This window comes from Sphingomonas sp. (genome assembly GCF_965200135.1).
Classification (GTDB): Bacteria; Pseudomonadota; Alphaproteobacteria; order Sphingomonadales; family Sphingomonadaceae; genus Sphingomonas.
The window spans coordinates 56,038-111,853 of the sequence record NZ_CBDATK010000002.1 but is presented as its reverse complement, the minus strand read 5'-3'; the positions used below and the strand labels follow the sequence as shown (position 1 = coordinate 111,853).

The following is a 55,816-nucleotide window of genomic DNA, read 5'->3' as shown; positions in this document are numbered from 1 at the left end:
CCGACGCCGCGCCCGTGTCGCACATGCGTGCCCTACGCGACGCGGACGACCCCACCGGCTTCAGCCGCGACCTGTGGAAGCAGTTCGCCGAGATGGGCTTCACCGGCATCCTGGTCGGCGAGGATCAGGGCGGGCTGGGGCTCGGCCATGTCGAGGCGGGCGTGGTGCTGGAGGAGATCGGCCGCAACCTGTCGCCCTCCCCGTTCCTGACCACCGCCGTCGCCGCCGTCGCGGCGCTGCAGGGCACGGGCGCAGCCGCGCGCTGGTTCCCCGGCATCGTCGCGGGCGACACCGTCGCGGCGCTGGCGATCGACGAGGGGGCGAAGCATCGCGACTCCGTCGGCCTCCGGGCAGAGCGATCGGGTAACGGCTTCAAGCTGACCGGCACCAAGCGCTTCGTCACCCACGGCCATGTCGCCGACCTGCTGATCGTCGCCGCGCGCACCGCCGGGTCGGCCGACGACGAGGACGGCGTGACGCTGTTCGCGATCGAGAAGGATGCCGCCGGCCTGTCGGCCACGCCCGAACGCCTCGCGGATGCCAGCATCGCCGCGCGGCTGGAGCTCGAAGGGGTCGAGGTCGATGCCGACGCGGTGATCGGCGAGGTCGATGCCGGACGCGATCCGCTCGGCCGCCTGCTCCGCGCCGGCCGCACCGGTGCGTCCGCCGAGCTGATCGGCGTCGGCGGCGGCGCGATGGACATGACGCTCGGCTACCTCAAGGAGCGCAAGCAGTTCGGGCAGCTGATCGGCAGCTATCAGGCGCTCCAGCATCGCGCCGCGCATCTCTACAGCGAGATGGAGGTCGCGCGCGCCGCCGTGCTCAAGGCGCAGCAGCTGCTCGACAGCGGGTCGGATCAGGCGGACGACGCGGTGTCGGTCGCCAAATCCTTCGCCGCGCTGGCGACGACATTGTCGGTGCAGGAAGGTGTGCAGATGCATGGCGGCATCGGCATGACCGACGAATACGACATCGGCTTCTACATGAAGCGCGCGCGGGTGCTGGCGGAGCTGTTCGGCGACGCCGGATTCCACGCCGACAAGCTCGCGCGGATGGCAGGATATTGAGGGGGGAGGTACGCCTGCGACGGCAGGCGCCCGGAGCCACGAGCGATGCGCGGGCGGCCCTTGGCTCCCGCCTTCGCAGGAGCACGAAATGACCGACGACTGGACCCCACCCCCGCCCCACGAACTCGCGGCGAACCTCGTGCGACTGCTCGACGTCGAGGAGATCGACACCGACCTGTATCGCGGCGCCCGCCTGCCCGGCGGCAAGGGCCGCGTGTTCGGCGGGCAGGTGATCGCGCAGGCGCTGCAAGCCGCGCAGCGATCGGTCGAAGGCAAGGACGCGCACTCGCTCCACGCCTATTTCATGCGTGCCGGCGACGAGCAGTTCCCGATCGTCTTTCGCGTCGTCCGCGATTTCGAAGGCAAGAGCTTCGCCAACCGCCGCGTCATCGCGTTGCAGCGCGGGCAGCCGATCCTCAACATGATCGCGTCGTTCCAGACGCCCGAGGAAGGACTGCATCATCAGGACACGATGCCCGACGTGCCCGGTCCCGATGAGCTGAAGTCGGAAAGCGAACTCCGCAAGGATGCCGCCAAGGACATGCCGGAAAAGGTCCGCACCTTCTTCCTGCGCCGCGCCAGTCCGATCGATATCCGCCCGCTCCACCCGCGCAGCTGGTTCACGCCGGTCAAGCGCGAGCCGCGCAACTACAGCTGGTTTCGCGTCGTCGCACCGATCGGCGACGACCCGGCGATGCACCGCGCGGTGCTGGCCTATGCGTCGGACATGGCGCTGATGGCGACCAGCATGATGCCGCATGGCGTCAACTGGACGACGCCGGGGATGCAGAGCGCCAGCCTGGATCACGCGCTGTGGCTGCACGAGCCGCTCCGCGCCGACGAGTGGCTGCTCTACGCTACCGACAGCCCGTGGGCGGGGCATGGCCGCGGCATGAACCGGGGCAGCATCTTCAGCCGCGACGGCCGGCTGGTCGCGACGGTCGCGCAGGAGGGTCTGATCCGTCTGCGGCAAGACTGATCTGGAGCAAAGGGCGCGCTAACTTCTTGTTTGCGGGTGCAAGTTAGACGGGTGTCCGGACCGCACCGGAGCCTCGAGAATGATCCGCCTGCTCTACATCAGTACCGCGCGCGAGCCGGTGACGCCGGAAATGCTCGCCGACATCCTGCGCACCTCTCGGCGTAACAATGTCGCCGTCGGCGTGACGGGCCTGCTGATCGTCGGCGGCCGCCGCTTCCTGCAAGCGCTGGAAGGACCACCCGAGGCGATCTTCGCGACCTATGACCGGATCGCGCGCGACCCGCGTCACTTTGCCGTGGTGCAGCTCGCCCGCGACACGATCGTCGAGCGCCAGTTTCCCGATTGGGCGATGGGTTCGCAGGCCGGCCGCACCGCCGGGGTGGACGCCGACGTCTCCGCCGCGGTCGCCGCGCTGATCGCCCCGATCACCGACCCGTCGCTGCGCGGCTATTTCAGCGGGTTCGCCGGCCGTCAGGCTGCGGCCTAGACCGCCGTGCGGCCGTATTCCTGCTTCGTGACCGGATGCGACGACGACAGCCCGCCGTCGACCGCGATCGCCTGACCGTTGACGTAGCTGGCGTCGTCGGACGCGAGGAACAGCGCGACCTTCGCCAGTTCCTCCGGCTGCGCGCCGCGCCGCAGCGGATTGAGCCGCCCGACGCGATCCATCTTGCCGGCGTCGCGGGCGTAATCGAAGGTCGGCTTGGTCATGCCCGTTTCGGTCAGGCCGGGACAGATCGCGTTGACGCGGACGTTCGAGCCCGACAGCTGCTGCGCCGCGGTCTTGGCGAGGTTGATGACCCCCGCCTTCGACGCCGAATAGGCCGGCGATCCCGCGCCGGAGCGGATGCCCGCGACGCTCGCCGTCAGGACGATCGCCCCCACCCCACGCTTGGCGATCTCCGGCGCGGCATGCTTGATCGCCAGATACGGCCCGATCAGGTTGACGCGCAGCACCTCGGTGATGAGTGCCACGTCGGTGTCGAAGATGTTCGCCATCCCGCCCGAGATGCCAGCGTTGGCGAACATGATGTCGAGCCCGCCGAACCGCTCGACCGCCAGCGCGACGACGCGCTGCACGTCCTCTTCCAGCCCGGCGTCGATCCGCACCGCCTCCGCCGTGCCGCCCGCGTCGCGAATCGCCTGCACGGTCGCGTCCGCGCCGTCGGTCTTGTCGGCGCAGATCACCCGCCCGCCCTCCGCCGCGAACAGCGTCGCCGCCGCGCGGCCGATCCCGGAGCCGGCGCCGGTCACGATGATGGACTTGTCCTGGAAACGCATCAGATCGTCACTCCCCCGTCGATCACCATCGTCTGGCCGGTCATGAAGGTCGACGCGCGGCTCGCCAGGAACACCACCGCGCCCGCGATCTCGTCCGGCTCGCCGATCCGGCGCAGCGGTACGCGGCTGTTCGCCTCCTCGGTGCGCTTCGGGTCCTCCCACAGCGCGCGCGCGAAATCGGTCTTGATGAGGCCCGGCGCGATGCAGTTCACGCGCACGCCGTCCGGTCCGAACTCGTGCGCCAGGTTGCGCGCCAGCTGCATGTCCGCCGCCTTGGAGATGCAATAGGCGCCGATCACCGTCGACCCGCGCAGGCCGCCGATCGACGACACGATGACGATCGAGCCGTCCCGCCGCTCGCGCATCGCCGGCGCGGCCATGGCGATCAGCCAGTGGTTCGAGAGGATGTTGTTGTCCAGGATCTTGCGGAATTGCTCGTCTGCGATCCCCTCCTGCGGCCCGTAATAGGGGTTGGAGGCGGCGTTGCAGACCAGGCAGTCGATCTGCCCGAACGCGCGCACGCTCTCGTCGACCAGGTGCTGGAGCGCCGCCCTGTCGGAAATGTTCGCCGCGACCGCGATCGCGCGACCCGCGCCGAATCGGCTGTCGATCTCCGCCGCGACCGCGTCGCAGGCGTCCTGCTTGCGGCTGGAGATGACGACGTTCGCCCCCTGCTCGGCGCAGGCGATGGCGGACGCCCGGCCGATGCCGCGCGACGAGCCGGTGATGACGACGGTGCGCCCGGTCAAATCGAATTGGCTCATGTCGACGAAGCTCCCTCTCTCGTCATCCCGGCGACGGCGATCACGCCCCCGCCTTCTCCGCGAAGTCCCAGCTGGCCTTGGCCAGCCGACCCACGCCCGCCGCACTTCGCTCGGCCTGCGCGCTGGACGCGGTGCCGTCGACGATGCGCTTCTTGATGCCCTGGACGATGCCGGTCAGCCGGAACAGATTGTAGCTGAAATACCAGTTGAGGTCGGGCACGCCGTCGCGCCCGGTCGCGGCGCAATAGCGGACGACCATCTCGTCCAGCGTCGGGATGCCGCTGTCGCCGCCGGCCACCCCCATCACGCCGGAACGACCCTCCGGCTGCGTCACCCAGCTCATCAGAAAGTAGGAGAAGTCCGCCAACGGATCGCCCAGCGTCGACAGCTCCCAGTCGAGCACGGCGATCACCTTCGGCTCGGTGGCATGCAGGATCATGTTGTCGATGCGATAGTCGCCATGGACGACGCTGGTCCGTGTCTGCTCGGGCACGGTACGCGGCAGCCATTCGATCAGCCGCTCGACCTCAGGCATGTGCTCGGTCTCGGACATGCGATATTGCTTGGTCCAACGCTCGACCTGCCGGGCGAAATAATTGCCGGGCTTGCCGAACGTTTCCAGCCCCGCCGCTACGTGATCGGTGTTGTGCAGGCCCGCCAGCGTGTCGCCCATCGCGTGATAGATCGCGGTGCGCTCCGCCGGCGCATAGTCGGGCAGCGTGCCGTCCCACAGGTTGCGCCCACCCGCGAACCCCATCACGTAGAACATCGTGCCGATGACGCTCTCGTCGGTGCACAGTCCGTACGGCCGCGCGACGGGAAAGCCGGTCGGGTACAGCCCGGCGATGACGCGGTATTCGCGGTCGACGGCGTGGGCGCTCGGCAGCAGCTTGCCGAACGGCTTGCGGCGCAGGACGTAGGTGCCCGACGGGCTGGTCAGCTTGTAGGTCGGATTGGACTGGCCGCCCGCGAACTTCTCATAGGTCAGCGGCCCGGCGAAGCCCTCGACGTTCGCCGTCATCCACGCGGTCAGCGCCGCCTCGTCCAGCCGGTCCTTGTCGGCGACCGGGATCGTCCCGGCCATCGTGGCTGCGGTCGCGTCGGTCACGCGAAGGTTATCACCGAGCGGGTCGTATCCCCCCGTCGCAGCTCGTCGAACGCATCGTTGATCCGTTCCAGCGGCATGCGATCGGCGATGATCGTGTCGAGGTCGAGCAGCCCTCGCTGGTAGAAATCCACCAGCCGGGGAATGTCGACCGGGAAATGGTTGCGCCCCATCAGGGCGCCCTGGAGTTTCTTGTCGGCGAGCAGGTCCAGCGCCGACAGGCCGACCTTTTCGGTCAGCGGCATCATGCCCAGAATCGTCGCGGTGCCGCCGCGCCGCAGCACCTTGACCGCCGTCGCCGCAGATTGCGGCCGGCCGACCGCCTCGATCGCGTGGTGGACGCCGCCGCGCGTCAGCTCGATGATCTCGTCCGCCGCGGTCTCGCTCGATGCGTCAATGACGTGGGTGGCGCCGAGCACGGTCGCGAGGTCGCGCTTCTCCGCCACCGGATCGACCGCGATCACCTTGCCAGCGCCCGCGATCCGCGCCGCGTTGACCGCCGCCAGTCCGACGCCGCCGCAGCCGACGATGCACACGGTCTCGCCGGGCACCACCTTCGCGGTGTTGAAGATCGCGCCCGCGCCCGTCGTGACCGCACAGCCCAGGATCGCGGCACGGTCGAGCGGCATCTCCGGGTCGATCGCGACGCAGGCGTGCTCGTGGACCAGCATCATCTCGGCATAGGCGCTGAGGTTGAGCATCTGCGCGATCGGCCGGTCGCCCAGCATCAGCCGCGGCTTGGCGCCCTTGGCGCGCTTCACGCCGGGATCGATGCACAGCGACATCCGGCCGGTGACGCAGAACTCGCAGTGACCGCAGAACGCCGAAAGACAGGTCACGACATGATCGCCGACCTTGACCGTCCGCACCTCGTCGCCGACCGCCTCGACCACGCCCGCCGCCTCGTGGCCGGGAATGCCAGGCAGCGGGTGCGGATAGGCCCCGTCGACGAAATGCAGGTCCGACCGGCACACCCCGCACGCGACGGTGCGGATCAGCACCTCGTGTGCGCCGGGCAGGTCGACGGTGACGTCCTCGACGCGCAACGGCGTCTTGGCTTCGAAGAGAACGGCGGCTTTCATTTTTCCTCTTTCGTCATCCCCGCGGCGGCGGGGACCCATCTCGCTCACTCACCACGAGCCCAAATGTCGGCGTCGGGTCCCCGCTTTCGCGGGGGTGACGGTCAGCGCGTCGCCGCCATGTCGCCCGACGACACGCGATCGTTGTTCGCCTTGTAGTCGGCGTACTTCCCGAACTCGTTGCGCGCGATCGCCCGGTTGTGGACCTCGTCCGGCCCATCGGCGAAGCGCAACGTCCGCATCGCCGCCCACTGGTGCGCCAGCGGAAAATCATCCGACACGCCGCCGCCGCCATGCGCCTGGATCGCGTCGTCGAGGATCGACAGCGCCATATTGGGCGCCGCGACCTTGATCATCGCGATCTCCAGCTGCGCCGACTTGTTGCCCGCCTTGTCCATCATGTCCGCCGCCTTGAGGCACAGCAGCCGCGTCATCTCGATGTCGATCCGCGCTTTGGCGAGGCGCTGTTCCCAGATCGAATGGCTCGACAGCGTCTTGCCGAACGCGACCCGACTGAGCAATCGCTTCGCCATCGCCGCGATCGCGGTCTCGGCGGTGCCGATGGTCCGCATGCAATGGTGGATGCGCCCCGGCCCGAGCCGGCCCTGCGCGATCTCGAAGCCCCTGCCCTCGCCGAGCAGCACGTTCTCGACCGGCACGCGCACGTCCTTCAGCTCGACTTCGCCATGGCCGTGCGGCGCGTGGTCGTAGCCATAGACCGACAGCATCCGCTTGATCCGCACGCCGGGCGTGTCCATCGGGACCAGGATCTGCGACTGCTGGCTGTGGCGCGAGCCCTCCGGGTTGGTCTTGCCCATCACGATCGCGACCTGGCAGCGGGGGTCGCCGACGCCCGACGACCACCATTTGGTGCCGTTGATGACGTAGTGATCGCCGTCCCGCTCCATCCGCGTCTCGATGTTGGTGGCATCCGACGAGGCGACCGCCGGCTCCGTCATCAGAAAGGCGGAGCGGATCTCCCCGTTCATCAGCGGGGCGAGCCAGCGCTCCTTCTGCTCGCGCGTGCCATAGCGGTGAAACACCTCCATGTTGCCGGTGTCGGGTGCGGAGCAGTTGAAGCATTCCGATGCCCAGCCGACCTTGCCCATCTCCTCCGCGCACAAGGCGTATTCGAGATTGGTGAGCTGCGTGCCCTCGAATTCGAACGTGTCGTCGACATGCGTCTGACCGGAGTGCGGCGGCATGAAGAAGTTCCACAAACCCGCCGCCTTGGCCTTGGCCTTGACCTCCTCGATGACCGGAATGACCTTCCAGCGCTCGCCGTGGTGTGCCTGCTCGACATATTCGGGCGTGCGGGGCGCGATCTCGCGCTCGATGAAGTCCCGGACGCGATCCCGAAAATAAGTCTCGCGTTCGCTGAGCGTGAAATCCATGCCGCTACCCTCTCGCGCTGTCCGTTGTCGACGCGCGTGTAGGCCATACCGAGTTTTCGGTAAAGCCGACTTTGAGGCAATCCTGCACCTATGAGAGAAAGCACTGTTGCTTCTAAACCGCCGCCCGCTAGCATATGCAGATGGCGGGGGAACAGGCAGTCGCGGACGGTGCGGAACAGGGCACCGCACGCTTTCGGCAAAAGCGCGACGCGATCCTCGCCGCCGCCGCAGAGGCGATCAACGAGCAATCGGCGAAGGGCATGACCTTCGCGGACGTCGCGCGCCGGGTCGGGCTGAACACCACCAGCGTCACCTATTATTTCAAGCGCAAGGAAGATCTCGCCGCCGCCGCATTCGAGCACACGCTCGATTACCTGCTGCTGATGCTCGACACCGCGATGGAGGCGGCGACGCCGGCGGAGCGCGTCCGCCGCTATCTCGCGCTCAACATCGCCCGGCTACGCCGGATCGAGCGCGGCGAGGAACGGCCGCTGGCGGTGCTGTCCGACCTGCGCGCGATGGAAGAGCCGATGAAGGCGCGGCTGCTGTCGGGCTGGCGTGAGGTGTTCCGACGCACGCGCGGGTTGTGGGGACCGGCGCCGACGCGGGCGCAGACGGACCTCAACGGCGCGCGCGCGCATGTGCTGCTGGAAAACACCTTCTGGCTGCCGGTGTGGCTGCGCCGCTACGAGCCCGACCAGTACGATCGCGTGGAGGCGCGGCTGTTCGACATCCTCGCGCATGGGCTGGCGGGGCCGGACGCGCGCTGGACGCCGCAACCGCTCGACCTCGCTCCCGACGAGCGCGAACCGGGCCGCGCGGCGTTCCTGCTGGCGGCGACGCGGCTCATCAACGAGCTGGGGTATCGGGGCGCGTCGGTGCAGCGGATCGCGTCGCAGCTGAACGTCACCAAGGGCAGTTTCTACCACCATCTCGACGCCAAGGACGAGCTGGTGATCGCCTGTTATCAGCGCAGCTTCGACACCATTGCGGCGGCGCAGGCGCGCGCGGACGCGGCGGGCGGCACGCACTGGCAGCGGCTGTCGAGCGCCGTCGCGGCGCTGCTCGACATTCAGTTCGCCGAACGCGCGCCGCTGCTGCGGACGACGGCGCTCAGCGGGCTACCCGCGCCGGTCCGCACGGCGATGGTCGACCGCTCCAATCTGATCGCGCGACGCTATGCAGGCACGATCATGGACGGCGTGGCGGAGGGATCGATGCGCCCGGTCGACGCGCTGATCGCCAGCCAGACGCTGATGGCGCTGCAGAACGCGGCGTTCGACATGCGGAACTGGGCGGGCACGATGCCGCGTGAGCGGGCGATCGCGATGTATGCGTCGACGCTGCTGTACGGGATGTTCGCCGAAGCGCCCACGCCGCCAGCGTAGCTGGCGACGAGAGGCGCAAGGCCGGCCGGCGGGTCGCCCAAAGAGCGAATCCGTCCGACGACGCGGCTTCGCCGCGGCGGCCCTTCTCATTCCCATCCGACAAAAAGAACCCCGCCACACCTTTCGGTTCGACGGGGTCTTTCCATCAGGCCCGCCGCGGCAAAGCCGCGTCGTCGGACGGGAGTGCTGCGCTTCCCGCCGGCCGGGCTTGTCCGTGTCGCGCGCAGCTATGCTGCGCGCGTCCGGTCTGCGCCTAGAACCGTGCCGACAGTCCCACCTTGAACGTCCGCCCCAGCGCGTTGCCGATGAACGGCTCGTAGTTGTAATCCTCGCGCGCGAACGGCGGGTCGCGATCGAAGACGTTGTTGACGGTGCCCGTCAGCGTGACGTCATACGGCAACTGGACCTGGATGTTGAAGTCCGCCGTCACGAACTTCGAGATGTCCGCCCCGGTCAGCACGGAGATCCCGCCCAGGTCGTTGTTGACCGCGAACGGCCCGCTGCGCGTGTCGAAGCGCTGATCGTGCAGCCCGCCGGTATAGTTGCCCTGGAACCGGATATCGACCGGACCGAAGCCGAGGTCGACGAACGCCTGCCCCTTCCACTCGGGCACCGGATACAGTGCCGACTGATAGTTGAGCAGCCCGACCCCGTCGAACGGCTGCTGCACCACCGTGCCCGCGACCGAAACCGCACCGATCCGGTTCTGCAGCACATAGGTGGCGCTGGCGCCGACCCCGAGCCGCGCGTCGCTGCCGGCCAGGTGGTTGTCGCGATAGTTGGCGACGAAGTCGATGCCCTCGTTGATCTGCTCCGGCCCGTTTTGCAGGAAGGTCGTGACGCGCGAGATGTTGGCGATGTTCGCCGCTACCGTGGTCATCGAGCCGCACGCACCGTTGGCGAACGTGAACCGCGCCGCCAGCGCGGTGCCGCAGGCATTGCCGCCGGCAGAAGGGAACAACGTCGCGACCATCGCCGCGAGCGGATCGGACAGGATCGCCTCGCGCAGCTTGTAGCGGTAATAGTCGACACTCGCCGAGAAGCCACCGCCGCTGAGCAGGATGCCGCCCGAATAGTTGGTCGACTTCTCGGGCTGGAGCGCCGCATTGCCGAACACGTCGACCGGCTTGAACGCAGAGCCGATCAGCTGCAGCGCCGTCACGCGGTTGTTGTCGATGTTCGCCAGCGTCGGCCCCCGGAAAGTGGTGCCGATGCCACCCCGGAACGCCAGCCAGGGCAGTGCCTGGAACCGGGCGCGCAGCTGCGGATTGAACGTCGAGCCGGTCAGCCCGCCGTAATCCTCGTAGCGCGCGCCGAGCTGGACGTTGAGCGAGTCGAACACCGGCAGCTGCAGCTCGCCGAAAAAGGCGTAGATGCCGCCGTTCAGCACGCTGTTCCGACCCGTGCCCAGAAAGGCGAGCGCACCGTTTGGCGCCGATCCGCCCGAGCAGGCGGCGGGGTTGGTGTTGCCCGTCACCGGAGAGTCGCGGCAAGGATTGGTCGTGATGTTGCTGTTCGCGCCGTAGGTCGTCGTCAGCCAGGTGTAGCGGTACTGCCCGCCCAATCCGAACGAGATGTCGCCGCCCGGCAAGGTGAGACCGGTCTTGCCGCTGACCGACGCATCGGCGACGAACAATTCGGTATCGACGTCGGTGTTCGACCGGACGAAGATCCAGCTCGCCAGCTCCGCCGAATTGGCGAGCGCCGCCGAGCCTTGTGGATTGGTGTTGCCCGTCGCCGGGTTGACGGTCGCCTGATTGCCGAACGGATTGAGATAAAGGCAACCGTTGGCCCCCGGCATCGAGCCGGTGCAGTTCGGCCCGCCGAACCCGAGCAGCGCACGCTGAACGCGGTCGCCGAACGAATCGTAGCCCGTCGTCTGCCGGAAATAGTCGTGATAGGTCACGGACATCGAATAGTTGATGTCGCTGGTGATCCCGCCACGCAGCTCGGCGGTGACGCGGAACGTCTCGCTCTTGCGGCCGCCGCGCGACGAGCCCGGCTCTTCCTCGTCGCCGTTGAACAGCGGATTGCCGCCGGCCAGGAACGGCCGGAACAACAGCGTCGGGAACAGCGCGTTGGCGGTAGCGGCGCCGCCGGGGAACTGCGTCGGATTGGCCGCACGATAGGCGATCAGGCCGGGGTTGCTCGACGGCACGAAGAAGCCGCTGCCACCGAAGGCGGCGAACGGCGTCGCGGGCGTGCCCGCCGGCGTGAGGAAGGACGCCGGCGAGGGCGACTGCGTCAGGATGTAGGACGGTGACGTCAGATAGTGCGGAACGGTCGTCCGTCCGTACAGCATCGTCACCTCGAACTGCGTGTTCGGCGCGACGGTCGCCTCGAAATCGAGGAACCCCTGCCCACGCTTCTCCAGGTCGACCAGCGCATCGTACGGCGAATACTGCGTGAAGCATTGACCGTTCGGGCGCGCGGCGTAGCGTGCGCCCACGAAACCGCCCAGCGCCGTACAGCTGGTGTCGGGCGTGACACCGCCGAGCAGCGCCCCGGTCGCCGCCACCGGCAGGAAGTTCGCCGGATTGCCGCCACCGGTCCAGCCGCCCTGCGGGTTCACCGCATAGGGCTGCACCGCGAAATCGCGATCGCGCACCAGCAGCTGGCCGCGCTTCTGGAAGCCGGCTGCGACCAGCAGGCGAAAATTGTCACCACGATGGCCGTACGACAGCGACACGTCCTGATCGCCGTCGGTGTCTCTCACAAATCGATAGTTACCAGCGACGCGGAAGCCCTCCTGGTCGGTGCGGGTGATGAAGTTGATGACACCCGCGACCGCGTCCGAGCCATAGGTCGCGGCCGCACCGTCCTTCAACACCTCGATCCGCCCGATCGCCGCCTGCGGGAGCAGGTTGAGATCGATGACGGGGACGCCGTTGCCCGACGTGGTCAGCCGCTTGTTGTTGAGCAGGACCAGCGTGCGCTGCGGGCTGAGGCCGCGCAAATTGGCGCTGGCGATGCCCTCCGCTCCCTGCGAGCGGCTGTCGAACTGGTTCGAGTCACCCAGCACCGCGCTCGACGTCGGCAAATTCTTGAGCAGCTCGACCGGGCTCGGCGACCCCTGCCGCGTCAGCTCGGCCGCGCCGATCACGTCGACGGGCAGGGCGGCGTCCTCCGGCGTGCCCTGGATCAGCGAGCCGGTCACGACGACCTCCCGCACCGGCGCATCCTCGGTCGCGGTCTGGTCGACCGGCTGCACCCCGGCGGCCTGCGTCGGCACGTCCTGCGCGCCGGCGTTGCCGCCCACCTGCGCCGCGGCGGACGACGCCGCCGCGATCGCCAATACCGAAAAGGCGCACGCCGCCAGGTAACGCTGCTTGGCCATCCTACTCTCCTCCCGGTCGGCGCTGTGGGCGCACCGTACCGTCGGCACTAATAGAACGCCCAAAGGACTGCCGGCGTCAAGCCTTTCAACCATTGCTCAGGCAACGGTCTCGATAAAAACCGGCCGTGTTGCCCGGATGCAACGGGCCGCGTCGGACCAAACCGGATTTTCTAAACGGCACTCGCTAGAAACCGCAAAGGTCAGCGGCCAGCGACCGCCGCCCGCGCCGGAGCTTTGATCGGGCGGGGTTGGCCCGTCGCGGAAGGATCAGTATCCGTTCAACCGCGCGAACCGCTCGCGATGATGCGCGGCATTGCCCCACATCGCTTCCAGCACCGCCGAGCGCTTGAGGTAGAAGCCCGCGTCATGCTCGTCGGTCATGCCGATGCCGCCGTGCAGCTGCACCATCTCGCGACTGACCAGCTTCAGCGTGTCGGACGCGATCGCCTTGGCCAGGCTCACCGCCTGGTCGAGGTCGGTCCGCCCCGCGTCGATCGCCTCCAGCGCCGCTTCCACCGTCGAGCGCATCAGCTCCAGCTCGGTGAACATCTTCGCCATCCGGTGCTGCAGCGCCTGAAAGGTCGACAGCTGTTGCCCGAACTGGACGCGCGTCTTCAGATAGTCGTTGGTCTGGTGGAACGCTGCCTCGGCCATGCCCAGCATTTCCGCCGCGACCACGGCGGTCGCGCGGTCGACGATCGCCGCCGTCAGCTCGGGTCCGCCCAGCTTCACCGCCGCCGCGCCGTCGAACGCGACATCGGCATGGCTACGCATGTCGGCCATCTTGCGCGTCGTGCGCGTCACGCCCTCGTCGCCGGCGACCAGATACAGGCCATCCTCGGCCGCGACGACGAACACGCTCGCGCCGTCGCCTTCCGCGACGAACCGCTTGGTGCCGGTCAGCTTGCCGCCCTCGACCCGCGTCGCGATCTTGCCCAGGTCGTGGACCGGACCCTCGTCGATCGCCAGCGTCGCGACGACCTCACCGGCGGCGATCCGGGGCAGCCACTCGCCCTTGACGCCCTCGTCCGTGCCCATCGCGATCGCGGTCGCGGCGGGGCCGGTCGACGCGAGCGGCGACGCGGTCAGGTTGCGCCCCAGCTGCTCCATCACCAGCCCGAGCGACAGATAGCCGAACGCCGAACCGCCATGTTCTTCCGGCACGACGATCCCGGACCAGCCCATCTGCCCGATCGCGCCCCATGCCTCGCTATCGAACCCTTCCACCGGGCCGGCGGCGCGCATCTTGCGAAACGCGGTCACGGGCGACTCGTTGTCGGCCCACTCTCGCGCCATGTCGCGCAACATCACCTGTTCGTCGTTGAGAACCGCCATCTCGTATCTTCCTTTTGCGAAGGCGGGCGGGAGGTCCGGCTCAGCCGTCCTCCCGCACCTTGCCCCCTCTCCAACCTCATGGTCGTGCCGGGCTCATGCCGGAACGACGAACGACGAACTACTGGTGGTCCAGCATTCCCAGGATGCGCTTGGCGATGACGTTGTTCTGGATCTCGGTCGAACCGCCGTAGATCGACACGGCCTTGCCCCACAGCCAGGTGCGGGTCTGCGCCAGCTCGGCGGACGAAAAGCCCTCGCCGTCCCAGCCCAGCCCCTGCATCCCCATGATCTCGATGCCCAGCTCCGCCTTGTCCTGCGTGATCCGCGCACCGACGTTCTTCATGATCGAGGTCGCCGCCGACGGCCCCTGGTTCGACTTCGCTTCCAGCGCCGCGCGCCGCAGCGTCAGCGCGAAGGCGCGGGTGTCCATGTCGTGCTTGACGATCCGCATCCGCAGGTCGCCGTCGTCAACGCGGCCCTTGTCGTCGGTGCCGCGGTATTTCTTGGCGAGGTCGGCGACGGTCGGCCCCGCCATCATCCGCCCCATTGAGCCGCCGCCACCCGACAGCGAGTTGCGCTCGTGCTGCAACAGCCGCGTGCCGATCGCCCAGCCCTGCCCCTCGTTGCCGACCAGATTCTCCTTGGGCACCTTCACGTTGGTGAAGAACGTCTCGCAGAACGGCGACTGGCCGGAGATCAGCTTGATCGGCCGCACCTCGACGCCCTCGGCATGCATGTCCTCGATCAGCAGGAAGCTGATGCCGGCATGTTTCTGGGTCTTGTCGGTACGGACCAGGCAGAAGCACTTGTCCGCCCACTGACCGCCCGACGTCCAGGTCTTCTGGCCGTTGACGATATAATGGTCGCCCGCATCCTCGGCGAAGGTCTGGATGTTGGCGAGATCGGAGCCTGCGTTCGGCTCCGAATAGCCTTGGCACCAGCGGACGTTCGCCATCGCGATGTCGGGAATGTACTTCTTCTTCTGCTCTTCGGTGCCGAACTCCAGCAGCGTCGGGCCGAACATCATCACGCCCATCCCGCCGATCGGGTTGTAGGCGCCGGCGCGACCAAGCTCTTCCTGCAACACGCGCGTCTGCGCGCGGTCGAGGCCGCCGCCGCCATATTCCTTCGGCCAGGTCGGCACGCCCCAGCCCTTCTTGCCCATCGCGACGCGCCACGCTTCCTCGTCGACGGACGGCGTGCCGTCGCCTTCGATGGTCGCCATGGCGTTGTCCTTGCCCTTCAGCGCCGCAGGAAAATTGTCCGCGATCCAGTTGCGCGCTTCGGTGCGGAAGCCGTCGGTCGGATCAGCGGCGGGTCGGTCGAGTTCGGGGGCCGTGGCCATCAGCGTCATCCTCGAATCTGAAGATCGGGTATGGTCACGCTTTCGCACGGATCGCGCGCGGACGCAAAGGGAGACTAGGGGGGTGCCGCGGCCTGGGCGTCGTGATCGATGATGCCGCCCCGCCTTGCCCGCAGGGGCACGGCCGCGTGAGGGGGTGACGACAACACTCTGTCGTACAGACGCCATGCCGTGCGATAGCCTTCGCCATGTCGACCGCAAACCCGCCTCGCCGAAACCCCGAAAGAGCTGTCGGGCGACCGTCCAAAGGTCGGGTTTCGGGGCGACGTGCCGTGATGTTCGTGAATCTCCGCCGGATGCCGGCATGAGTCGCACCACCCACCGCGCGATTCCGATCGTCGTCGCCGCCGCCGTGATCGACGTGATCGGGTTCGGCATCATCGCGCCCGTCCTGCCGCAGCTCATCACCGATCTCGGCCATCTCGACCTGCCCGCCGCGACGCGGGTCGGCGGCTGGATGCTCGCCACCTTCGCGCTGGCGCAGTTCGTGGCGGGGCCGATCATCGGCAATCTGGGCGACCGGTTCGGCCGCCGCCCGGTGCTGATCGCGTGCATGGTCGCGTTCGCGGTCGACTATGCGTTGCAGGCGGTGGCGCCGACGCTGGCCTGGCTGTTCGTCGGCCGCGCGATCGCCGGGCTGACCGGCGCGGTCTATGGCCCGGCGGGCGCGGTGATCGCCGACGTCTCGCCGCCGGAAAAGCGCGCCGCCAACTACGGCCTGCTCGGCGCCGCGTTCGGGATCGGGTTCGTGATCGGCCCGGCACTGGGCGGACTGGTCGCGACGCTCGGCCCACGCACGCCCTTCGTCGTCGCCGGCGCACTGGCGGCGGTCAACGCGGTGGCGATGTATTTCCTGCTCCCGGAAACGCTGGCGCCGGAGAACCGCCGCGCGTTTTCTTGGCGCGAGGCGAACGTCGTCGCGGCCTTTCGCCCGCTGTTCGCCGCGGGGGCGATCGGAGCGCACGCCGCGCCGCTGCTGATCGCCTGGTTCCTGTGGCAGCTCGGTTCCGTCGTCTATCCGGCGACCTGGAGCTTCTGGGCCACGATCCGCTTCGGCTGGGGACCGAAGGAGATCGGCTGGAGCCTCGCCTGGGTCGGACTGTTGATGGGCGTCGTCCAGGGCGCGCTGACCGGCCGGGTCGTCGGCCGGCTCGGCGAGCGGCGTGCCGCCGTCGTCGGCCTCGCGTGCGGCGCGGCGTGCATGATCGCCTATGCCTTCACGACCCGGCCGTGGCAGGTCTATGCCTTCTTCCTGGTCGGCGCGCTGGGCGCGTTCGCGTGGCCCGCGCTGAACGGTCTCGTCTCGCGCATGACCGCCGCCAACCGTCAGGGCGCGTTGCAGGGCGGGATCGGCAGCCTCAACAGCGTCGCCGCGGTGATCGGCCCGCTGCTCGCGACGCAAAGCCTGGCACTCGGCGCGCGCCATGGCTTTGACGGTGCCGCGTTCCTGCTCGCCGGCGCGCTGATCGGCACGGCGGCGGCCATCATCGCGCTGCTGGTACGGCCTATTCCCGTCCAGGACGACGGCTGAGCCCCACGTCCAGATGGGTGCCGGCGTCGAGCAGCAGGCACTCGCCGGTAATGACGCGGCTGGCCGGGTCGAGCAGCATCACGATCGGCCCGGCGATGTCGTCCGGCCCCGCCGCCATCGCCATCGGGGTGGCGGCCGCGATCCTGGCATTGAGCCGCGCGAACCCCTCCTCGCCCAGCCGCTTCTCGAACCAGCCGGTGCCGACATAGCCCGGCGCCACCGCGTTGATCCGGATCGCGGGCGCCAGCACCCGCGCCAGGCTGGTGGTCAGCGTGATGAGCGCCCCCTTCGACGCCGCATAGGCGACCGACGACCCCATCCCGAACACGCCCGCCACCGACGCGACGTTGACCACCGCGCCCATGCCGCTTTCCCGCAGCGACGGCGCGGCGGCACGGATCATCTGAAACGCCGCCACCGTGTTGAGCCGATAGATGTCGACGAAGTCCTCCGCGTCCAGCGCGTCCAGATCCTCGTGGTTGGCGAACTTGGTCCGCCCGGCATTGTTGACCAGGAAGTCGACCCGTCCGAACGCCTCGGTCGCCGCCCCGACCAGTCGGCGGCAGGCGGCATCGTCGACGATGTCGGCCTGCGCCGCGATCGAGCCGTTGCCGACCTCCGCCGCCAGCGCCTCGGCGTCGTCGCGGCTCGACGCATAGTTGATGACCGACCGCACCCCGCGCGCGGCGAGCTGCCGCACCACCGACGCGCCGATCCCCGTCCCGCCGCCGGTGACGATCGCGACCGCGTCCTTCACGCCTGCGCACTCGGCCGGGCGGAGGCACGCTCGTGCCACGCACGCAGCGACTCCAGTTCCTCGGGTATCGGCACCCCGATGAACGTCGCGAAATCGAGCGTCGTCAGCAGCACGATGTCCGCAATCGTGTACCGTTCGCCGTCCAGCCACTCGCGGCCGTCCAGCGCACGGTCGAACTCCTTCATCGCCGCCAGCGTGCGCGGCCGCTGGCTCTCGCCGAACTCGGTATATTGCGGCTTCACGACCCGTGCGGTGTACGGATGCGTGTGCGCCCACACCATCGACAGCGGCGACATCAGCCGCAGCTCGACGCGCCGGGTCCACATATCGACCTGCGCGATGGCGAGCGCGCCATGGCCGAACAACGGCGGCTCCGGATGCAGCGCTTCTAGGTAGCGACAGATCGCGATGCTCTCCGTCAGGACCGCGCCGTTGTCGAGCGCCAGCGTCGGCGTCTGGCCGTGCGGGTTGATCGCCAGATAGTCCGCACCCTTGTGCTCGCCCGCGGTGATCGAGACCGTCGTGCTCGGCACCCGCACGTTCTTCTCGGCCAGAAAGATGCGGACCCGGCGCGGATTGGGCGCGGGATTGGGGCTATCGTAGAACAGCAAGGCATCTCTCCGGACCGTGTTTTCGAAGATCGCGTATGGCATTCGACCGCGCGCTCGCCTAGCCATGCCGCGATGACCCCAGAACTCCCTTGCGCCACCGACATATTGGAGCAGGACTTCGGCCTGCTCCCCGACCTGATCGCCGCGCATGCCCGCGAACGCGGCGGCAAGATCGCCGTCGCCGATGGCGACACCACGATCACCTATGCGGGCCTCGTCGAGAAGATGGATCGCGTCGCCGCCGCGCTTCAGCGTGACGGCACGGTGCAGGGTCAGGCGGTGGCGATCGTCGCCCATCCCAGCGTCCCCTACGCGGTCGCCTTCCTCGGCACGCTCCGCGCCGGCAGCGTCGCCGCCCCGATCGCGCCGTCGGCGACGCCGGGCCAGATCGCGGCGATGATCGCCGACAGCGGCGCGACGATCGCGTTCGTCGACGCGGCCAACGAGGCGGCGCTGGCCGGCCAGGACATCGCCGCGACGCTCGTTCGGCTCGACCGCGACTTCGCCGCCTGGATGGCCCCGGCGGGCAGCGAGCCCGCACCTGTCGTCATCGCACCCCAAGACGGCTTCAACATCATCTATTCGTCGGGCACCACCGGCACGCCCAAGGGCATCGTCCAGAGCCACGCGATGCGCTGGGCACACATCCACCGCAACGGCCCGGCCGGGTTCGCCGACGCCGTGACGCTGCTCGCGACGCCGCTCTATTCGAACACGACGCTGGTCAGCTTCCTGCCGACCGTCGGGCTGGGCGGCACGGCGGTGCTGATGAGCAAGTTCGACGCGCACCGCTATCTCGAGCTGGCGGAACGCTATCGCGCGACGCACACCATGCTGGTGCCGGTCCAGTATCAGCGCATCATGGCGCTGCCCGATTTCGACCGTTTCGACCTGTCGAGCTTTCGCCTCAAGACCTGCACCAGCGCACCGTTCGCCGCCGCGTTGAAGGCGGACGTGGTCGCGCGCTGGCCCGGCGCGCTGGTCGAATATTACGGCATGACGGAGGGCGGCGCGTCGTGCGGCCTCGCCGCGCACGAGTTTCCCGACAAGCTCCACACCGTCGGCAAGCCGCTGCCCGGCCACGAGATGAAGCTGATCGACGAGGACGGCCGCGAGGTCGCGCCCGGCGAGATGGGCGAGGTGGTCGGCCGTTCGCCGACGATGATGAACGGCTATCACGGCCGCGATCAGGCGACGCGCGACGCCGAATGGCACGACCCCGACGGCCGCCGCTTCATCCGTCACGGCGACGTCGGGCGCTTCGACGAGGACGGCTTTCTGATCCTGATGGACCGCAAGAAGGACATGATTATCTCGGGCGGCTACAACATCTATCCGTCGGACCTGGAAGCGGTGCTGCTCCGGCATCCCGGCGTCGCGGATGCCGCGGTGATCGGCGCGCCGAGCGAGGCGTGGGGCGAGACGCCGGTCGGCTTCTACGTCCCGCTTGACGAGGTCAGCACGGAAGCGGTGCTCGTCTGGCTCAACGCGCAGGTCGGCAAGACGCAGCGACTGTCGGCGCTCCACGCGATCGACGAACTGCCCCGCAGCGCGATCGGCAAGGTACTCAAGCGCGAACTGCGCGATCGTCTGGGGGAGGTCGCGGCATGACCTCGCTGCCCGACGCGCTGGCGGCGCTGGAACCGATTGACGGCGGTTGGCGCGGAACGATCCCCGACGGGTGGCTGCAAGGCCGGACCGCCTATGGCGGCTTCTCCGCCGCGCTGGCGCTTTACGCCGCGCAGCATTCCGACGACGACCTGCCGCCGCTGCGGTCGGCGCAGGTCGCGTTCATCGGCCCGCTCGCCGGCCCCGTGACGATCCGCGCGCAACGCCTGCGTCGGGGCCGTAACGCAGCGTTCGTCCAGGCGGACGTCGAGAGTGACGCGGGGCTGGGGCTGCGCGCGACCTTCGTCTTCATGGGACCGGTCGAGTCGAAGGTGGAGCTGCGCCAGGGGCAGCCGCCGGCCTTCGCCAAGCCGGACGGCACGACCCCCACGTTCAACGGCAAGGCGCCGTATTTCACCCAGAATTTCGAGTTCCTCGATCGCCGTGACGCCGCCGTCGGGCCGGCCGAGTGGCTGCGTTGGGTTCGGTTGAACGACCGCGCCGGGCTCGACCCGATGGTGGAGCTGATCGCGGTCGCCGACTGCCTGCCTCCCGCCGCGCTCAAGCTGGTCGGCGGCCCCGCCCCGGTCAGCTCGATGACCTGGATCCTCAACCTGCTCGGGCCGCAGCCCCGAACCGAGGACGGCTGGTGGCTGCTCCGCGCCAACGCCGATTACGCCAGTGCCGGCAGCTCCAGCCAGCTGATGGGAATCTGGAATAGCGACGGCGAGCCGATGGCCGAACAGATGCAGAGCGTGGCGATCTTTGCCTGACGGTCGGCGACAAGTTGCGACACTTGGACGGCCGGGCGACATACCGGGGCGACATGCCGGGGCGACAAGAGACCCCTGCCGCTTCCCCTGTGCCCGTTCGGAGACCACGCCATGAAATCCCTCGTCCTCGGCTTTGCCCTGCTCGCCGGCGCGCCCGCTGTCGCGCAGGACACTCCCCCACCTCCCCCCGGCGGCGGCGGCATGATGCGCGCCGACGCCAACGGCGATGGCGTCGTTACCAAGGACGAGGCGTTGGCGCAGGCCGCGCAGCGGTTCGATCGGATGGACACGAACCATGACGGCAAGCTGACGCGCGACGAACTGGACCGCGTCGGCCAGCGGATGCGGGGCATGCGTGGCGGCGGCGACCTTCCCCCGCCGCCGCAGCCGCAGTGACGATGCTTCAGGTGGGGTGATCGCCCGATGACGGACTTGCCCCACCTGTTGCTGGTCGACGACGAGCGCTCGATCCGCGAACCGCTCGCGCAGTATCTGACCAAGCAGGGTTTTCGCGTCACGCAGGCCGGCGACGCGGCGGCGGCGCGGACGCGGCTGGCGGCCTATGCGATCGACCTCGTCATCCTCGACGTGATGATGCCGGGCGAGGACGGGCTCAGTCTCTGCCGCCATATCCGCGCGACCGGCGAGCTGCCGGTGATCCTGCTCACCGCGCGTGCGGAGGAGACCGACCGGATCGTCGGGCTGGAAATGGGCGCGGACGATTACGTCGTCAAACCGTTTTCTCCGCGCGAGCTGGCGACGCGGGTCAAGGTGATCCTGCGCCGCACGTCCGCCGGCGGCACTCGCCAGCATGCGCCCGAAACAGGCAGTTACGCCTTCGCGGGCTGGGTACTCAAATCGGGCGAGCGCGCGCTGGTCGACCGGGACGGCGTGTCGGTGCCGCTGTCGACCGGCGAGTACAACCTGCTGCTCGCCCTCGTCACGCGCCCGCGCCAGGTACTGACCCGTGACCAGCTGCTCGACCTGACGCAGGGGCGGGAGGCGGCGGCGTTCGACCGCGCGATCGACAACCAGGTCAGCCGCCTGCGTCGCAAGATCGAAACCGACCCGAAGACGCCCGACATCATCAAGACGGTGTGGGGCGGCGGCTATACGCTGGCGACGGAGGTCACGAGACTGTGAGGCTGTGGCCGCGCAGCCTGACCGGTCAGATGGCGCTGCTGATCGCGCTGGCGCTGTTCGTGGCGCAGGCGATCAACTTCGGGCTGGCCTATCGGGAACGGGTGAACTTCCGGCTGGCGGCGGCGACCCGGCCCGTCGCGGTCCGCATCAGCGACGCGCTGGAACGCGAGACGCGGGGCGAGCGCGCGATCCTGCCCGACCGCGGTCGCATCCGTCGCCTGCCGACCGATCCCATTCTCCCGCTTATTCGGCGAAGGCCGGAGGTCGCCCGCGAACTGCGCCAACAGCTGACCGAGCTCGGCGTGCGGGTTGGGCGGATCGATACCGGATTGCAGGGCCGCTCCGACGAGGACGCGCCGGCGCGTGGCGAGGTGTTCGCGCCCGGCAATCGCCGCCCGAGCACGCTGACGATCGCGATCGAACAGCCGGGGCGCGGCTGGCTGGTGGTGCGGTCTGGCTGGCCGGAGCCGGGACCGCGATTGCTCGTCGCCTTGATGGTGCAGACGCTCATCCTCTACGCGATCACGTTGTTGCCGGTGCTGTGGATCACGCGACGGATCGCGCGGCCGCTCCGCACCCTGACCGCGGCGGCGGGCAGCTTCGATCCCCACGCGGCGAACCCGACGGTGACCGAAGAGGGGCCGGCGGACCTGCGCCAGCTGATCGCCGCGTTCAACGCGCTGCGGCTGCGCGTGGTCGCGATGCTGGACGAGAAGAACCGGATGCTGGGCGCGATCGGGCATGACCTCCGCACCCCGCTGGCGGCGCTGCGGGTGCGGATCGAGTCGGTCGAGGACGAGACCGACCGCGCACGCATGGCCGACACGGTGATCGAGATGGACCGGACCCTCGACGACATCCTGTCGCTCGCCCGCGTCGGCCGCCCCAGCGAGCCGCCGACCGAGGTCGACCTGACCGCGCTGGTCGACGCCGTCACCGACGATTTCCATGCCATCGGTGCGGACGTGACCCTGGTCGACAATGGGCGGGTGCTGTTCCGGCTGCGCCCCAACCCGATGCGGCGCGCGGTGCGCAACCTTATCGAGAACGCGATCAAATACGGACAGCGCGCGGGGGTACGGATCGAGAATGGACCGCGTGAGGTCGTGATCGTGGTCACGGACGACGGTCCCGGCATTCCCGCCGACCGCCTCGACAGCGTCTTCGACCCGTTCGTCAGGCTGGAGGCATCGCGCAACCGGGACAGCGGCGGCATCGGCCTCGGCCTCGCCCTCGCCCGCTCGATCGTCCGCGAGGCAGGCGGCGACATCCGCCTGGTCAACCGCCCGGAGGGTGGGCTGGAGGCTCGGATCGTGCTGCGGCGTTAGCCTTCGCGGGCGACGCGGGCAGCTTCGATCAACCGGCGGCCGGTCTCCTCCGCGGCGTCGGGGCTCATCGTGACGGCGACGCCGTCCGGGCCATCGAGCACCACCAGGCCGTTCTCGGCGCTGGCGTGACCCGGCAGGTGCTGCGGCGGTACGGACTCTGGCTCACTCATCGACGACTAACCCCTGCTATGCAGCGCTGACCCAGGCGGTCTGCTGTCCGTACAGATAGATCGGATCGAACTCGGCAAGGGCGATCAGGCTTTTGTGATCCAGGATACGGACCTCGCCGGCGCGGAAGGTGGCGAGCCCGCGCTCACGCATCAGGCGGAGCACGCGGTTGACGTGGACGCCGGTGATCCCACACGCCTCCGCCACGTCGGCCTGCGTCGCGGGCAAGGCAAAGCGGCCGTCGTCGGCCAGCTCGACCATCCGCAACCGCTCGTAGAGTTCGCAGAACAGATGCGCGACCCGCCCCTCCGCGCCGAGTCGGCCGAGGCGGAAGATCCACTCGCGGTGGATCGCCGCGTCGAGCAGGGTCGAAAACCACAGCCAGCGCGTCAGGCGGGGGTAGCGCTCCAGGATGTCGACGAGCGTGCGGTGTTCGTAGACGGCCAGGGCGCACTGGCCGAGCGTGACGATGTCGTGGTCGAGCCGCTTCAGCGGAAATCCGTGCAGGTCGACGAAATCGCCCGGTACATGCATCGACACCAGCTGGCGGTGGCCGTCGCGGTCGTCGAGGTAGCGGCAGATGAACCCGTCGAGCAGCAGCAGGCTTTGATTGACCAGCTCGCCCCGACGGCTGAGGCAGGTCCGCGCGGGCACCGTCCGGACCGTCGTCATAGAGTCCTCGACCACGCGACGCTCCTCCTCGCTCAGCGCGTCACGCGCACGGCCGAGTAGAAAACGTCTGGTCAGCATCGGCCCCATTCCCCTCTTTCGATGACGGATTAGCGAACCTTGCGATCAACCGTCTTAACATTAGTCAACTCGCCGCGATTAGGCGGGACGGCGATTGATCAGAGCGGTCCGCAGGCACTCGCAGACGCGCTGGTCGCGTTGATTGTGGAGGCGGTGGCGAAAGGTAACCAGGCCGGCGGTGGGCCGCGACTTGCTCTCGCGTAGCTCGACGACCTCGGTGTCCGCGCGCAGCGTGTCGCCGATGAAGACGGGGCTGGGCATCACCAGCTTGTCGTACCCGAGGTTGGCGACCAGCGTCCCCAGCGTCGTCTCCCCCACCGACAGCCCGATCATCAGCGCGAACGTAAAGGTCCCGTTGACGACGATCTGCCCGAACTCGCTCGCCCGCGCCGCCTCCGCATCGATGTGGAGCGGCTGTGGATTGTGGGTCATGGTCGAGAAGAGGAGATTGTCGGTCTCTGTCACCGTGCGGCGGATCGGATGTTCGATCCGATCGCCGATCGTCCAGTCTTCCCAGTGGCGTCCGCTCATCGTCCGTCGTCCGGTTGCAGCTTGAAGCCGGTGTGCGATGCGGTCCATCCGAGGCGTGCGTAGAAGCGGTGCGCGGCGGTGCGGCTGTTGGTCGAGGTCAGCTGCACCATGCGGCAGCCGCGATCGCGGCAGCGCTCGACCGCCCAGGCGATCAGCGCCTCACCCAGACCCGCATTGCGGCGATGGGATGCGACGCGGACGGACTCGATCTGGCCGCGCCAGGCGCCGCGGAAGGAAAGGCCAGGGATGTAGGTGAGCTGGAGCGTACCGACCACCTCGCCCGCGTCCTCGGCGACCACGAGCAGTTGATTGGGATCGCGCGCGATCGCCGCGAAGGCATGGACGTAGCGCGGGTCGAGCGGCTCGGCGGTCAGCTCGCGATCCACCGGGATCGCGTCCTCGGCCAGCAGGCGAACGATAGCGATCAGGTCGTCCTCGGTGGCGGCGCGGAACAGCGTCACCAGCTCGGGTCCCGCAGCCATGGTGCGAAACGCGGCCAGACCTCGCCGACCCGTTCGGGGAAGACGGCGTCGCGCTTCTCGATGAACGCCTGCACGCCTTCGCGCGCATCGGCGCCGCTGCCGCGTGCCCAGACGAGGCGACTGTCGAGCCGGTGTGCGTCCATCGGGTGCGCGGCGCCCAGCATGCGCCACATCATCTGGCGGGTGAGCGCGATCGAGACGGGGGCGGCGTGCGCGGTGAGATGGCGGGCGAACGCACGGGCGGCGGGGAGCAGCTCGGCCTGCGGATGGACCGAACGGATCAGTCCGGCTGCGCGCGCCTCCTCGGCGGCGACGAGGCGGCCGGAATAGCACCAGTCGAGCGCGGTCGGGATACCGACCAGGCGCGGCAGGAACCAACTCGACGCCGCCTCCGGCACGATCCCGCGCCGCGCGAACACGAAGCCGAACCGCGCGGTGTCGGCAGCGAGACGGAAGTCCATCGGCAGCGTCATCGTCGCGCCGATGCCGACCGCCGCGCCGTTGATCGCGCCGATCACGGGCTTGCGGCAGGCGAAGATGCGCAAGGTGAGCAGCCCGCCGCCGTCGCGGATGCCGGGGTGCTCCCAATCGACCTCGCCGTCCGGGCCGACCGGGCTGTCGGGGGTCCAGCCCTCGCCTTGTGCATAGTCGAAAGTCTCGGCACCGCCGGACAGGTCGGCGCCGGCGCAGAAGGCGCGCTCGCCCGCACCTGTGACGATCACCGCGCGAACGTCGTCGTCTTCGTCGGCGCGATCGAAAGCGGCGATCATCGCCGCCATCATCTCGCGGGTGAAGGCGTTGAGCGCGGCGGGGCGATCGAGGGTAATCGTCAGGATGCCGTCGGTGAGGTCGAGGCGGATGGGGTCGGTCACGCGACCATTCCCTGAACGTGTTTCGGAATCATGCGGGACGCGGCCAACAGGCGTCACGCCGGGGGTGACCGTCTCGCGTGGATGCTGAAACCAGTTCAGCATGGCGGAGTGGTCGAAATGCCCTCACTCGCCGCGCTCCACCCGGACGAGCAGCTTGCCCTCGGTCACCTGCCCGCCCGCCTCGGCGCTCAGCTCCGCGACGGTGCCGTCGAAGGGGGCGACGAGGCTGTGTTCCATCTTCATCGCTTCGAGCGTGACGAGCTTCTGCCCCTTGGTCACCACCTCACCCGCCGCGACCTCCACCGCGATAATGCGGCCGGGCATGGGGGAAAGGATCGCACCGTCGGCGGCGGCGGTGACCGTCCCGGAGGCGCGCGGGAGCGCGACTTCGAATGCCGCCCCTTTCTCAAAAACAAGTATCCGGCCGGCATCATCGCCGAGCATCGCCGGCCGATCCCACCCTATGTCGAGTATCTGCCGGCGCGAGAGGGTGCGCGGTACCGTCGTTGGTGTACCGTCGATGGTGAGAAGGGTCTGTCGATTCTGATCCGCATTCAGGCGAAAGCCGCGTAGGGCGTCGAGCATCCGGAAAGCAGGTGTGCCGTGCACTTCCGTGACGATCGGAGGCGACATCGCCAGAGCGTCGGCAGCGATCTGCGCCGCCTCATTGCTCAGCAGGGGACGTTCGGTCAGCACATCGAGGTGATCCCCGATGAAGCTCGTCGTGACCTCTCCAAGTCGGAACGACTTCTCGCCGAGCAGGCGGTCAAGGAACCAGGCGTTCGTTCGCACCGGCGCGCATTCGACCGCCTGGCACCCCTGCCGCAAGGCGTCGATCGCCGCGGTTCGGGTTGGACCCCGGATCACCAACTTGGCAATCATCGGATCATAGAAGGGCGATACCGTGTCACCCTCTTCGACACCCGTTTCGATGCGACCGACAGTATCGCCAAATTCCAGCCGTTCCAGTGGACCGACACTCGGCAGGAACCCCTTCGCCGGGTCCTCCGCATACAGCCGCGCCTCAATCGCCCAGCCGTCGATGCTAAGCTCTTCCTGCCGCTTGGGCAGCTTCTCGCCACTTGCCACCCGCAGCTGCCACTCGACCAGATCGACGCCGGTGATCTCCTCCGTCACCGGATGCTCGACCTGTAACCGCGTGTTCATCTCCATGAACCAGATGCGGTCGGCGCGGAGGCCCTCGCTGGCGTCGGCGATGAACTCGATCGTGCCGGCGCCCTCATAATCGACCGCCTGCGCGGCCCGGACGGCGGCGCCGCAGACGGCCTCGCGCGTCGCCTCGTCCATGCCGGGCGCGGGCGCTTCCTCGATCACCTTCTGGTGGCGGCGCTGGAGCGAGCAGTCGCGCTCGAACAGATGGACGACGTTGCCGTGGCTGTCGCCGAACACCTGCACCTCGATATGGCGCGGCGAGAGAATGTATTTTTCGAGCAGCACGCGGTCGTCGCCGAAGCTGGACGCCGCCTCGCGCCGGCACGACTGGAGCATGTCGGCGAATTCGGCGGCGTTCTCGACGCGGCGCATGCCCTTGCCGCCGCCGCCCGCCACCGCCTTGATGAGCACCGGATAGCCGATCGCGTCGGCCTCCGCCTGCAACCGGTCGGGTGACTGATCGTCGCCGAGATAACCGGGCGTGGTCGGCACACCGGCGGCGATCATCAGCTTCTTGGCCGCGTCCTTCAGCCCCATGGCGCGGATGCTGGCGGGCTTCGGCCCGACCCAGATCAGGCCGGCGTCGATGACGGCCTGCGCGAAGTCGGCATTTTCGCTCAGGAAGCCGTAGCCGGGGTGGATCGCCTGCGCGCCCGTCGACCGCGCGGCGGCGATGATGCGGTCCCCGACCAGATAGCTTTCGCGCGCCGGCGAGGGGCCGATATGCACCGCCTCGTCGGCCTGACGGACGTGGAGCGCCCGCGCGTCGGCTTCCGAATAGACCGCGACGGTGCGGATGCCGAGCGCCTTGGCGGTGCGGATGACGCGGCAGGCGATCTCGCCGCGATTGGCGATCAGGAGCGAGTCGATCACGGCCGTGCGCCTGGAAACTTCACGATCCTCTCACTCCCGGCGATCGCCGGCCGGGCGTGGCGGCGGGTGACGAGGAGGTCGATCATCGGCATCGTTGCGAGGTTGGCTGGCCCGGCCCCGTGTAGGTCGGCGTTCTTCACGGCGTGCAGCCCGTGGTCCGCTGCGACCAGGTGACGTTGAGGATCTTCCACTGACCCGCCTCTCGGACCAGATCGAAGTGGTCGAAGCCGCAATGGTCGGCGACGCCGTTCTTCTTCACCACATAGGGCGCCCAGACCATCGCGATGTCGCCGTCGACCTCGACCGCCGGGTCGCTGATCGCCTCGCTCCAGCGGTCGGCGCCGCCCTCCAGCCCGGCGACGAACTCGGCCCAGCCGATGCGGCGGACCATGCGCCTCCCGTCGGGCCGCTCCATCGCGGCGGTGGCGCCGCCGTCTGGCCGGGTGACGGCGAGAATGGTCGCGCGGTCGCCGGTCTCCAGCGCGCCGAGCAGGCGCTGGACGGTGGCGAGCACGGCCTGCGGGTCGGCCGCGCTTTCGGCGACCGCAGGCGGAAGACCGGTGCCGCGAGGCATCTGCTGGGTGGGGGTGATCTGGGCGAGGGCGAGGAGCAGGGGGAGGATCATGTCAGCACGCGGTCCCGAAGCGGCCACGCAACGTCGCGCTGCGCGCACCGTCGGCGATCGTGAGTGTTGCCGCAGCGTCCGAGCTATCGGCTTCGGCGTGACCGCTAGCGGGTCCGGTCCGGCGCAGCATCAACCGACGCCCACCACAAACCATCTGCTTGCCGCGATAGCCGAAGTCGTCGACCTGCAGGGCGGTAAGCTCACAGACGCTCAGTCCCGCGCGCGCCAGAGCGGTCCGCACCATCAGCGTCGAGTTGCGGAGGAAGGCATAGCCGGTGTTCCCCTGGGTGAACCACGACTCGCACCCCATGCCCTCAATGCGCGCCGCATCAGCGTCTGTCACGGGCAGCAGCAGGCGAGGCGCCGGGCTGCGCGCCGGCTGAGCCGCCGCCATCGTGGTCAGGCCGGCCGCGCCGATCAGCGCCGCCCGGATCGTCACCCCTGCTCGCATCGTCGTCCCTTCCTCACATCCGGAACACGCCGAACTGCGCCCGTTCCGGCACCGGCGCGTTCAGCGTCGCGGCGAGTGCCAGGCCCAGTACGTCGCGCGTCTGCGCCGGGTCGACGACGCCGTCGTCCCACAGCCGTGCGGTCGCGTAGTACGGGTTGCCCTCGTCCTCGTATTTCTGGCGGACGGGTGCCTTGAAGGCCTCTGCCTCTTCGGGCGTCCAGCCGTCCGCGTCGCGGTGGACGGTGGCGAGGACGCTCGCGGCCTGCTCGCCGCCCATAACGCTGATGCGGCTGTTGGGCCAGGTGAACAAAAAGCGCGGCGAATAGGCGCGGCCGCACATGCCGTAATTGCCCGCGCCGAAGCTGCCGCCGATCAGGACGGTGATCTTGGGGACGCTGGCGGTGGCGACAGCGGTGACGAGTTTGGCGCCATGTTTGGCGATGCCTTCGGCTTCGTAGCGGCCACCGACCATGAAGCCGGAGATGTTCTGGAGGAACAGAAGCGGGACGCGACGCTGGCAGGCGAGCTCGATGAAGTGCGCGCCCTTCTGTGCGGATTCGGAGAACAGCACGCCGTTGTTGGCGAGGATCGCGACCGGGATGCCCCAGATGTGCGCGAAGCCGCAGACCAGCGAGCTGCCATACAGCGCCTTGAACTCGTGGAATTCCGACCCGTCGACCAGCCGCGCGATCACCTCGTGCACGTCATACGGCGCGCGGACGTCGCTCGGCACGATGCCGTATAGCTCGTCGCCCGCGAACTTCGGCGGCCGCGGCGCGCGCAGGTTGAGGTCGGGCGTGACCGGCGGCTGCAGGGTCGAGACGATGTCGCGGACGATGGTCAGCGCGTGCTCGTCGTTCTCGGCGACGTGATCGACGACGCCCGACTGGCGCCCGTGCGTGTCGGCGCCGCCCAGCTCTTCGGCGGAGATGACCTCGCCGGTCGCCGCCTTGACCAGCGGCGGGCCGGCGAGGAAGATCGTCCCCTGCCCGCGCACGATCACCGTTTCGTCCGACATGGCAGGGACGTAGGCGCCGCCGGCGGTGCAGCTGCCCATCACGCAGGCGATCTGCGGGATACCCTTGGCGCTCATGGTCGCCTGGTTGAAGAAGATGCGGCCGAAATGGTCGCGATCGGGAAAGACCTCGGCCTGGTGCGGCAGGTTGGCGCCGCCTGAGTCCACCAGGTAGATGCAGGGCAGCCGGTTGGCCTCGGCGATCTCCTGTGCGCGCAGGTGCTTCTTGACGGTGAGCGGGTAGTAGGTGCCGCCCTTCACCGTCGCGTCGTTGCACACGATCATGCACTGTCGACCCGAGACCCGGCCGATGCCCGCGATCAGGCCGGCGCCGGGCACCTCGCCATCGTAGAGGCCGTCCGCGGCGAGCTGGCCGATCTCCAGCAGCGGCGAGCCGGGATCGAGCAGCCGCTCGACGCGGTCGCGCGGCAGGAGCTTGCCACGGCTGGTGTGGCGATCACGGGACTTCTCCGAGCCGCCGAGCGCCGCGGTGGCGACGTTGGCGCGGAGTTGCTCGACCAGCGCGCGGTTGTGGGCGGCGTTGGCGCGGAAGCCGTCGCTGTCGGTCGCGATCTTCGTATCGAGGACGGGGGCGCTCATTGATCCTCCCCGCTTGCGGGGAGGGGGACCAGCCGGAGGCTGGTGGAGGGGGCCAACCGCAGGCGAGGCGCTCGCGGCGAACCCCCTCCACTACCGCGCTGCGCGCGGCGGTCCCCCTCCCCATGAACGGGGAGGATCGGGAGCATCACTGCGCCACCACGCCGACCGCACCGATCAGTTCGCGGCCGATCAGCATCCGTCGGATCTCGTTCGTGCCCGCGCCGATGTCGAGCAGCTTGGCGTCGCGGAGGTAGCGTTCGACCGGCCAGTCCTTGGTGTAGCCCGCCCCGCCGAGCGCCTGCACCGCCTCGCCCGCGACCTTGAACGCGCTCTCGCTCGCCAGCAGGATCGCGCCCGCCGCATCGAAGCGCGTGGTGCGGCCGGCGTCGCAACTCCGGGCCACCGCGTAGACATAGGCGCGGGCGCTGTTCAGCGCGACGTACATGTCCGCGACCTTGGCCTGCATCAGCTGAAACGAGCCGATCGGCACCCCGAACTGTGTGCGCTCGCGGACATAGGGGATCACCGTGTCGAGGCACGCCTGCATGATGCCGAGCTGGATGCCGCTCAGCACCGTACGCTCGTAATCGAGGCCGCTCATCAGCACGCCGACGCCGCCGTTCTGCGGCCCCATCACCTGCTCGTCCGAGACTTCGCAGTTGGTGAAGACCAGCTCGGCGGTGGGCGAGCCGCGCATACCCATCTTGTCGATCTTCTGCCCGACCGCGAAACCGGGCATGTCCTTTTCGATCAGGAAGGTGGTGATACCGCGCGACCCCTCCCCCGTCTTCGCATAGACGACCAGCGTGTCCGCATAGGCGGCGTTGGTGATCCAGAACTTGGTGCCGTTGAGCACCCAGCCGCCGTCGACGCGATCCGCCTTGAGCTTCATCGACACGACGTCGCTGCCGGCGCCAGCCTCAGACATCGCTAGGCTGCCGACATGTTCGCCGGAGATCAGCTTGGGAAGGTACTTCGCCTTTTGCTCGGGGTTGGCCCAGCGCGCGATCTGGTTGACGCACAGGTTGGAGTGCGCGCCGTAGCTGAGCCCGATCGACGCCGAGGCGCGGCCGACTTCTTCGCAGGCGACGACATGTTCGAGGTAGCCTAGGCCGAGACCGCCGTCGGCCTCCGACACAGTGATGCCATGCAGGCCGAGCTCGCCCATCGCGGACCACAGCTCGTCGCGCGGAAACCAGTCGTCCGCGTCGATCCGCGCCGCCAGCGGCGCGATCTTGTCGGCGGCGAAGCGGCGGGTGGTGTCGCGGATCGTGTCCGCCATTTCCCCCAGCGCAAAGTCGAAATCGGGTCCCATGTCCTCTCCGGGTTGTCTCACCCGCTATAGCGCGCGCCGGCGGGTTTCCAACCGGGATCACAAGTTTCTGATCGGGAAGTGGGTTGGGGAGTTCGGAAGCGGCGCCGCGGCAAAGCCTGCGTCCGCGCAAGTGCTGTCGGCGCAGGACGCCGCGATAGAGCGGCGCGACACGCTGGCGCGCCAACTCGCCGAAGCAAGGTCGCGCCTGGAGCGGCTCGACAAAGAAACCTCCGCAGTATCGGCATCCAACGAAGCCTTTGCCCGCTCGCTGTCCGAGCTGATGACTCATGTCGACGGTGACATTTGTCCTGTTTGCGATCGCGACTTTTCCGAGGTTTCCCACGCCCCGTTGTCCTCCCATGTCGCAGCAAAAGTCGCGACCATGATCGAGCAGGCCGGACACCTGCAGGCATTACTCCAATCCCGCACCAACACTCAAAGCGAAGTGTCTCAGGTGGACCGGGAAATGCAGGCTGCCGCCAGTGGGCTCATCTCCGAGACCGAATTTTATGCGCTGAAAACACGTGCCGCCGATCTAACTGATGTGAGCGCCCAACTCATTGACGCCAGTGCCGAGCTGGCAGCCGGCGACCGGGCGCGCGCGGACGCGACGCGTGCGGCGCGAGCAATCGTATCTTTCGACAGCGCCGATCAAACTGTGGTGGTGCTGCGCAAGGCGATTGAGGAGTTGTCGCGCAATACAGGCGTTCCGTTCGAGGCGTCGACGACCACCGAGAAACTTCTCGAAGACCTGAGTGCCGCGATCATCGAACGCGAACGCCTATTGACCGAGCGGCAGGCGGCTCGGCGCAGCGCCATTGGGGCCGCGCAGTTTCTACAGATCGGGCGATCTGACCTAGCCTTGCTTCAGGACACAGCGCGTGATCTCAAATCCTCGCTAGCTGCCCGAAAACAACAAAAGGCAGATGCCGACGCGGTGATCGGGGTCGGCAAGGAGCTCGCCAACCAAACCCTCGAGGTGCGCGACAGCGTCGTTCGGCGCGTCTTCAACGATGAGCTCAACGCCGTCTGGCGCGATCTGTTTGTCCGGCTCGCGCCCGAAGAACCGTTCATTCCGGCCTTCGCAATGCCTGAAAGCGCAAAGAAGGTCGAAGCCGTCCTCGAGACACAGCACCGACGTGGCGGGAAGGGTGGCAATCCGCGCGCGGGACGCGGCGACGGCGCACGAGTCTCGGGCGGATTGAGCTCGCCACATCAGCCCTATCAAGGATGCGACACATTCCGTCAGCTTCTCGAAGGAGCGCGATGTAAGCTGCCAGACCGCTGCCGGCCCAAAAGATGGCGTTAGCTGGCGTCCCGAAAAGGATCGAGAAAACGGGGAAGGCGATGCGTTGGCCACGATTGCTGTCATCGCGCGATTCCGCGTTCAGGTGCCGTTACGAACACCCGGCAAGCGATTGAGGCGACATCTTCGCCGGAGCGGTTTCCCTGGCGAGCGCCATTGCGACAAGGCCGAGCAGGGCGGCAACGAACATGTACCACGCGGGTGCCAACGGATTGCCGGTGACGCCAGTCAGCCAAGCGATGACGAACTGCGTGGATCCGCCGAAAACCGACAACGCCAGCGCATAGATCACTGACAGCGCGCCCGACCGGACGCGCATCGGCAGCGATTCTACGACTGCGATGAATGCTGCGGTGGCCGCCACGGCCAGAACGAAGCGCAGGATAAACGTTACCGCATAGAGCATCAGCGCCGTCGGATAGCTCGTCAACAGCCAGAAGCCCGGCATGACCCCAATTGTGGTGGCCATCATCGGCCACACCATCCATGGTCGGCGTCCGTCACGATCGGACATGACACCACCTAGCAGCGAGCCGGTCAGGGTGGCGAGCCCCACGGCGACCGTTGCACCTAGCGAGACGCCCGAAGGCAGGCCAAGCGTCACCTTGGCGAACGTCGTCATGTAATTGAGAACATAGTTCGTGATCGAGAACGAGACGATAGTCAGAAACGCAAAGACGGCGACGCGCCCATAGCTTCTGACGGGGGGCATCGGGGTCGCCGCTATTCCGGCATGGAGCGTTTCCGGCAACGTCCGCCGAAGCGCCAGCCCGACCGGAACAGTCGCCGCGCCGATCGCCATGGCGATACGCCAGCCCCAACTTCCTAGTGCAGCCTCGCTCATTACGATGGCAAGGCAGACCCCGATTATCCCAGCCAGCAGGGCGGAAGCTCCTTGCCCGGCATATTGCAGCGAGATGTAGCGCCCACGCCACGCCTCGGGGGCAATTTCGGCAAGGAAGGCGGTGCTCGTTCCGACTTCGCCGCCCAGAGCGAAACCCTGCACCATCCGGCACAGCACGACGATGACCGGTGCCACCAGTCCGATAGCGGCATAGGATGGCGTGACCGCGACGCCCAGCGTCGACAGACCGATCATCGCGAACGACAGGAGCATCATCGGTCGCCGTCCGATGCGATCGCCCAGCCCGCCGATCACTAGCGCGCCCACCGGCCGCGTCAGGAACCCCGCGCCGAAGGTGGCGAGCGCCAGCAACAGACTGGAATTGGGATCGGTTGCCGGGTAAAAGCATTGCCCGATCTGCACCGCGAAAAAGCCGAAGACCAGAAAGTCGTAGAATTCGAGCGCATTACCGAGCGTGACCCCCAGTATCTGCCTGCGTGTGACCGCGATACGGGCGGTTGGCTCAATCGACATCGCAATGTGCTCCGGAGGATGTTTTGGCAAGGATCGCGGTCAGCGCCATGTCGGCGGCGACATTGCCAATCGTCGTGAAGCGATCGACGATCGGATTGACAGCGATCAGGATAGCCAACCCCTCGACCGGAAGGCCGAGCGCGAGCAGCATCGGCGTGATCGCGATCATGCCGCCGCCGGGAATGCCGGGGATCGTCGCGTTGAACAGCGCGGAATAGCCGGCCGCGAGCGCCAACTGCGCCGGCCCGAACGGAACGCCATACAGCGTCGCGACAAAGACGACGTTGATGACCCACGCATAGCCCGAGGTCGGCTTGAACGTGGACACCGCCAGCGGCAGGACGAACCCGTAAACACGCTCCGGCAACCGCCAGACATCCCGTGCGCCCTCGATCATCGCCGGCAGCGCGGACAGCGACGAACTCGTGCCCGCCGCTATCAGCACGGGCGGTGTCGCGCCGCGTATCGCGGCGCCGACCGGCACCCTGCCGAGTAGCACGGTGAGCGCCAGCATCGCGAGCATTACGGCCACCGCGAACCCGACCTGCACGCCGATGAACCAGCCCATCGCGGCGAACACGGCGCCGCCCACGCGCGCGCCGACGACCAGCGTCAGCGCGAACATGCCGATCGGGGCAATCTGCAATACCGCCTGCACGATGATCAGCATGATCGTGCTAAGGCTATGCGCGAAGGTGACGACGCGCTGGCGAACCTCGATTGGCGCGGCGAGCGCCGCAAAACCGAATGCGCCTGCGAACACGATGATCGACAGCATCGTGCCGTCGGCCGCCGCCTTTACCGGATTAGTCGGGACCAAGGCCTTGAACCATCCCCCGATGCTGCTGTCGCCGGTTGGCAGGACGGTTTGAGCGACCGATGCGCGCAACGCCGCCGTCAGCGCCGCGTCGATATGCAGGCCGGCTACCAGCAAGGGGGCGGCGAGCGCGGCGGCGATAGCGAGGGCCGCGACCAGTAAAACAAACGCGCCGATCGTGGCGATGCCAAGCCTTCCGGCATCTCGCCCACTACGTGCCCCGGCGATCGCGCCGATCAGCAGGGGCACAATCAGCGGGATCACCGTCATGCGGATGGCATTGACCCAAATGGTTCCAATGACATCTGCGGCGTCGACCAGCGCCGCCACCGGCGCGGACGGCGGTATCGACCCGAGCGATGCGCCGATCGTCAGGCCAAGCACGAGGCTGCCGATCACCAGCCACGGCAGGTATTGGGCGTATCGGCGGGGTCCCTTGGTCCGTCGTTCATATCGATCTCACCAGAACCCCAGCAATGTGGGCGCGATTGCATTCCACGCGGCGCTACGGGCGATCAGCGGTTCAACCGCGTGGAACGGAATCAGGATCAGCGCCGCGCCGAGCGTGACCGGATGGACGCGGCCGAGCCACTTCCGGTCATGCCAAGCAAGCACGAGCAAGAAGGCGTCCGCTATCAGGTTGGGCGACATGTCCACCCAGGGAAAGGGCAACGGCAGCTTCAGCATCCAGCGTGCAAAGGCCGGGCCGAACAGGTTGAGCAGTGCGACAAACATCAAGCGGCGGTGCCATTCGATCCGGCGCTGCGCTTCGTACACCGCCCAACCGAACGCGACCGCGAACATGCTGATGTCGATCACGTTGTAGAGCGAGAATTCGAACGGCCGCGCAATGCCGTTCGCCTCGCGAGCCGCGGCGGCGGTGACCGCCATCCAAAGGGCGAGCGGCACCATCGCGCCGGCCAGCGCTACGCCAGCGATTCCCAGTTCGCGATGCAGCCGGATGTTGCCACGGCGCACCAGTTGCGTCTGGACGACATACAGCCCGGTCCAGGCGAAGAAGGTCAAGCCGTGCAGGTGAGCCAACAGGGCGAAGCTTGTGCGACCAGTAAGAAGCGGCAAAAAATAGGTCAGCGGAAAGCTCAGAACGACGAGCGCGGCAATCGCCATCGCGCTGATCGCAAAGAAGCGGCTGCCACGTGCAGGCAGTGCCTGTTGGATCATACGATCGCTCGCGTCGGCTGGACGTGTTTCACCAGACCAGCCTGCCAACCCCACCACAGTGCCGCGGCGGCGACGGCCACCGCGCCGATCGCGTGCCATCCAAGCGCGATCCCCCCGAACGTAACGAAGGCAATCTTCCATGCGGGGAAGAAGCCGAGCGTTTCGAACAGAATGAGTTGCACGAGGTTGATCGCCACGACCGCAAGCCAGGGCCCTCCATCGACGCGATGGCGCGACCAAAGCCATAGCGCGATCGCGATAGCGGTCAGCCCGCCAAGATGGATGCCCCATCGGAACAAGCCGAAATCCTGAGGGCCGTGCATGATCAGACCCGGTATGAGCCGCGGATAGACCCGGCTCAGCACGGGGCCGATCAGCAAGAGCGGTGTCGCGAGCAGCCAGGCGGCATGGCGCGCGACGCGCCGCCGATCGCGCAGCGCCATCGTCGTCAACGCAACGAAGCCGAGCGAGGCGACCAGATCATAAATGCCGAGCGATGGCCCCCAAATATTGTAGAATGGGTCCTGCCCCGATCCGGTCGCGACGGCCATGCTGTGCTCGACGCCCGCGCCGCCTACGAAGAACAAGGGGACGAGCGCGAAAATCGCGAGGCCCACGCTGCGATGCCGCGTGCGTTCGCCGCGATCGATCGACCAGCTCTGCGCGGCGAGCAACAGCATCCACGCCGTCGCGGTGATCGCGTGGAAATGGGAGGTGACTTTCTCGCCGCCGATCCGCGACAGATAGCCCGGCCAGAAAGCGACAATCGTCAGCGCGATGAGCGCGAGGCACCAGCGCCAGGCGTGACGATAGGGCAAGCGAGACGCCTTGGCGGCAGTGGTCATGACAACCCCTCTTTTCGTCCCACGACCGAGTTGCGCTTCGCCCATTCGTGCGCCGCGAAGATCGCCGCCGTGACCGCGATGAACAGTCCTCCTCCCGCCAGCTCGCGCCATGCGAGGGTCGAGAGCAGCCAGACGATCATCGCTGCTGCGGCAGTCGGCACCAGCATCCCGCCCGGGGCGACGAATGGTGCGCCCGCCTCTGCCACGCCCCGTGCGCGCAGGCGTAGGACGCCCACGCAGACGATCAGGTACATCACGAGCGTGCCGGCGACGGCCAGCACCGCGATCTGCTTGAAAGACCCCGTGGCCGCGACCAGCACGACCGCCGTCGCATACAGCGCGATTGCGACGACCGGGGTATGCCGGGTCGGGTGGATATAGGCTACCGACCGGGGGAATTGCCCGGCTTCGGCCAGCGCATAGGCGCTGCGCGGCGACGACAGCATGTCGGCGACCATGTATCCGCCCACCGAGACACAAGTCGCAAGCAGCAACAGGCTTGCGCCCTTCGCCCCGAACAGCGCATCGGCGACGTCGGCCAGCGGCGCGGCCGACCCGGCAAGTGCGGCCCCCAGCACGCCCTGTGCGGTCAATTGCAACGCGATGTAGAGCGCCGCGACAACGCCGAGCGCCAGTGCGATCGCGCGCGGCACCGTGCGCGCCGGATCGCGCGTCTCGCCGCTGAGGCCAAGCCCCGTTTCGACGCCGATGAATGCCAGCACAAGGATCAGCGCCCCATCGCCGATCCGGCCGATGGATGGCGTTGCGGGCCAGGCGAGATTGGCCGGATGGATGGCGAACACGCCGAACGCGACAATCGCCAGAAGCGGCGCCAGCTTGAGAAGGCCAAGCGCAACGGTCAGCCGCGTGCCGTCACGCGTGCCCGCGATATTGACCAGCGCGAGCGTGGTGTAGATTGCGACCAGTAGTGCGATGCTGGCGCCGGTGCTTCCAAGCGCCGGCCAAATTCCCGCCAGCGTATCTAGGAAAAAGCGTGCCAGCGCCGCCGCTGAGCCGATAGCATTGGCGAACAATTGCAGCATTCCGACGACGCCGCCGACGACGGGGCCGAACGCTGCGCCGGCATAGGCGTATAGCCCGCCGCTGCCCTTGACCCTGCTGCCCGCCTCGGCAAAGCACAGGCCGACCAGCGCGATCAGCACAGCACAGACGAGGTAGGCGATGATCGCGGCCGGGCCGAGCACTCCCGCAACCAGTCCGGGCAGGCTGAAGATGCCGACCCCGACGATGCAGTTGAACGCGGCGAAGGCGACGCCGGGGACGCCGACGACGCGGTCGAGATGGGGGGCGTCGCTCATGGGCGCGGCGCGCTCTCTTGGGGCAACGCGACGGCCGCTCCCTTGTCCAGCACCCGCGTAATCCGCCCTTTGTACACCAGCATTATGGCTAGCCCAACAAGCGGCAGCAGCGCAGTTGAGGCCCAATAGACCGCAGGCCCAAGCGTCTCGTAGAATCGCCCAAGCCAGCCAAGCAGGAAGTAGGCGAAGGTGTTGGCAAGTTTAAAAACCGCCATCATCGTCGCGTTTAGCGACACCGGTGCGCTGCGCGAGATAATTGCCTGAGGCGGCGCTTCTTGCCACACTGTGGCTAGATCGATGACGACGTAAAAGCCTAGCCACAGTGCGATTGGCACAACCGGGAGCAGCGCAACCGCGCCGATATAGAGGTAGCTAAGCGCGATGCCGGCGCAGCTCACCCCGATTTTGGCAAGGTCGCCCATCTCGCGACCACGCGCCGCCGAACGCTTCCAATAGGCATTGGCGACAAGAACGCCTACAATCGTCATCGCCCCGTCGAAAATGCCAACCCAGGTGACTGGCATTTCCCAGCCCAGGATATGCCCATCGACAGCGGTGTCGGCCCAGACATACATGATGCCGTAAGCTTGGTTCAGCGCGGCACCGGCGAGAATATATGGGAGCAGCATAACCAGCAGCGCGGCGATTACGCGCCAATCGCGGCGATCGAGTCGCGCATGTTCGCCGCGGCGTGTGATGACATCCGGCGGCAAATATCGTCGACCAGACAGATAGACGGTAAGCCCGATCAGCATGCCGAACCCGGCAGCGCCGAAGCCCGAGTGCCAGCCCACCTTCTCGCCTAGCGTACCGACGATCAGCGGTGCTGTAAGTGCACCAATATTGAGCGCTAACAAATACAGCCCGAAGGCGCGGGTGCGGCGGTGATCATCCGGCGCATAGAGCTGGCCTACCTGCGCCGCCATGTTGCCGATGACGCAACCTGCGCCCAAGATGAGGAGCAGCAGCGCGGCAAGGAAGAAGAACTCCGATGCCATCGCCAGATGCCCCACCGCCATCAGCAGCGTGCCAATTGTGACGGTCCGCGTCTTTCCGAGAACGCGGTCACCGAGCCACGCGCCACTCAAGGGCGTCGCGTAGATCAGACCGGAATAGAGGCCGTAGGTCTGCGCGGCGAAAGCTAGGTCGGTCATGGGACCGAACACCGCGGAAAGCGCTGCGCGATAATCTGCCAGGCCAAGCACATGGCGCGCGTGCTCGGGCAGCAGCAGGTACTTCGTCATGTACAGCATGAGCAGCGCCTGCATGCCGTAGAACGAGAAGCGCTCCCACAGCTCGGTGCCCGCCAAGACGGTCAGTCCGATCGGATGACCGAAGAGGGAGCGGTCATCGGGCACAAAGCTGGGGGCCGCGACGGGGTTGTCGCGAGGTGCGGCGGCGATGGTAGTCACGGCTGGTCGTCCGGTCGCCGAGATCGGACCGTCAAGGCGTCGGCGGCGTATCTGACACGACGCTCCATGCCGCCTTCATCTTGCCGTCGGGCTGGCGCCTGAAACCGATGATGTAGTTCCCGAATTCGACGCGTACCTGCTTGGTCGCGGGATCGGTGTAGGTATAGCGATACGTGCAGCGCCACGTCGCCATGTCTCCCGCCATCGCAACATCGACATACTCGTTCGCGATGACCAGCTTCATCGCCGGATCGGCGACCTGCGCCTTTGTGACCGCCAAGTCGGCGTCGTGCCCGATGGTGTTCGGCGCGCCATGGAAGAAGCCGAGGTAATCGGAAGTTTGCATGCTGGTCGCGCCGATCGCGTCGCGGGCATTGAAGGCTGCTATGTGATCCCGGACGAGCGACTTGATCTCCACCGCGGTCGCAGCCGGATCGGCAGCGACGAGGCGCGAGGCGGTCTGCGCCACGGCGGGAATGGGCAGCATGATTGGCACCGCGATCCCCATTGCACCCGTCATCAACATGTGTGCGATCAGTTTCATCGTCATTCCCCCCTTTACGCTGCCACTCATGAGCGAGCGGCCGCCCGATTTTCTGGATTGGATCGCGCCACCATTGTTTCCCAACCCGTCCGCCATCATGCAGACAAGGCTTCGCCAATGGCGGCGGGAGGGCGTCCTCGACCGACCATTGAGCTTCGTGTTTTCCGCTAATTCCGTGAGCGCTTAGGTGCCGGAGCACCGGCCAAACGGTCAATCAGCTGGACCGTCAAAAAAGCGTTATTTCGTAACCGGAGCGGGCCTCAGCGCGTCGGGCCAGCCATATTTTTCCCAGGCAGTCACATAGCCGACCCTGTCGGCAAAGCCCATGAAATCAGGATGCAGGCGTGTCCGCCGAATGGGATCAACATCCACCCAGAGCGTCATCAACCCGAATATGTTGGCCAGGCTGGTCTGCTCGCCATAAATCTTCATCACCAACTCGGCATGCCCCATCCAAATCGCCGGGAAGGCGACAGAGTTGTCGTAGGGGTCCGGCATTGTCTGGTGCAGCATGTCGATCATCCCGCAATAAGCGGCGCGCGCGTCAGGATCGCCGCTGCATATGCCGCGCGCAGCGAGATCGAAATACGCATCGCGGGCGGCATCGTCGATCGGCGGCATGCCAGGCGGGCGCGTGATCATCGTGCCAAGCAGCGTGCGCAAGTTCCAGTACGTTTCCACCGCACGCCCGTGCTCGCCGTTACTGGCATAGGCGACCGCGAGCCAGGGCGCCGGAAAACCCAGATCCGCCATCCGCTGACCGGCTGCAATTGCCTGATCGAAGTTGCCAAGGCAGAGGTGCGCCGCACACAATGCGGCATAGTTCCGGCCATGCACCGGATCGCGCTCGACCACCGTTTCTATGTACGGCAACGCCGTACGTGCCAGACCCAGGTTCAACAGGAAAGTGCCGAGACGCAGCGCCACGTTGATGTCGTTCGGCGCAAGGCGATACGCTTCATATCCGTAATCCAGTGCGGCCACGGGGTTGCGATTGACGAACTCGTAGACCCCGAGCATCGCCAGTGCGTGACCCTGCTCCGGATCAAGCGCGATCGCTTTTCGAGCGCAATCGGCCATGTAGCCAGCCCGTTCGACGCGATCGAGGGTTGGCGTGAAGCCTGCGATATACAGATGTGCCTCGGCGAGCGCGGCCCAGCACTCCGCAAAATCCGGATCGATCTCAACCGCCTGTTCGAGCAGCTCGATACCCTTGGCAATCATGCCGTCGCCGACAGCGCGCAAGCTGATGTCACGGCCCTGCAGGTATAGCGCATAGGCATCGCGGTTGGCGGTCATCTTGCGTTCCGGCGCGAATTTGTCGTCGGTGCCCAGCGCCGCGCACAGTCCGGCAATGAAATGACTGCCGATGATTTGCCGCGACCCGATCACGTCGGCAACGGTGCCATCATAGCGGTCGGACCAGATGTCGGCGCCTGACGGCCCGTCGATCAGGCGGACGTGGACCACGATTCCGTCAGAGGAGCGATGCACCGTACCTTCGATCAAGTGCGAAACATCCAGCGCGACCGCCATTTCGGGAAGCGTGCGTCCGCTATTCGCAACGCTGGTGACCGAGGTCCGACCTACGACCGCCACTGCCGGAATGCTGCCTATGCGGAAGCTCAATTCGTCGACGACGCCTTCGGCAAGGAACAGCGCCCCTCCGATCGTGTCGTGCTGTTCGAACGGGAGCACGGCGATGCGCGTCTTGCGCCCGCGTTGCAGCGGCAGCGCTCTGTCGCAGGCATGCCAGGCGTCGCGGAGCTCTTGTTCGCCTGCCACGTCTGCGGTCCGCTCGAGTTCCGCCAGGGCGCGATCGACCGCGAGCTGGAGCCGACTCTCTGCATACCGGCGCTGAGCGCTCAGCCATTCCGCGAACGGGTCGCCAAAGTCGATCTGGTCGAGTAGTTCCTTGTTGCCGATACCGCCAAGCGCGCCACAGGCGTCGCCTATCCGGCCATCGGCCAGTGCCGCCTCAAGGTAACCGAGATCGGTTTGAACTCGGCGACCGTCAATCGCGATCCGGCCGTGCGACAAATCGAGCACTCCGCCCGCTATCGGGCCGAGCGACTTGTCGATGGTTAGTAGGCACTGGCGCAGGCTTGCGCGCGCTTGCGCCTGGAACCGGCCGGGCCACAGCAGCTTGCTGACAAAATCGCGCTCCAGCGTTTCGCCGGGCGCCAGGCAGAGCATCGCGAGTAAAGCACGCGCGCGCCGATTGGAGATGGTGATCCCGACACCCGCCGACGTCGCCAGCGTGAAGACGCCAAACAAGGAAGCTCGCAATGTGGGATCAGATGTTGTCGGGAGTACCCCCGCACTTGTGTTCACCCTGATTCCCCCTCGATCGCTGCTTATAGGTAAGTCACGGGGAAGTTGACAGGATGAGGTAAGACATGGCCCAGGCTTTTCGCGCTGATATCTCACAGGCTGTTAGGAGAGCTGCGCGCTCCAAAAAGAGCTTCAAATTGTCACTGCTAACGGCGGCTCTCAGACCTTGGCCGCCAAAAGCTGACCGTCCGCATTTGGTTCAGTTGCGGCCGTTCGAAACGCCGATATCGCTAACGTCCGGTTTCGCGCCTTTGGCGACCAAAAGCCGCCTGTCCGCTGCCGGCCCAATAGCCGTCGTTATTGAGATGGTGCGGGCGGTGGGAATCGAACCCACACTCCTTGCGGAACCGGATTTTGAGTCCGGCGCGTCTACCAATTCCACCACGCCCGCACGGCGAGCGGGCGCGCTATCGCAGCGCGCCCGTCCCGGCAAGGTTCAATAGGTCGGCGGCACGTTCACCGCACCGAGATCCGCGCCCTTCGGGTCCGGACCATATTGGTTCGGGCCAACGGTGCCCGGCAGGCAGTAGAAGACGAGCAGCACGATCGCACCGATCAGGCCGACCAGCGTGATGATCCCGCCGAGCCCGGCGATCGCCGTGCTCTGGCTCGCTGCGCCCATGAAGGCGAGGATGTAGCCGAGCACGTACGGCACGATCATCAGCAGCAACCACAGCCCCGACCGGTTGGTGTCGTGCAGGCGGCGCACCGCCACGGCGATGTTCGGGATCAGCAACCCGAACGCGATGACCAGATAGACCAGAAAGAAGATGCCCAGCGCGGCGAACATGCCGACCAGCCCCGCCGACCCCGGCGTGCTGCCTGCCGAAGACATGCCCGCAGCCCCGGCGCCGATGACGAAGGCGATGATCGTCAGCGCGAAATAGATGAGGAATTGCAGGAGGAAGAACATCCAGAACTCCTGCCGCCGCGAGCGGCCCGAGAACTGCGCGTACCGCTTCAGCGGCATCAACATCCATTCCATCGATATTCCCCTGTTCGTCTCTGCGCCGGACGGGCCCCTGCCCCCGCGCGTCCTGTCGATGGTGCCGGACAAGCCGCCGTCGATCAAGCCACCATCAAGCTCTGGGTGCCTGACGCCGATAGCTGAGCGCCTCCGCCACATGCAGGCGACCGACGCCCTCGCTGCCCGCCATGTCGGCGATGGTGCGCGAGACGCGGAGGATGCGAGTGTAGCCGCGCGCGGACAGCCGCATCGCCTCCGCCGCCTGCGCCAGCAGCTTGCGGCCCGGCTCGTCGGGCGTGGCGACCCGTTCGAGCAGGTCGCCTTCGGCCTCCGCGTTGGTGCGGACGGCGTCGTCGCGGTAGCGGTCGCGCTGCACCGCACGGACGGCGGCGACACGCGCGGCGACCTCCGCCGAGCCCTCGGCCGGCGGCGGGAGGACGAGGTCGGCGGCGCTGACCGCCTGCACCTCGACATGCAGGTCGATGCGGTCGAGCAGCGGGCCGGACACCTTGGTCTGGTAGTCGGCCGCGCATTTCGGCGCGCGCGCGCAGGCGAGGCCCGCGTCGCCCAGATGGCCGCAGCGGCACGGGTTCATCGCCGCGATCAGCTGCACCCGCGCCGGAAAGGTAACGTGGGCGTTGGCGCGCGCGACGGAGACGGTGCCGGTCTCCAGCGGCTGGCGCAGCGAATCGAGCACGGCGCGGTTGAACTCGGGCAACTCGTCCAGGAACAGGACGCCCAGATGCGCCATGCTGACCTCGCCGGGCTTCACCTTGAGCCCGCCGCCGGTCAGCGCCGCCATCGAGGCGGAATGGTGCGGCGAGCGAAACGGCCGCGTCCGCGTCAGCCGTCCGCCGGTCAGCGTGCCCGCGACCGACTGGACCATGCTGACCTCCAGCGCCTCCGAGGCGTCGAGCGGCGGCAGGATGCCGGGCAGGCACGACGCCATCAGCGACTTGCCCGCGCCCGGCGGGCCGACCATCAGTAGATTGTGGCCACCGCACGCGGCGATCTCCAGCGCGCGCTTGGCGGTCTCCTGTCCCTTGACCTGTTTGAGGTCGGGGCCGTGGACGCGCGGTTCCGCTTCGCCAGGCTCGGGCGAACCGAGCAGCCCTTGCCCCTTGAGATGGTTGAGCAGCGACAGCAGGTCGGGCGGTGCCACGACCTCGACCGTCCCGGCCCAGGCGGCCTCGGCGCCCTGCGCGGCGGGGCAGATCAGCCCCTTGCCCTCCGCCGACGCATGCAGCGCGGCGAGCAGCACGCCGGGCGACGGCGCGATCCGCGCGTCCAGGCCGAGCTCGCCGACGACGACATAGTCCGCCAGCGCCTCCGCATCGACTATCCCCATCGCGGCGAGCAGCGCCAGCGCGATCGGCAGATCGAAATGCGACCCTTCCTTGGGCAGATCGGCGGGGCTGAGATTGACCGCGATGCGCTTGGGCGGCAGCGCCAGCCCCATCGCGGCGATCGCACCGCGCACGCGCTCGCGGCTCTCGCCGACCGCCTTGTCGCCGAGCCCGACGACGTTGAACGCGGGCAGGCCGGGAATGAGCTGCACCTGCACCTCGACCCCGCGTGCCTCCAGTCCGAGATACGCGACGGTCGATACGATCGCGGCCATGTGTTCCCCCTTTGGGCGCGGTCTTACCGGGTTTTGGGAGGTGGGGAAGCGCCTTATCCGTTCCGCCGACGGGACGGGCAGATGCGGCCCGCCTTGCATCCGTAACACACCTGCCCCAGATGACGCGCATGTTCCGCTTGCCCGCCTCGCGACCCCTGCAACTGGCGCTGGGTGTGCTGCTCATCATCGTTTCGCCGATCGTCGGCGCGATTCCGGGGCCGGGCGGGATGTTCGTGTTCGCCGGCGGCCTGGTGTTGGTGCTCCGCAATTCGCGGGCGGCGCGGCGGCAGTTCGCGCGGACCAAGAAGCGCTGGCCCAAGCTGGGGGCACTCGCGGATCGCGGGCTGCGGCGCGGCAGCGAGCAGCGGCGGCGGGCGCTGCGGCAAGAGCGCTCGCGTTGACTTCGGCACCCCCCTCGCTTATGCGATACGGCGTTGAGGCCGTCCGCGTGGCGGCCCTTTTGCATTTTGAAGCGGGAATGAGCGATGAAGCGGACCTTTCAGCCGAGCAACCTGGTGCGCGCGCGCCGGCACGGGTTCCGGGCGCGGATGGCGACGGTCGGCGGCCGGGCGGTGATCCGGGCACGCCGGGCGCGCGGCCGCAAGAAGCTGTCGGCCTAACCTCCGACGCGGACCACGGGATCGCGACGCTTACCCGCCGCAAGGACTTCCTCGCGGCGAACAGTGGGCGGCGTGCCCCGATGCCGGGCTTTGTCCTGCTGGTACGCCATCGCGATGACGGGTCGGCGGCGATGCGGGTCGGCTACACCGTCACGAAAAAGATCGGCAACGCGGTCGTCCGCAACCGGATGAAGCGCCGGTTCCGGGCGCTGGCGGCGGAACTGCTGCCGACGGGCGGCGTGCGCGGCGCGGACCATGTGCTGATCGGGCGGGCCGGCGGGGTGGAGCGGGACTTCGGATCGCTCCGGACCGAGCTTGGCAAGGCGTTGCGGAAGGTGGCGCGTTGAACCGCACCCCGTCGGACGAAACGTGCTGACGCGCTTTCTCATCCTCCTCGTGCGGGGCTGGCAGCGCGGGCCCTCCGCAATCCTGCCGCCGTCCTGCCGGTTCCAGCCGAGCTGTTCGGCCTATGCGATCACCGCGCTTCGTCGCTATGGGGCGGTGAAGGGTGGTTGGCTGGCGACGAAGCGGATCGCGCGTTGCCACCCTTTCGGGTCGTTCGGCCCGGACCCCGTGCCCTGACCTTCCCTCCCCATTCCGCAAGGCGTCATCTGTGACCGAAGAACGTCGCAACTTCATCCTGTTCGCGGTGATCGCGGCGGTCATCCTGATCGGATGGCAGGTGGGCGCGCGCTATTTCCTGCCCGCCAATCCGCCCGCGACGGTGGTGGTCGACGGCAAGTCGAGGCCGGTGGCGAACCCCGCCGCCGATCCGACCGCCGACAGCCCCGCCGCGACGCGAACGCGCGCGCAGGTGCTGGCGGAGACGCCGCGGGTGCGGATCGACACGCCCGCGCTGTCGGGCTCGATCAACCTGAAGGGCGCGCGGATCGACGATCTGGTGCTCAAGCGGCACCGCGAAACGGTCGCCGGCGACTCGCAGCCGATCCGCCTCTTCTCCCCCGCTGGCGCGCCCGAGGCGTATTTCACGCAGCTCGGCTGGCAGGGTGGCCCCGCCGCCGACGCCGTGTGGCGCGCGAGCGGGACGGTGCTGTCGCCCGGCACGCCCGTGACGCTGGAGGCGACCAACGCCACCGGGCAGCGTTTTCGCATCGAGATCGCGATCGACGGCGACTATCTGTTCACAATCAAGCAGACCGTCGCCAACGCGGGCGCCGCGCCGGTGCAGGTCACGCCCTATGGCTTCGTCAACCGATCGGGGCACTCCAAGGACCCGACCAGCTGGCAGCAGCATACCGGCCCGATGTCGGTCCATGGCGGCGCGGCGGACTATTCGCTGAGCTTCGCCAAGCTGGACGACAAGAAGGGCGAGCCGCGCTTTTCGACCACCGGCGGGTGGCTGGGGTTCAGCGACAAATACTGGCTGACCGCGCTGATCCCCGCCAACGGCCAGCCGTTCGACGGCCAGTTCCGCGCGGGATCGAACAGCACGTATCAGGCCGACTTCGCGCTGCCGTCGCGCGCGCTGCCCCCCGGTCAGGCGCTGACCACCACGACGCGCCTGTTCGCCGGCGCCAAGGAGACGCGGCTGCTCGATCGCTATGCCGACGCCGGCGTGCCGCGGCTGGACTATGCGATCGACTGGGGCTGGTTCCGGGTCGTCGAAAAGCCGATCTTCTACTATCTCGACTGGCTGTTCCGGCTGGTCGGCAACTTCGGCGTCGCCATCATCCTGCTGACGATCACCATCCGCGCGCTGATGTTCCCGATCGCGCAGCGCCAGTTCGCGTCGATGGCGAAGATGCGCGTGATGCAGCCGAAGATGAAGGCGGTGCAGGAGCGCTTCAAGGACGACAAGGAGCGGATGCAGAAGGAGGTCATGGCGCTGTACAAACAGGAGGGCGCAAACCCGCTCGCCGGCTGTCTGCCGACGCTGCTCCAGATCCCGATCTTCTATGCGCTCTATAAGGTGCTGTCGCTGACGATCGAGATGCGCCACCAGCCGTTCGTGGCGTGGATCAAGGACCTGTCCGCGCCCGATCCGCTGACGCCGATCAACCTGTTCGGGCTGCTGCCCTTCTCGCCGCCGGGGTTCCTGCATCTGGGCGTGCTCGCGATCCTGCTCGGCGTCACGATGTGGCTGCAGTTCCGGATGAACCCTTCCGCGCCCGATCCCGCGACGCAGCAGGTGATGGGGATCATGCCATGGGTGATGATGTTCTTCTTCGCCCCGCTCGCGGCCGGATTGCAGCTGTATTACGTGGCGTCGAACCTGATCTCGATCGGCCAGCAGAAGCTGCTCTACGCGAGGCATCCTCAGCTCAAGGAGGCTCCGGCCAAGTGAGCGATGCACGGGACGACGACGCGGCACTGGAAACGGCGCGCAAGCTGTTCGCGGGACCGATCACCTTCCTGAAGTCGGCGCCGACGTTGCAGTTCCTGCCCGATCCGGTGGCGCCGGAGGTGGCGTTCGCGGGGCGGTCCAACGTCGGCAAGTCGTCGCTGCTCAACGCGCTGACCGGGCGCAACGCGCTGGCGCGGACGTCGAACACGCCGGGACGAACGCAGGAGCTCAATTTTTTCGACGTCGGCAATCCGGCAAACGGCGGCCCGGTGCTGCGGCTGGTCGACATGCCCGGCTATGGCTTCGCCAAGGCGCCGCCGGAGGTGGTCCGGCGCTGGCGGTTCCTCATCAACGACTATCTGCGCGGGCGGCAGGAGCTGAAGCGGACGCTGGTGCTGGTCGACGCGCGGCATGGCATCAAGGATGTCGATCGCGAGATCATGGCGATGCTGGACGGGGCGGCGGTCGGCTATCGGCTGGTGCTGACCAAGGCGGACAAGATCAAGGCGAGCGAGCTCGCCGACGTCACGCAACGCACGGCGGACGAAGCGCGCAAGCGCCCCGCCGCGCATCCGGACATCATCGCGACGTCGAGCGAGGGCGGGCTGGGTATTCCCGAGCTGCGCGCGGCGGTGCTCGACGCGATCGGGTAATCGGGGGAAGAAGACCATGACGTTCCGGATCGGTGTGCTGCTCGCTGCCATCGCGCTCGCCACGCCCGCGCTGGCGCGCGATCCCGTCGTCAGCGAGCGCTGGCTGCGCGCGCATGAGCAGTTCCTGGCCGGCGACACGCTCGCCGGGCGCGGCAGCGCGACGCGCGACGAGGCCATCGCCGCCGAATATGTCGCCGCGCAGTTCGCCGCGTTCGGGCTGGCCAAGGCACCGGGCTGGGCCAGCTATGTCCAGACCGCCCCCATCATCCGGCGTCGCGCGACCGGCACGCCGACGCTGACGGTGGACGGCACGGTCGTCACGGGGCTGACGGTGATGCGCGCCGACGGCGGCGGGGTCGGCGGCACGGTGACGGTGGTCGCCGACGCGACCAAGCTGCCCGCACATCCGGAGGTGGTGGTATTCACCGGGCCGGTCGAGCAGGCGATGCGCGCCGGCCGGGCGCTGCGCCTCGCGGGCGCGAAGCTGGTGATCCTGGCGGAGAGCGATGCGACGCGGCGGATGGCGACCGGCAACGGGGGGACGCTGTCGCTGCCGATCCGGCTGGAGACGAACGCCGCGCGCCCCTCCGTCACCTTCGCCACCCTGCCCGCGGCGACAGTCGCCCAGCTCAAGGCCGGGAGCCGCGTCGACCTGTTCGTGCCCTATGCCGAGGAGCGGACGGCGACCACCAACGCGGTCGGCTATCTGCCCGGCACCGACGCCACCCTGCCGCTGCTGTTGCTGACCGCGCATCTCGATCATCTCGGCGTCGAGGCGGACGGCACCGTCATGCACGGCGCCAACGACGACGCGGCGGGAACCAGCGCGGTGCTGGAGCTGGCGCGCGTGCTCGCGGGCGGCAAACGGATGAAGCGCGGCATCCTGTTCGTGGCCTATGGTGCGGAGGAGATCGGCGGTTTCGGTTCGACCTGGTTCGCGGCGCACCCGCCGGTGCCGCTGAACCGCATCGCCGCCAATCTGGAGTTCGAGATGGTCGGCGCGCAGGACCCGAGGCTGCCGCGCGGCGCGCTGATGATGACGGGGGCGGAGCGGTCGACGCTGTTCGGCATCCTGAAAACGCACGGCGCGCTGGTCGCCGCCGACCCGTATCCCGATCAGCATTTCTTCGAGCGATCGGACAATTACTCGCTAGCGCTGGCGGGGGTGGTCGCGCACACGCTGGCGGGCTGGTCGGTGCCGCCGAGCTATCACACGCCGCAGGACACGATCGCCGCGCTCGACTTCGACTATATGACCCGCGCGGTCGGGTCGCTGGTGGCGCCGGTCCGGTCGATGGCGAACGGCACGATCGCGCCCGCGTGGAAAGCGAACGGCCAACCCCGCGAGCGGTAGCGTGGCGGTCGCCGGGCCATTATGACGAGTGAAAACAGGAGGTCGCGCTTGTCCTACGTCGCCAACAACTACAAGACCAACACGGACGCGCCGGAGAACGACTGGGTCTGCACCCGCGTTTCGTCGCTTGGTCCGTATGCGGAGAAGCCGCCGGTCGACAAGCGCGGCTATGCCGACTTCTGCGGGCAATGCGTGTCCTATGTGACGCGGGTCTGCACCACCATCCCGGTCAGGACCGCCGACTGGAAGAAGGGTCGCCAGGTCCGCGGCGCCACTGATCTGGTCGCCGGCACCGCGATCGCGACCTTCAACGCCGACGGCCATTATTACGGCCACGCCGCGATTTACGAGAGCCAGACGGTCGCGGGTATCAACGTGTGGGATCAGTGGATCACCGGCAAGGGCAAGCCGATCGGCCCGCGCCTGATCCGCTGGGCCGGCACCGGCATCTCGAACGACGGGGACGGCTTTTATGTGGTCGACTAGCGCGCTGCTGTTCGTCGCCCTGATGAGCGGCACCCCCCACCGCGCCGCCGCGCCGACGTCCTGCCCCGTCGCGTCCGGCGGGGTGCGGATGACCGGGGGCGACGTCTATGACGGGCCGGTCGAGGAAAACGCGATCCTGGTGCCGGATTCCGCGCGCACGATGCGTGGCACCGAAGTCTCGACCTGGGATGTGCGGACCACCTATGCCGCCGGGCGGCAGATTTACCTGAGCTGCGAGTATGCGAGCCGCCCAAAGGTGACCATCCGGGTGTCGCGGGCTGTGCGGACTTGCCGCTACAGCGACGGTCGCCCCGCAAAGGCGTTGGCCTGCCGCTGACGGGATTGCCCGCTCCCGCCGCCTCGCGTAGCGGCGGGGCCATGAAGCTTATCATCGGCAACAAGGCCTATTCCTCCTGGTCGCTACGCGGCTGGCTGGCATGCAAACAGTCGGGGTTGCCGTTCGAGGAGGTGGTCGTGCCGCTGTACGACGCCGACTGGGATCGGCGGCGCGAGGGCGACGAGTTCGCGCCATCGGCGGGCAAGGTGCCGGTGCTGTGGGACGGCGACGACGTCGTGGTGTGGGACTCGCTGGCGATCGTAGAGTTCCTGGCCGACCGGGTCGGGCGCGACCGCTTCTGGCCCGCCGACGATGCTGCGCGCGCGATGGCGCGGTCGATGGCGGCGGAGATGCATTCCAGCTTCGCGGCGCTGCGTCGCAAGCATTCGATGAACGTCCGCCAGATCTTCGAGGCCAAGCGCCCCGACGACGATGTGTTCGCCGACCTGCAACGAATTATGCAGCTATGGGCGCAGGCGCGCGCGCGGTTCGGGGGCGGCGGCGAGTTCCTGTTCGGCGACTTCGGCGCGGTCGACATCATGTTCGCGCCCGTGGTGACGCGGCTGCTCACCTATCAGCTGCCGGTGCCGCGTTTCGCCGCCGGGTACTGCCAGGCGATCATCACGCATCCGTGGATGCAGCAGTGGATCGCGGAGGCGCAGGAAGAGGAGTGGGTGATCGAGCAGTACGAACAGCCGGCGCAGGCATGATCGATCCCGTCAAGCTGTTGCAGGCGCTGATCGCGTGCGACAGCGTGACGCCGGCCAAGGGCGCGGTATTCGATGTGCTGGAGACGGCGCTGGTGCCGCTCGGGTTCGCGATCGACCGGTTCATGTCGGGCGAGGCGCCCAGAGGCCCGGTCGAGAACATGCTCGCGGTGCGCCAGGGCAGCGGACCGCTGTTCGCCTTTGCCGGCCATCTCGACGTGGTGCCGCCGGGCGAGGGCTGGACCGGCACGCCGTGGGACGGCGAGATCCGCGGCGGGATGCTGTACGGGCGCGGCGCAGCGGACATGAAGGGCGGCGTCGCGGCCTTCGTCGCGGCGGCGGCGGCGGTGCCCGACGCAGCGTGCGCGCTCGTCATCACCGGCGACGAGGAAGGGCCGGCGCTGTACGGCACCCGCGCGCTGATCGACCGGATGCGCGAACGTGGCGTGCAGCCCGCGATGTGCCTAGTCGGCGAGCCGACCTCGGTGGCGAGACTGGGCGATACGGTGAAGATCGGGCGGCGCGGCTCGGCCTATCTGTGGATCGACGTGCCGGGGCGGCAGGGCCACGTCGCCTATCCGCACCTCGCCGACAATCCGGTGCCCAAGCTGGTCCGCGCGCTGGCGGCGATCGACGTGCTGGTGCTGGACGGCGGCACCGACTGGTTCCAGGCGTCGAACATCGAGTTCACCGATCTTGAGGTCGGCAACCCGACCTCGAACGTCATCCCGGCGCGCGCGAAGGGGCGGCTGTCGGTGCGGTTCAACGACCTGCATCGCGGGCCGGCGCTGGTCGAACGACTGACCGCGATCGTGAAGGAACACGCGCCCGACGCGATCGTGACCCACCGCATCGCCGGCGAAGCCTTCCTGACCTCGCCGGGGCCGCTGTCCGACATGCTGAGCGCGGCGGTGGAAGAGGTCACCGGCCACGCCCCCGAGCTGTCGACCAGCGGCGGCACGTCCGACGCCCGTTTCCTGGTCGCGGTGTGCCCGGTGATCGAGCTGGGCCTGCTCAACGCGACGATGCACATGGTCGACGAGGCGGTGGCGGTCGAGGACGTGCGGGCGCTGGCGGCGATCTATGCGGCGGTGTTGCGGCGAGCGAGTCGTGGCGGCTAAGCCGGGCATGGCGATTACGCTTGAAGAAATCGAACTTCTTGTAGCCGCAGAGTTGGCGTCTATCGCCGACGAAGCGAAAAGGGTCAAAGCGGCTGCGCTCCTCGCAGAGCCTCTGTTGATGCGGTGCGCTTGGGACTATGGCGCATCGGATAAGACGTATCCCTGTTGGCGCGTGGCCGCTGAGCAGGGTGGCCGTGGTGGTGGTGTCATATACTGCGAGCAGGGTTTCGGCCACGGACGCCTTGGGGACTGATGTGGGCACGGGACGTGGTGCCGCACATGGGGCAGGACTGCGGCTGGTTCGCGACCTTGCGAGAAGCGCTCGCGGACATTCTCGACATGCCGCCTGCCGCGTTGGGCGTCACCGTCCAGTGAGGCCGGCCTTGAGCTGCGGCCCCGCTGTTCATCGAAAGTCATGGGAGCGAGGCTCCCGGTCAACACCGGGCTGACGGGGAACGCCGCAATACGATATACAGCGCTCCCGCCCCACCATGCCTCGGATGCGCGTTCCTGACCGCGGCGATGCGGTCGGCGAAGCGGCTGCTGGCGAGCCAGTCGGCGATCGCCGCGCGGATCGCGCCGCGGGCGTGGGGGCGTTCGCTTTCGGGGCGCGGCGGCTTGCCCGTGACCAGCAGGAGGACGCGGTCACCGCGTGCCGTGGCGCGCTCCAGACCCTGATCGAGCAGCGAATGAGCGGAATGGAGGGTGTGGCCGTGGAGGTCCAGCGATGAATCGGGCTGGGCCAGGCCGCGCGAAAGGCGGCGGTCCCACGAGCCGTCGAGCGTGTTCGCGGTCCGCTGCGCGACCGCTTTGAGCCTGTCACCCTCGCCCTTCGGCGGCTGCGATGCCTTCTCTCGATGCGAATCAGCCGGAGTGCCGAAGGCGGGGGAGGGCGAGGGTAAGGGGGGCTGAGGGAGGGCCGTCGGCACCACCCCCCGCAACGGCCGCACGCTGGCCATTACCTTGGCCCAGGCGTGCGCCTCGTCAGCGTTGAGGCGTCGGTGCGCCACCGGCCGCCCCCTGCACCCGCGCGCCGTTCAGGCGATCCAGTGTGCCGACCGGCAGCAGCAGCCACGCGGTGCCGTGTGCCGACATGCCGCCCGCCGTCGCCTCCGCCGCCGGGCCGGCGCCCCAGAAGGTGTCGAAGCGGTTCGCGCCCTTGATCGCGCCGCCGGTGTCCTGTGCCACCCACAAAGCGGAGGCATCCTGCCGGTCCATCGACAACAGCACCGGCGCGCCGAGCGGCACGAACTTGACGTCGACCGCCGCGCTGACGCCGCCGATCACCGGGTAGCCCATCGCGCCGAGCGCCCCGCCCGACAGCTCGCGGAAGAACACGTAGCTCCGGTTCTCGCGCATCAGCGCCGCGCCCTCGATCGGGTTGTCGTGGAGCCAGCCGACGATGCCCTGCATCGACGCGCCGCCCGGCGGCAGGATGTTGCGCTGACGCAGCAGCGAGCCGATGCCGGTGTAGTCGCGGCCGTTCTGCGTGTCGTAGCCGATCCGCATCAGCGATCCGTCGGGGAGGCGCAGATTGCCCGACCCCTGGATCTGGAGGAAGAACAGCGCGACGGGGTCCGCCGCCCAGGCGAGCACCCGTGCCCGATCGGCCAGCGCGCCGCCCTCGATCGCGGTGCGGTCGAAATAGGGCTCGAAGTTGCGACCATCGACGCGACCCCTGATCTTCTTGCCCTTCAGGTCGGCGGAGAATTGCCCGAGATCGACGTCGATCAGGTCGCTCGGCCGGGCGTAGATCGGCGTTTCGTAACCGGGCCGCCGGTCGCGCGAGCCGGCGATCTCCGGGATGTAATAGCCGGTCGCGAACGCCTTGCCGTCGCCGACCTGCACCGCCTCGAACGAGCCCTGGATAAACGCGAGCGCCGGGCCGCCCTGCCCCGCTGCCGTGCAGGCCGGGCGCCAGTCCTCGCCGCGCGTCAGCCCGGTAGCGTCGGTGCGGCGCATCAGGCCCGGACAGGAGAGGCGGAAGGCGTCGCGCGCGCCGCTCGCCTGTGCCTCGGTGATCGGCAGCGTCGCGATCGACGGTCCGGCGACCAGCCCGGCGCCGGCGGCCGTCGTCGCGCCGGGCGGCGTCGTCGCCGGGATCGCGGCGAGCGGAATGGCGGGAACGATGCGCGCGACCGGGACCGGAACGCGCGGTCCCGGCAAGGGATAGGCCACGCGCGGCGTAGGCGGCGGTGCGACAAAAGTGGCGGGCGGTGGCACCACCCTGCCGCCGCACGCTGCGAGAGCCAGCGCCGCAACGGCGGCAAGGATGCCGCGCATCATCGCCATCGTCACGCTTCGTCGGTGTCGGCGAGCTTCCAGTTCGGATCACTGCTCTTCAGCGTCCGCGCGAAGGTCCAGACGTCGTGGATCTCGACCGCATCGGTCAGCGTTCCGGCGACCACCTCTCCCTGCGCGTTGCGGGTGACGGCGGCGATGTCGGCGTCGAACGCGACGGTGATCCGCGCCTCGCGCCCCGATACCTGCGTCTCGACGATCGCCGCGCGGTCGATCCGGACCAGGCGATTTTCCAGCGTCTCGCCCGCCTCGGCGCGCGCAGCGATCGCGGCGGCGAACGCGTCGCGCACTTCCGTCGTGCAAAGCTCGCTCACCGCGGCCTCGTCACCGCGCCAGAACGCCTCCAGCGTCATCCGATACGCGGCCTGCGATCCCTCCAGGAAGCGCGACACGTCGAAGCTCGGCTCGCCGGCGACGATCGCGCGCAGCCCCTGCTCGGCCTTGGGCTCGATCGGACGCGGCGCCGCGTCGCGCGGCTCCGGCGTGGACTCGACCGCGCGCGGCAGCGT

The 55,816-nt window shown here is 68.0% G+C and carries 56 protein-coding genes and 1 tRNA gene (2 of these 57 running past the window's edge); 23 read left to right on the top strand and 34 right to left on the bottom strand.

Annotation, left to right across the window (positions count from 1 at the left end; all coding sequences use genetic code 11):
• The 3 genes from ACOFKS_RS01025 to ACOFKS_RS01015 all read left to right on the top strand — a co-directional run.
• Positions 1-1,067, top strand: partial view of an acyl-CoA dehydrogenase family protein gene (locus ACOFKS_RS01025; protein WP_419807384.1) — the 3' portion only. 61 nt of this gene lie to the left of the window's left edge; only the last 1,067 of its 1,128 coding nucleotides appear in the window; its start codon lies off the left edge, out of view; its stop codon occupies positions 1,065-1,067.
• A gap of 88 nt (positions 1,068-1,155) precedes the next feature.
• Positions 1,156-2,046 carry an acyl-CoA thioesterase gene (locus tag ACOFKS_RS01020; protein ID WP_419807383.1) on the top strand — a complete coding sequence of 297 codons (891 nt, stop codon included), beginning with the start codon at positions 1,156-1,158 and terminating at the stop codon, positions 2,044-2,046.
• 79 nt (positions 2,047-2,125) lie between these two features.
• On the top strand, positions 2,126-2,533 hold the full coding sequence (locus tag ACOFKS_RS01015; protein WP_419807382.1) for a BLUF domain-containing protein: 408 nt from the start codon (positions 2,126-2,128) through the stop codon (positions 2,531-2,533).
• On the opposite strand, the gene ACOFKS_RS01010 is transcribed toward ACOFKS_RS01015, so the two are convergent.
• The 5 genes from ACOFKS_RS01010 to ACOFKS_RS00990 all read right to left on the bottom strand — a co-directional run bounded on the left by ACOFKS_RS01010 (position 2,530) and on the right by ACOFKS_RS00990 (position 7,669).
• Positions 2,530-3,330 carry an SDR family NAD(P)-dependent oxidoreductase gene (locus tag ACOFKS_RS01010; protein ID WP_419807533.1) on the bottom strand — a complete coding sequence of 267 codons (801 nt, stop codon included), beginning with the start codon at positions 3,328-3,330 and terminating at the stop codon, positions 2,530-2,532. The genes ACOFKS_RS01015 and ACOFKS_RS01010 overlap by 4 nt on opposite strands.
• A complete protein-coding gene (locus ACOFKS_RS01005; protein ID WP_419807381.1) occupies positions 3,327-4,091 on the bottom strand; it encodes an SDR family NAD(P)-dependent oxidoreductase in 765 nt (254 codons plus the stop codon). Before ACOFKS_RS01005 ends, ACOFKS_RS01010 begins: the two co-directional genes overlap by 4 nt.
• A gap of 40 nt (positions 4,092-4,131) precedes the next feature.
• Positions 4,132-5,175: a phosphotransferase family protein gene (locus ACOFKS_RS01000; protein ID WP_419807532.1), complete on the bottom strand. Its 1,044-nt coding sequence runs from the start codon at positions 5,173-5,175 to the stop codon at positions 4,132-4,134.
• Between the two features lie 20 nt (positions 5,176-5,195).
• On the bottom strand, positions 5,196-6,278 hold the full coding sequence (locus ACOFKS_RS00995; RefSeq protein ID WP_419807380.1) for a Zn-dependent alcohol dehydrogenase: 1,083 nt from the start codon (positions 6,276-6,278) through the stop codon (positions 5,196-5,198).
• 101 nt (positions 6,279-6,379) lie between these two features.
• Positions 6,380-7,669, bottom strand: coding sequence for an acyl-CoA dehydrogenase family protein (locus ACOFKS_RS00990; RefSeq protein ID WP_419807379.1), 1,290 nt, complete (start codon positions 7,667-7,669; stop codon positions 6,380-6,382).
• Positions 7,670-7,809: 140 nt separating this feature from the next.
• Here ACOFKS_RS00990 and ACOFKS_RS00985 point away from each other — a divergent pair, with 140 nt between their 5' ends.
• Positions 7,810-9,057, top strand: a complete 1,248-nt coding sequence (locus tag ACOFKS_RS00985; protein WP_419807378.1) for a TetR/AcrR family transcriptional regulator — start codon at positions 7,810-7,812, stop codon at positions 9,055-9,057.
• A 253-nt stretch (positions 9,058-9,310) separates the two neighbouring features.
• Here the strand turns inward: ACOFKS_RS00985 and ACOFKS_RS00980 are convergent, their stop codons facing one another.
• From ACOFKS_RS00980 to ACOFKS_RS00970, 3 genes are all read right to left on the bottom strand, one after another.
• Positions 9,311-12,394 (bottom strand): TonB-dependent receptor domain-containing protein, encoded by a 3,084-nt coding sequence (locus ACOFKS_RS00980; protein WP_419807377.1) that lies wholly within the window; start codon positions 12,392-12,394, stop codon positions 9,311-9,313.
• A gap of 267 nt (positions 12,395-12,661) precedes the next feature.
• Complete coding sequence (locus tag ACOFKS_RS00975; protein WP_419807376.1) at positions 12,662-13,729, bottom strand: acyl-CoA dehydrogenase family protein; 1,068 nt, start codon at positions 13,727-13,729, stop codon at positions 12,662-12,664.
• Positions 13,730-13,847: 118 nt separating this feature from the next.
• Positions 13,848-15,074 carry an acyl-CoA dehydrogenase family protein gene (locus ACOFKS_RS00970; protein ID WP_419807375.1) on the bottom strand — a complete coding sequence of 409 codons (1,227 nt, stop codon included), beginning with the start codon at positions 15,072-15,074 and terminating at the stop codon, positions 13,848-13,850.
• Positions 15,075-15,396: 322 nt separating this feature from the next.
• Here ACOFKS_RS00970 and ACOFKS_RS00965 point away from each other — a divergent pair, with 322 nt between their 5' ends.
• Positions 15,397-16,623 (top strand): TCR/Tet family MFS transporter, encoded by a 1,227-nt coding sequence (locus ACOFKS_RS00965; protein WP_419807374.1) that lies wholly within the window; start codon positions 15,397-15,399, stop codon positions 16,621-16,623.
• On the opposite strand, the gene ACOFKS_RS00960 is transcribed toward ACOFKS_RS00965, so the two are convergent.
• Complete coding sequence (locus tag ACOFKS_RS00960; protein WP_419807373.1) at positions 16,598-17,380, bottom strand: SDR family NAD(P)-dependent oxidoreductase; 783 nt, start codon at positions 17,378-17,380, stop codon at positions 16,598-16,600. The genes ACOFKS_RS00965 and ACOFKS_RS00960 overlap by 26 nt on opposite strands.
• Positions 17,377-17,991 (bottom strand): glutathione S-transferase family protein, encoded by a 615-nt coding sequence (locus tag ACOFKS_RS00955; protein WP_419807372.1) that lies wholly within the window; start codon positions 17,989-17,991, stop codon positions 17,377-17,379. Before ACOFKS_RS00955 ends, ACOFKS_RS00960 begins: the two co-directional genes overlap by 4 nt.
• A 72-nt stretch (positions 17,992-18,063) precedes the next feature.
• On the opposite strand from ACOFKS_RS00955, the gene ACOFKS_RS00950 reads away from it, so the two are divergent.
• The 5 genes from ACOFKS_RS00950 to ACOFKS_RS00930 all read left to right on the top strand — a co-directional run bounded on the left by ACOFKS_RS00950 (position 18,064) and on the right by ACOFKS_RS00930 (position 22,843).
• The gene (locus tag ACOFKS_RS00950; protein WP_419807371.1) at positions 18,064-19,602 is read left to right on the top strand and encodes a class I adenylate-forming enzyme family protein; all 1,539 of its coding nucleotides are present in this window, start codon (positions 18,064-18,066) and stop codon (positions 19,600-19,602) included.
• A complete protein-coding gene (locus tag ACOFKS_RS00945) occupies positions 19,599-20,372 on the top strand; it encodes an acyl-CoA thioesterase (protein ID WP_419807370.1) in 774 nt (257 codons plus the stop codon). Before ACOFKS_RS00950 ends, ACOFKS_RS00945 begins: the two co-directional genes overlap by 4 nt.
• Positions 20,373-20,483: 111 nt before the next feature.
• Entirely contained in the window at positions 20,484-20,768 is a 285-nt protein-coding gene (locus ACOFKS_RS00940; RefSeq protein WP_419807369.1) for a hypothetical protein, read from the top strand.
• Positions 20,769-20,795: 27 nt separating this feature from the next.
• The gene (locus tag ACOFKS_RS00935) at positions 20,796-21,515 is read left to right on the top strand and encodes a response regulator (protein ID WP_419807368.1); all 720 of its coding nucleotides are present in this window, start codon (positions 20,796-20,798) and stop codon (positions 21,513-21,515) included.
• A gap of 29 nt (positions 21,516-21,544) precedes the next feature.
• Positions 21,545-22,843: a sensor histidine kinase gene (locus ACOFKS_RS00930; protein ID WP_419807531.1), complete on the top strand. Its 1,299-nt coding sequence runs from the start codon at positions 21,545-21,547 to the stop codon at positions 22,841-22,843.
• On the opposite strand, the gene ACOFKS_RS00925 is transcribed toward ACOFKS_RS00930, so the two are convergent.
• The 10 genes from ACOFKS_RS00925 to ACOFKS_RS00880 all read right to left on the bottom strand — a co-directional run bounded on the left by ACOFKS_RS00925 (position 22,840) and on the right by ACOFKS_RS00880 (position 31,698).
• A complete protein-coding gene (locus ACOFKS_RS00925; protein WP_419807367.1) occupies positions 22,840-23,013 on the bottom strand; it encodes a hypothetical protein in 174 nt (57 codons plus the stop codon). The two genes, ACOFKS_RS00930 and ACOFKS_RS00925, sit on opposite strands and share 4 nt — an antisense overlap.
• Positions 23,014-23,029: 16 nt before the next feature.
• Positions 23,030-23,761 carry a Crp/Fnr family transcriptional regulator gene (locus tag ACOFKS_RS00920; protein WP_419807366.1) on the bottom strand — a complete coding sequence of 244 codons (732 nt, stop codon included), beginning with the start codon at positions 23,759-23,761 and terminating at the stop codon, positions 23,030-23,032.
• Between the two features lie 78 nt (positions 23,762-23,839).
• On the bottom strand, positions 23,840-24,292 hold the full coding sequence (locus ACOFKS_RS00915) for a MaoC family dehydratase (protein ID WP_419807365.1): 453 nt from the start codon (positions 24,290-24,292) through the stop codon (positions 23,840-23,842).
• Positions 24,289-24,774, bottom strand: coding sequence for an N-acetyltransferase family protein (locus ACOFKS_RS00910; RefSeq protein ID WP_419807364.1), 486 nt, complete (start codon positions 24,772-24,774; stop codon positions 24,289-24,291). The genes ACOFKS_RS00915 and ACOFKS_RS00910 overlap by 4 nt, the downstream gene beginning before the upstream one ends.
• The gene (locus tag ACOFKS_RS00905) at positions 24,750-25,646 is read right to left on the bottom strand and encodes a crotonase/enoyl-CoA hydratase family protein (RefSeq protein ID WP_419807363.1); all 897 of its coding nucleotides are present in this window, start codon (positions 25,644-25,646) and stop codon (positions 24,750-24,752) included. Before ACOFKS_RS00905 ends, ACOFKS_RS00910 begins: the two co-directional genes overlap by 25 nt.
• Before the next feature lie 123 nt (positions 25,647-25,769).
• Complete coding sequence (locus ACOFKS_RS00900; protein WP_419807362.1) at positions 25,770-27,692, bottom strand: acetyl/propionyl/methylcrotonyl-CoA carboxylase subunit alpha; 1,923 nt, start codon at positions 27,690-27,692, stop codon at positions 25,770-25,772.
• 136 nt (positions 27,693-27,828) lie between these two features.
• On the bottom strand, positions 27,829-28,317 hold the full coding sequence (locus ACOFKS_RS00895) for a nuclear transport factor 2 family protein (protein WP_419807361.1): 489 nt from the start codon (positions 28,315-28,317) through the stop codon (positions 27,829-27,831).
• Position 28,318: 1 nt separating this feature from the next.
• Complete coding sequence (locus tag ACOFKS_RS00890) at positions 28,319-28,756, bottom strand: hypothetical protein (RefSeq protein WP_419807360.1); 438 nt, start codon at positions 28,754-28,756, stop codon at positions 28,319-28,321.
• A gap of 25 nt (positions 28,757-28,781) precedes the next feature.
• Positions 28,782-30,383: a carboxyl transferase domain-containing protein gene (locus tag ACOFKS_RS00885; protein WP_419807359.1), complete on the bottom strand. Its 1,602-nt coding sequence runs from the start codon at positions 30,381-30,383 to the stop codon at positions 28,782-28,784.
• 145 nt (positions 30,384-30,528) lie between these two features.
• On the bottom strand, positions 30,529-31,698 hold the full coding sequence (locus ACOFKS_RS00880; RefSeq protein WP_419807358.1) for an acyl-CoA dehydrogenase family protein: 1,170 nt from the start codon (positions 31,696-31,698) through the stop codon (positions 30,529-30,531).
• Here ACOFKS_RS00880 and ACOFKS_RS00875 point away from each other — a divergent pair.
• Entirely contained in the window at positions 31,697-33,007 is a 1,311-nt protein-coding gene (locus ACOFKS_RS00875; protein ID WP_419807357.1) for a hypothetical protein, read from the top strand. The two genes, ACOFKS_RS00880 and ACOFKS_RS00875, sit on opposite strands and share 2 nt — an antisense overlap.
• Before the next feature lie 88 nt (positions 33,008-33,095).
• Here ACOFKS_RS00875 and ACOFKS_RS00870 read toward each other — a convergent pair whose 3' ends face one another.
• From ACOFKS_RS00870 to ACOFKS_RS00820, 11 genes are all read right to left on the bottom strand, one after another.
• Positions 33,096-34,382, bottom strand: coding sequence for an MFS transporter (locus ACOFKS_RS00870; protein ID WP_419807356.1), 1,287 nt, complete (start codon positions 34,380-34,382; stop codon positions 33,096-33,098).
• The gene (locus ACOFKS_RS00865) at positions 34,372-35,598 is read right to left on the bottom strand and encodes a dicarboxylate/amino acid:cation symporter (protein WP_419807355.1); all 1,227 of its coding nucleotides are present in this window, start codon (positions 35,596-35,598) and stop codon (positions 34,372-34,374) included. Before ACOFKS_RS00865 ends, ACOFKS_RS00870 begins: the two co-directional genes overlap by 11 nt.
• A 60-nt stretch (positions 35,599-35,658) precedes the next feature.
• Positions 35,659-36,381 carry a hypothetical protein gene (locus tag ACOFKS_RS00860; protein WP_419807354.1) on the bottom strand — a complete coding sequence of 241 codons (723 nt, stop codon included), beginning with the start codon at positions 36,379-36,381 and terminating at the stop codon, positions 35,659-35,661.
• Complete coding sequence (locus ACOFKS_RS00855) at positions 36,378-37,271, bottom strand: hypothetical protein (RefSeq protein WP_419807353.1); 894 nt, start codon at positions 37,269-37,271, stop codon at positions 36,378-36,380. The genes ACOFKS_RS00860 and ACOFKS_RS00855 overlap by 4 nt, the downstream gene beginning before the upstream one ends.
• Complete coding sequence (locus tag ACOFKS_RS00850) at positions 37,223-38,545, bottom strand: APC family permease (RefSeq protein ID WP_419807352.1); 1,323 nt, start codon at positions 38,543-38,545, stop codon at positions 37,223-37,225. The genes ACOFKS_RS00855 and ACOFKS_RS00850 overlap by 49 nt, the downstream gene beginning before the upstream one ends.
• Positions 38,542-39,957, bottom strand: a complete 1,416-nt coding sequence (locus ACOFKS_RS00845) for a peptide MFS transporter (protein WP_419807351.1) — start codon at positions 39,955-39,957, stop codon at positions 38,542-38,544. Before ACOFKS_RS00845 ends, ACOFKS_RS00850 begins: the two co-directional genes overlap by 4 nt.
• Positions 39,958-39,988: 31 nt before the next feature.
• Positions 39,989-40,597 carry a YybH family protein gene (locus ACOFKS_RS00840; RefSeq protein WP_419807350.1) on the bottom strand — a complete coding sequence of 203 codons (609 nt, stop codon included), beginning with the start codon at positions 40,595-40,597 and terminating at the stop codon, positions 39,989-39,991.
• 141 nt (positions 40,598-40,738) lie between these two features.
• On the bottom strand, positions 40,739-42,778 hold the full coding sequence (locus ACOFKS_RS00835) for a hypothetical protein (protein WP_419807349.1): 2,040 nt from the start codon (positions 42,776-42,778) through the stop codon (positions 40,739-40,741).
• Between the two features lie 363 nt (positions 42,779-43,141).
• A tRNA-Leu gene (locus ACOFKS_RS00830) sits at positions 43,142-43,226 on the bottom strand.
• A 45-nt stretch (positions 43,227-43,271) separates the two neighbouring features.
• Positions 43,272-43,820, bottom strand: coding sequence for a DUF805 domain-containing protein (locus tag ACOFKS_RS00825; RefSeq protein ID WP_419807348.1), 549 nt, complete (start codon positions 43,818-43,820; stop codon positions 43,272-43,274).
• A 94-nt stretch (positions 43,821-43,914) separates the two neighbouring features.
• The gene (locus ACOFKS_RS00820; protein ID WP_419807347.1) at positions 43,915-45,423 is read right to left on the bottom strand and encodes a YifB family Mg chelatase-like AAA ATPase; all 1,509 of its coding nucleotides are present in this window, start codon (positions 45,421-45,423) and stop codon (positions 43,915-43,917) included.
• A 128-nt stretch (positions 45,424-45,551) separates the two neighbouring features.
• On the opposite strand from ACOFKS_RS00820, the gene ACOFKS_RS00815 reads away from it, so the two are divergent.
• The 12 genes from ACOFKS_RS00815 to ACOFKS_RS00760 all read left to right on the top strand — a co-directional run bounded on the left by ACOFKS_RS00815 (position 45,552) and on the right by ACOFKS_RS00760 (position 53,381).
• Positions 45,552-45,824, top strand: coding sequence for a hypothetical protein (locus ACOFKS_RS00815; protein WP_419807346.1), 273 nt, complete (start codon positions 45,552-45,554; stop codon positions 45,822-45,824).
• A gap of 84 nt (positions 45,825-45,908) precedes the next feature.
• Complete coding sequence (gene rpmH / locus ACOFKS_RS00810; protein ID WP_028056723.1) at positions 45,909-46,043, top strand: 50S ribosomal protein L34; 135 nt, start codon at positions 45,909-45,911, stop codon at positions 46,041-46,043.
• A 20-nt stretch (positions 46,044-46,063) separates the two neighbouring features.
• Positions 46,064-46,390 (top strand): ribonuclease P protein component, encoded by a 327-nt coding sequence (gene rnpA / locus ACOFKS_RS00805; RefSeq protein ID WP_419807530.1) that lies wholly within the window; start codon positions 46,064-46,066, stop codon positions 46,388-46,390.
• A 22-nt stretch (positions 46,391-46,412) separates the two neighbouring features.
• Positions 46,413-46,625: a membrane protein insertion efficiency factor YidD gene (gene yidD / locus ACOFKS_RS00800; protein ID WP_419807345.1), complete on the top strand. Its 213-nt coding sequence runs from the start codon at positions 46,413-46,415 to the stop codon at positions 46,623-46,625.
• A gap of 31 nt (positions 46,626-46,656) precedes the next feature.
• Complete coding sequence (gene yidC / locus ACOFKS_RS00795; RefSeq protein WP_419807344.1) at positions 46,657-48,348, top strand: membrane protein insertase YidC; 1,692 nt, start codon at positions 46,657-46,659, stop codon at positions 48,346-48,348.
• Positions 48,345-49,001: a ribosome biogenesis GTP-binding protein YihA/YsxC gene (gene yihA, locus ACOFKS_RS00790; RefSeq protein WP_419807343.1), complete on the top strand. Its 657-nt coding sequence runs from the start codon at positions 48,345-48,347 to the stop codon at positions 48,999-49,001. The genes yidC and yihA overlap by 4 nt, the downstream gene beginning before the upstream one ends.
• Positions 49,002-49,017: 16 nt before the next feature.
• Entirely contained in the window at positions 49,018-50,355 is a 1,338-nt protein-coding gene (locus ACOFKS_RS00785) for a M28 family peptidase (RefSeq protein WP_419807342.1), read from the top strand.
• Between the two features lie 48 nt (positions 50,356-50,403).
• Positions 50,404-50,841, top strand: a complete 438-nt coding sequence (locus ACOFKS_RS00780; protein ID WP_419807341.1) for a BPSL0067 family protein — start codon at positions 50,404-50,406, stop codon at positions 50,839-50,841.
• Complete coding sequence (locus tag ACOFKS_RS00775; protein ID WP_419807340.1) at positions 50,828-51,178, top strand: STY0301 family protein; 351 nt, start codon at positions 50,828-50,830, stop codon at positions 51,176-51,178. The genes ACOFKS_RS00780 and ACOFKS_RS00775 overlap by 14 nt, the downstream gene beginning before the upstream one ends.
• 41 nt (positions 51,179-51,219) lie before the next feature.
• A complete protein-coding gene (locus ACOFKS_RS00770) occupies positions 51,220-51,888 on the top strand; it encodes a glutathione S-transferase (RefSeq protein ID WP_419807339.1) in 669 nt (222 codons plus the stop codon).
• Positions 51,885-53,006 (top strand): succinyl-diaminopimelate desuccinylase, encoded by a 1,122-nt coding sequence (dapE, locus tag ACOFKS_RS00765; protein WP_419807338.1) that lies wholly within the window; start codon positions 51,885-51,887, stop codon positions 53,004-53,006. Before ACOFKS_RS00770 ends, dapE begins: the two co-directional genes overlap by 4 nt.
• Before the next feature lie 252 nt (positions 53,007-53,258).
• Positions 53,259-53,381, top strand: coding sequence for a hypothetical protein (locus tag ACOFKS_RS00760; RefSeq protein ID WP_419807337.1), 123 nt, complete (start codon positions 53,259-53,261; stop codon positions 53,379-53,381).
• Positions 53,382-53,440: 59 nt separating this feature from the next.
• Here ACOFKS_RS00760 and ACOFKS_RS00755 read toward each other — a convergent pair whose 3' ends face one another.
• The 3 genes in view from ACOFKS_RS00755 to ACOFKS_RS00745 are tightly spaced (at most 25 nt apart) and all read right to left on the bottom strand, a layout consistent with a single transcriptional unit that may run on beyond the window.
• Entirely contained in the window at positions 53,441-53,965 is a 525-nt protein-coding gene (locus ACOFKS_RS00755) for a Smr/MutS family protein (RefSeq protein ID WP_419807529.1), read from the bottom strand.
• A 25-nt stretch (positions 53,966-53,990) separates the two neighbouring features.
• Complete coding sequence (locus tag ACOFKS_RS00750) at positions 53,991-55,298, bottom strand: murein transglycosylase A (RefSeq protein ID WP_419807528.1); 1,308 nt, start codon at positions 55,296-55,298, stop codon at positions 53,991-53,993.
• A gap of 2 nt (positions 55,299-55,300) precedes the next feature.
• A protein-coding gene (locus ACOFKS_RS00745) for a Tim44/TimA family putative adaptor protein (RefSeq protein WP_419807336.1) crosses the window boundary here: on the bottom strand, positions 55,301-55,816 show its 3' portion. The gene runs 135 nt beyond the window's last position; 516 of the gene's 651 nt are visible here — the last part of the coding sequence; its start codon lies off the right edge, out of view; the stop codon is at positions 55,301-55,303.

Excerpts from the sequence above, each read along its gene's own strand:
- ACOFKS_RS00750 (WP_419807528.1), bottom strand. The coding sequence starts at position 55,298 with ATGGCGATGATGCGCGGCATCCTTGCCGCCGTTGCGGCGCTGGCTCTC.
- ACOFKS_RS00860 (WP_419807354.1), bottom strand. The coding sequence starts at position 36,381 with ATGATCCAACAGGCACTGCCTGCACGTGGCAGCCGCTTCTTTGCGATC.
- ACOFKS_RS00775 (WP_419807340.1), top strand. The coding sequence starts at position 50,828 with ATGTGGTCGACTAGCGCGCTGCTGTTCGTCGCCCTGATGAGCGGCACC.
- ACOFKS_RS00815 (WP_419807346.1), top strand. The coding sequence starts at position 45,552 with ATGTTCCGCTTGCCCGCCTCGCGACCCCTGCAACTGGCGCTGGGTGTG.
- ACOFKS_RS00770 (WP_419807339.1), top strand. The coding sequence starts at position 51,220 with ATGAAGCTTATCATCGGCAACAAGGCCTATTCCTCCTGGTCGCTACGC.
- rpmH (WP_028056723.1), top strand. The coding sequence starts at position 45,909 with ATGAAGCGGACCTTTCAGCCGAGCAACCTGGTGCGCGCGCGCCGGCAC.
- ACOFKS_RS00915 (WP_419807365.1), bottom strand. The coding sequence starts at position 24,292 with ATGAGCGGACGCCACTGGGAAGACTGGACGATCGGCGATCGGATCGAA.
- ACOFKS_RS00940 (WP_419807369.1), top strand. The coding sequence starts at position 20,484 with ATGAAATCCCTCGTCCTCGGCTTTGCCCTGCTCGCCGGCGCGCCCGCT.
- ACOFKS_RS01005 (WP_419807381.1), bottom strand. The coding sequence starts at position 4,091 with ATGAGCCAATTCGATTTGACCGGGCGCACCGTCGTCATCACCGGCTCG.
- ACOFKS_RS00760 (WP_419807337.1), top strand. The coding sequence starts at position 53,259 with ATGTGGGCACGGGACGTGGTGCCGCACATGGGGCAGGACTGCGGCTGG.
- ACOFKS_RS00870 (WP_419807356.1), bottom strand. The coding sequence starts at position 34,382 with ATGTCGATTGAGCCAACCGCCCGTATCGCGGTCACACGCAGGCAGATA.
- ACOFKS_RS00970 (WP_419807375.1), bottom strand. The coding sequence starts at position 15,074 with ATGGCCACGGCCCCCGAACTCGACCGACCCGCCGCTGATCCGACCGAC.
- dapE (WP_419807338.1), top strand. The coding sequence starts at position 51,885 with ATGATCGATCCCGTCAAGCTGTTGCAGGCGCTGATCGCGTGCGACAGC.
- ACOFKS_RS00930 (WP_419807531.1), top strand. The coding sequence starts at position 21,545 with ATGGCGCTGCTGATCGCGCTGGCGCTGTTCGTGGCGCAGGCGATCAAC.
- ACOFKS_RS00995 (WP_419807380.1), bottom strand. The coding sequence starts at position 6,278 with ATGAAAGCCGCCGTTCTCTTCGAAGCCAAGACGCCGTTGCGCGTCGAG.
- ACOFKS_RS01020 (WP_419807383.1), top strand. The coding sequence starts at position 1,156 with ATGACCGACGACTGGACCCCACCCCCGCCCCACGAACTCGCGGCGAAC.
- ACOFKS_RS00985 (WP_419807378.1), top strand. The coding sequence starts at position 7,810 with ATGGCGGGGGAACAGGCAGTCGCGGACGGTGCGGAACAGGGCACCGCA.
- ACOFKS_RS00935 (WP_419807368.1), top strand. The coding sequence starts at position 20,796 with ATGACGGACTTGCCCCACCTGTTGCTGGTCGACGACGAGCGCTCGATC.
- ACOFKS_RS00825 (WP_419807348.1), bottom strand. The coding sequence starts at position 43,820 with ATGGAATGGATGTTGATGCCGCTGAAGCGGTACGCGCAGTTCTCGGGC.
- ACOFKS_RS01015 (WP_419807382.1), top strand. The coding sequence starts at position 2,126 with ATGATCCGCCTGCTCTACATCAGTACCGCGCGCGAGCCGGTGACGCCG.
- ACOFKS_RS00855 (WP_419807353.1), bottom strand. The coding sequence starts at position 37,271 with ATGGGCGAAGCGCAACTCGGTCGTGGGACGAAAAGAGGGGTTGTCATG.
- ACOFKS_RS00875 (WP_419807357.1), top strand. The coding sequence starts at position 31,697 with ATGTCCTCTCCGGGTTGTCTCACCCGCTATAGCGCGCGCCGGCGGGTT.
- ACOFKS_RS00785 (WP_419807342.1), top strand. The coding sequence starts at position 49,018 with ATGACGTTCCGGATCGGTGTGCTGCTCGCTGCCATCGCGCTCGCCACG.
- ACOFKS_RS00755 (WP_419807529.1), bottom strand. The coding sequence starts at position 53,965 with ATGGCCAGCGTGCGGCCGTTGCGGGGGGTGGTGCCGACGGCCCTCCCT.
- ACOFKS_RS00910 (WP_419807364.1), bottom strand. The coding sequence starts at position 24,774 with ATGGCTGCGGGACCCGAGCTGGTGACGCTGTTCCGCGCCGCCACCGAG.
- ACOFKS_RS00840 (WP_419807350.1), bottom strand. The coding sequence starts at position 40,597 with ATGGCGGACGGGTTGGGAAACAATGGTGGCGCGATCCAATCCAGAAAA.
- ACOFKS_RS01000 (WP_419807532.1), bottom strand. The coding sequence starts at position 5,175 with ATGGCCGGGACGATCCCGGTCGCCGACAAGGACCGGCTGGACGAGGCG.
- ACOFKS_RS00950 (WP_419807371.1), top strand. The coding sequence starts at position 18,064 with ATGACCCCAGAACTCCCTTGCGCCACCGACATATTGGAGCAGGACTTC.
- ACOFKS_RS00895 (WP_419807361.1), bottom strand. The coding sequence starts at position 28,317 with ATGATCCTCCCCCTGCTCCTCGCCCTCGCCCAGATCACCCCCACCCAG.
- ACOFKS_RS00880 (WP_419807358.1), bottom strand. The coding sequence starts at position 31,698 with ATGGGACCCGATTTCGACTTTGCGCTGGGGGAAATGGCGGACACGATC.
- ACOFKS_RS00990 (WP_419807379.1), bottom strand. The coding sequence starts at position 7,669 with ATGGATTTCACGCTCAGCGAACGCGAGACTTATTTTCGGGATCGCGTC.
- ACOFKS_RS00820 (WP_419807347.1), bottom strand. The coding sequence starts at position 45,423 with ATGGCCGCGATCGTATCGACCGTCGCGTATCTCGGACTGGAGGCACGC.
- ACOFKS_RS00980 (WP_419807377.1), bottom strand. The coding sequence starts at position 12,394 with ATGGCCAAGCAGCGTTACCTGGCGGCGTGCGCCTTTTCGGTATTGGCG.
- ACOFKS_RS00975 (WP_419807376.1), bottom strand. The coding sequence starts at position 13,729 with ATGGCGGTTCTCAACGACGAACAGGTGATGTTGCGCGACATGGCGCGA.
- ACOFKS_RS00945 (WP_419807370.1), top strand. The coding sequence starts at position 19,599 with ATGACCTCGCTGCCCGACGCGCTGGCGGCGCTGGAACCGATTGACGGC.
- ACOFKS_RS00885 (WP_419807359.1), bottom strand. The coding sequence starts at position 30,383 with ATGAGCGCCCCCGTCCTCGATACGAAGATCGCGACCGACAGCGACGGC.
- ACOFKS_RS00925 (WP_419807367.1), bottom strand. The coding sequence starts at position 23,013 with ATGAGTGAGCCAGAGTCCGTACCGCCGCAGCACCTGCCGGGTCACGCC.
- ACOFKS_RS00965 (WP_419807374.1), top strand. The coding sequence starts at position 15,397 with ATGAGTCGCACCACCCACCGCGCGATTCCGATCGTCGTCGCCGCCGCC.
- ACOFKS_RS00920 (WP_419807366.1), bottom strand. The coding sequence starts at position 23,761 with ATGCTGACCAGACGTTTTCTACTCGGCCGTGCGCGTGACGCGCTGAGC.
- ACOFKS_RS00850 (WP_419807352.1), bottom strand. The coding sequence starts at position 38,545 with ATGAGCGACGCCCCCCATCTCGACCGCGTCGTCGGCGTCCCCGGCGTC.